General features: G+C 57.3%; 59 protein-coding genes, 4 tRNA genes and 1 rRNA gene (1 of these 64 running past the window's edge). 57 read left to right on the top strand and 7 right to left on the bottom strand.

Annotated elements, in window-relative coordinates; genetic code table 11:
* The 50 genes from rrf to bfr form a co-directional block, all read left to right on the top strand.
* Positions 1-110, top strand: a 5S ribosomal RNA gene (gene rrf, locus JMV15_RS16015); the annotation flags it as partial.
* A gap of 155 nt (positions 111-265) precedes the next feature.
* Complete coding sequence (gene birA / locus JMV15_RS16020) at positions 266-1,225, top strand: bifunctional biotin--[acetyl-CoA-carboxylase] ligase/biotin operon repressor BirA (protein ID WP_019819153.1); 960 nt, start codon at positions 266-268, stop codon at positions 1,223-1,225.
* Entirely contained in the window at positions 1,215-1,964 is a 750-nt protein-coding gene (locus JMV15_RS16025) for a pantothenate kinase (protein ID WP_014720156.1), read from the top strand. The genes birA and JMV15_RS16025 overlap by 11 nt, the downstream gene beginning before the upstream one ends.
* A gap of 7 nt (positions 1,965-1,971) precedes the next feature.
* Positions 1,972-2,418 carry a hypothetical protein gene (locus tag JMV15_RS16030; RefSeq protein WP_014720155.1) on the top strand — a complete coding sequence of 149 codons (447 nt, stop codon included), beginning with the start codon at positions 1,972-1,974 and terminating at the stop codon, positions 2,416-2,418.
* Between the two features lie 142 nt (positions 2,419-2,560).
* Positions 2,561-2,645: transfer RNA gene (locus JMV15_RS16035), tRNA-Tyr, on the top strand.
* Positions 2,646-2,669: 24 nt separating this feature from the next.
* Positions 2,670-2,743, top strand: a tRNA-Gly gene (locus JMV15_RS16040).
* Positions 2,744-2,769: 26 nt separating this feature from the next.
* Positions 2,770-2,845: transfer RNA gene (locus JMV15_RS16045), tRNA-Thr, on the top strand.
* 143 nt (positions 2,846-2,988) lie between these two features.
* Positions 2,989-3,064: transfer RNA gene (locus JMV15_RS16050), tRNA-Trp, on the top strand.
* A gap of 45 nt (positions 3,065-3,109) precedes the next feature.
* The gene (gene secE / locus JMV15_RS16055) at positions 3,110-3,478 is read left to right on the top strand and encodes a preprotein translocase subunit SecE (protein WP_003194658.1); all 369 of its coding nucleotides are present in this window, start codon (positions 3,110-3,112) and stop codon (positions 3,476-3,478) included.
* Positions 3,479-3,487: 9 nt separating this feature from the next.
* A complete protein-coding gene (gene nusG / locus JMV15_RS16060) occupies positions 3,488-4,021 on the top strand; it encodes a transcription termination/antitermination protein NusG (protein ID WP_003176436.1) in 534 nt (177 codons plus the stop codon).
* A gap of 116 nt (positions 4,022-4,137) precedes the next feature.
* Positions 4,138-4,569 (top strand): 50S ribosomal protein L11, encoded by a 432-nt coding sequence (rplK, locus tag JMV15_RS16065; RefSeq protein ID WP_003176435.1) that lies wholly within the window; start codon positions 4,138-4,140, stop codon positions 4,567-4,569.
* Complete coding sequence (gene rplA, locus JMV15_RS16070) at positions 4,569-5,264, top strand: 50S ribosomal protein L1 (RefSeq protein WP_003176434.1); 696 nt, start codon at positions 4,569-4,571, stop codon at positions 5,262-5,264. The genes rplK and rplA overlap by 1 nt, the downstream gene beginning before the upstream one ends.
* Positions 5,265-5,463: 199 nt before the next feature.
* Positions 5,464-5,964, top strand: coding sequence for a 50S ribosomal protein L10 (gene rplJ, locus JMV15_RS16075; protein WP_003176433.1), 501 nt, complete (start codon positions 5,464-5,466; stop codon positions 5,962-5,964).
* 78 nt (positions 5,965-6,042) lie between these two features.
* On the top strand, positions 6,043-6,408 hold the full coding sequence (gene rplL / locus JMV15_RS16080; RefSeq protein WP_003176432.1) for a 50S ribosomal protein L7/L12: 366 nt from the start codon (positions 6,043-6,045) through the stop codon (positions 6,406-6,408).
* Positions 6,409-6,627: 219 nt separating this feature from the next.
* A complete protein-coding gene (gene rpoB, locus JMV15_RS16085) occupies positions 6,628-10,701 on the top strand; it encodes a DNA-directed RNA polymerase subunit beta (RefSeq protein WP_019819139.1) in 4,074 nt (1,357 codons plus the stop codon).
* Positions 10,702-10,765: 64 nt separating this feature from the next.
* The gene (gene rpoC, locus JMV15_RS16090; RefSeq protein ID WP_019819137.1) at positions 10,766-14,965 is read left to right on the top strand and encodes a DNA-directed RNA polymerase subunit beta'; all 4,200 of its coding nucleotides are present in this window, start codon (positions 10,766-10,768) and stop codon (positions 14,963-14,965) included.
* 216 nt (positions 14,966-15,181) lie between these two features.
* On the top strand, positions 15,182-15,553 hold the full coding sequence (gene rpsL / locus JMV15_RS16095; protein ID WP_002555494.1) for a 30S ribosomal protein S12: 372 nt from the start codon (positions 15,182-15,184) through the stop codon (positions 15,551-15,553).
* A gap of 118 nt (positions 15,554-15,671) precedes the next feature.
* Positions 15,672-16,142, top strand: coding sequence for a 30S ribosomal protein S7 (rpsG, locus tag JMV15_RS16100; protein WP_002555493.1), 471 nt, complete (start codon positions 15,672-15,674; stop codon positions 16,140-16,142).
* Positions 16,143-16,172: 30 nt separating this feature from the next.
* Positions 16,173-18,278, top strand: a complete 2,106-nt coding sequence (gene fusA, locus JMV15_RS16105) for an elongation factor G (protein ID WP_003194651.1) — start codon at positions 16,173-16,175, stop codon at positions 18,276-18,278.
* 30 nt (positions 18,279-18,308) lie between these two features.
* Complete coding sequence (gene tuf / locus JMV15_RS16110) at positions 18,309-19,502, top strand: elongation factor Tu (RefSeq protein WP_003176426.1); 1,194 nt, start codon at positions 18,309-18,311, stop codon at positions 19,500-19,502.
* A gap of 157 nt (positions 19,503-19,659) precedes the next feature.
* A complete protein-coding gene (gene rpsJ, locus JMV15_RS16115; RefSeq protein ID WP_003186070.1) occupies positions 19,660-19,971 on the top strand; it encodes a 30S ribosomal protein S10 in 312 nt (103 codons plus the stop codon).
* 81 nt (positions 19,972-20,052) lie between these two features.
* A complete protein-coding gene (gene rplC, locus JMV15_RS16120) occupies positions 20,053-20,688 on the top strand; it encodes a 50S ribosomal protein L3 (RefSeq protein WP_003194649.1) in 636 nt (211 codons plus the stop codon).
* A gap of 12 nt (positions 20,689-20,700) precedes the next feature.
* Positions 20,701-21,303 (top strand): 50S ribosomal protein L4, encoded by a 603-nt coding sequence (gene rplD, locus JMV15_RS16125; RefSeq protein ID WP_003176424.1) that lies wholly within the window; start codon positions 20,701-20,703, stop codon positions 21,301-21,303.
* Positions 21,300-21,599 carry a 50S ribosomal protein L23 gene (rplW, locus tag JMV15_RS16130; protein WP_002555488.1) on the top strand — a complete coding sequence of 100 codons (300 nt, stop codon included), beginning with the start codon at positions 21,300-21,302 and terminating at the stop codon, positions 21,597-21,599. The genes rplD and rplW overlap by 4 nt, the downstream gene beginning before the upstream one ends.
* Before the next feature lie 14 nt (positions 21,600-21,613).
* Complete coding sequence (rplB, locus tag JMV15_RS16135; RefSeq protein ID WP_003186055.1) at positions 21,614-22,438, top strand: 50S ribosomal protein L2; 825 nt, start codon at positions 21,614-21,616, stop codon at positions 22,436-22,438.
* A 16-nt stretch (positions 22,439-22,454) separates the two neighbouring features.
* Entirely contained in the window at positions 22,455-22,730 is a 276-nt protein-coding gene (gene rpsS / locus JMV15_RS16140; protein WP_002555486.1) for a 30S ribosomal protein S19, read from the top strand.
* 11 nt (positions 22,731-22,741) lie between these two features.
* A complete protein-coding gene (gene rplV / locus JMV15_RS16145; RefSeq protein ID WP_003103908.1) occupies positions 22,742-23,074 on the top strand; it encodes a 50S ribosomal protein L22 in 333 nt (110 codons plus the stop codon).
* 13 nt (positions 23,075-23,087) lie between these two features.
* Positions 23,088-23,774 (top strand): 30S ribosomal protein S3, encoded by a 687-nt coding sequence (gene rpsC / locus JMV15_RS16150; RefSeq protein ID WP_003176422.1) that lies wholly within the window; start codon positions 23,088-23,090, stop codon positions 23,772-23,774.
* 12 nt (positions 23,775-23,786) lie between these two features.
* Positions 23,787-24,200: a 50S ribosomal protein L16 gene (gene rplP / locus JMV15_RS16155; RefSeq protein ID WP_003176421.1), complete on the top strand. Its 414-nt coding sequence runs from the start codon at positions 23,787-23,789 to the stop codon at positions 24,198-24,200.
* Entirely contained in the window at positions 24,200-24,391 is a 192-nt protein-coding gene (rpmC, locus tag JMV15_RS16160; RefSeq protein ID WP_002555481.1) for a 50S ribosomal protein L29, read from the top strand. Before rplP ends, rpmC begins: the two co-directional genes overlap by 1 nt.
* Positions 24,392-24,393: 2 nt before the next feature.
* Positions 24,394-24,660 carry a 30S ribosomal protein S17 gene (rpsQ, locus tag JMV15_RS16165; protein WP_003194644.1) on the top strand — a complete coding sequence of 89 codons (267 nt, stop codon included), beginning with the start codon at positions 24,394-24,396 and terminating at the stop codon, positions 24,658-24,660.
* A gap of 23 nt (positions 24,661-24,683) precedes the next feature.
* Positions 24,684-25,052 carry a 50S ribosomal protein L14 gene (rplN, locus tag JMV15_RS16170; protein ID WP_002555479.1) on the top strand — a complete coding sequence of 123 codons (369 nt, stop codon included), beginning with the start codon at positions 24,684-24,686 and terminating at the stop codon, positions 25,050-25,052.
* 11 nt (positions 25,053-25,063) lie between these two features.
* Positions 25,064-25,378 (top strand): 50S ribosomal protein L24, encoded by a 315-nt coding sequence (rplX, locus tag JMV15_RS16175; protein WP_003176416.1) that lies wholly within the window; start codon positions 25,064-25,066, stop codon positions 25,376-25,378.
* Between the two features lie 22 nt (positions 25,379-25,400).
* Positions 25,401-25,940, top strand: coding sequence for a 50S ribosomal protein L5 (gene rplE / locus JMV15_RS16180; RefSeq protein WP_003194642.1), 540 nt, complete (start codon positions 25,401-25,403; stop codon positions 25,938-25,940).
* A gap of 13 nt (positions 25,941-25,953) precedes the next feature.
* Positions 25,954-26,259: a 30S ribosomal protein S14 gene (rpsN, locus tag JMV15_RS16185; RefSeq protein WP_003176414.1), complete on the top strand. Its 306-nt coding sequence runs from the start codon at positions 25,954-25,956 to the stop codon at positions 26,257-26,259.
* 208 nt (positions 26,260-26,467) lie between these two features.
* Positions 26,468-26,860 carry a 30S ribosomal protein S8 gene (rpsH, locus tag JMV15_RS16190; protein WP_003176413.1) on the top strand — a complete coding sequence of 131 codons (393 nt, stop codon included), beginning with the start codon at positions 26,468-26,470 and terminating at the stop codon, positions 26,858-26,860.
* Positions 26,861-26,872: 12 nt separating this feature from the next.
* Positions 26,873-27,406, top strand: a complete 534-nt coding sequence (gene rplF, locus JMV15_RS16195) for a 50S ribosomal protein L6 (RefSeq protein WP_003194640.1) — start codon at positions 26,873-26,875, stop codon at positions 27,404-27,406.
* A 10-nt stretch (positions 27,407-27,416) separates the two neighbouring features.
* A complete protein-coding gene (rplR, locus tag JMV15_RS16200; protein WP_003186037.1) occupies positions 27,417-27,767 on the top strand; it encodes a 50S ribosomal protein L18 in 351 nt (116 codons plus the stop codon).
* Between the two features lie 3 nt (positions 27,768-27,770).
* Positions 27,771-28,271 carry a 30S ribosomal protein S5 gene (gene rpsE / locus JMV15_RS16205; RefSeq protein ID WP_003176409.1) on the top strand — a complete coding sequence of 167 codons (501 nt, stop codon included), beginning with the start codon at positions 27,771-27,773 and terminating at the stop codon, positions 28,269-28,271.
* 2 nt (positions 28,272-28,273) lie between these two features.
* Positions 28,274-28,450 (top strand): 50S ribosomal protein L30, encoded by a 177-nt coding sequence (rpmD, locus tag JMV15_RS16210; protein WP_003176408.1) that lies wholly within the window; start codon positions 28,274-28,276, stop codon positions 28,448-28,450.
* A gap of 3 nt (positions 28,451-28,453) precedes the next feature.
* Positions 28,454-28,891, top strand: coding sequence for a 50S ribosomal protein L15 (gene rplO / locus JMV15_RS16215; RefSeq protein ID WP_003176407.1), 438 nt, complete (start codon positions 28,454-28,456; stop codon positions 28,889-28,891).
* Positions 28,892-30,220, top strand: coding sequence for a preprotein translocase subunit SecY (gene secY / locus JMV15_RS16220; protein WP_003194637.1), 1,329 nt, complete (start codon positions 28,892-28,894; stop codon positions 30,218-30,220).
* Between the two features lie 28 nt (positions 30,221-30,248).
* The gene (rpmJ, locus tag JMV15_RS16225) at positions 30,249-30,365 is read left to right on the top strand and encodes a 50S ribosomal protein L36 (RefSeq protein WP_002555468.1); all 117 of its coding nucleotides are present in this window, start codon (positions 30,249-30,251) and stop codon (positions 30,363-30,365) included.
* A 129-nt stretch (positions 30,366-30,494) separates the two neighbouring features.
* A complete protein-coding gene (gene rpsM, locus JMV15_RS16230; protein ID WP_003194635.1) occupies positions 30,495-30,851 on the top strand; it encodes a 30S ribosomal protein S13 in 357 nt (118 codons plus the stop codon).
* Positions 30,852-30,881: 30 nt separating this feature from the next.
* Positions 30,882-31,271, top strand: coding sequence for a 30S ribosomal protein S11 (rpsK, locus tag JMV15_RS16235; protein WP_002555466.1), 390 nt, complete (start codon positions 30,882-30,884; stop codon positions 31,269-31,271).
* Positions 31,272-31,289: 18 nt separating this feature from the next.
* Positions 31,290-31,910, top strand: a complete 621-nt coding sequence (rpsD, locus tag JMV15_RS16240) for a 30S ribosomal protein S4 (RefSeq protein WP_003176404.1) — start codon at positions 31,290-31,292, stop codon at positions 31,908-31,910.
* Between the two features lie 22 nt (positions 31,911-31,932).
* Entirely contained in the window at positions 31,933-32,934 is a 1,002-nt protein-coding gene (locus tag JMV15_RS16245) for a DNA-directed RNA polymerase subunit alpha (protein ID WP_003176403.1), read from the top strand.
* A gap of 41 nt (positions 32,935-32,975) precedes the next feature.
* Positions 32,976-33,362, top strand: coding sequence for a 50S ribosomal protein L17 (gene rplQ / locus JMV15_RS16250; protein ID WP_003176402.1), 387 nt, complete (start codon positions 32,976-32,978; stop codon positions 33,360-33,362).
* A gap of 237 nt (positions 33,363-33,599) precedes the next feature.
* On the top strand, positions 33,600-35,048 hold the full coding sequence (locus JMV15_RS16255) for a catalase (protein ID WP_201491782.1): 1,449 nt from the start codon (positions 33,600-33,602) through the stop codon (positions 35,046-35,048).
* 155 nt (positions 35,049-35,203) lie between these two features.
* Entirely contained in the window at positions 35,204-35,668 is a 465-nt protein-coding gene (gene bfr, locus JMV15_RS16260; protein ID WP_003176400.1) for a bacterioferritin, read from the top strand.
* Between the two features lie 69 nt (positions 35,669-35,737).
* Here the strand turns inward: bfr and uvrA are convergent, their stop codons facing one another.
* Positions 35,738-38,572 (bottom strand): excinuclease ABC subunit UvrA, encoded by a 2,835-nt coding sequence (uvrA, locus tag JMV15_RS16265; protein WP_014720150.1) that lies wholly within the window; start codon positions 38,570-38,572, stop codon positions 35,738-35,740.
* Positions 38,573-38,750: 178 nt separating this feature from the next.
* Between uvrA and JMV15_RS16270 the strand changes: the two genes are divergently transcribed.
* From JMV15_RS16270 to tam, 3 genes are all read left to right on the top strand, one after another.
* Positions 38,751-40,145, top strand: a complete 1,395-nt coding sequence (locus JMV15_RS16270) for an MFS transporter (RefSeq protein WP_014720149.1) — start codon at positions 38,751-38,753, stop codon at positions 40,143-40,145.
* A 9-nt stretch (positions 40,146-40,154) separates the two neighbouring features.
* Positions 40,155-40,670, top strand: coding sequence for a single-stranded DNA-binding protein (locus JMV15_RS16275; RefSeq protein ID WP_003232445.1), 516 nt, complete (start codon positions 40,155-40,157; stop codon positions 40,668-40,670).
* Positions 40,671-40,856: 186 nt separating this feature from the next.
* A complete protein-coding gene (tam, locus tag JMV15_RS16280) occupies positions 40,857-41,618 on the top strand; it encodes a trans-aconitate 2-methyltransferase (RefSeq protein ID WP_038451699.1) in 762 nt (253 codons plus the stop codon).
* Positions 41,619-41,640: 22 nt separating this feature from the next.
* On the opposite strand, the gene JMV15_RS16285 is transcribed toward tam, so the two are convergent.
* Entirely contained in the window at positions 41,641-42,204 is a 564-nt protein-coding gene (locus tag JMV15_RS16285; RefSeq protein ID WP_019818884.1) for a cysteine hydrolase family protein, read from the bottom strand.
* Between the two features lie 96 nt (positions 42,205-42,300).
* Here JMV15_RS16285 and JMV15_RS16290 point away from each other — a divergent pair, with 96 nt between their 5' ends.
* The 3 genes from JMV15_RS16290 to JMV15_RS16300 all read left to right on the top strand — a co-directional run bounded on the left by JMV15_RS16290 (position 42,301) and on the right by JMV15_RS16300 (position 45,296).
* Positions 42,301-43,272 (top strand): GlxA family transcriptional regulator, encoded by a 972-nt coding sequence (locus JMV15_RS16290; RefSeq protein WP_038451696.1) that lies wholly within the window; start codon positions 42,301-42,303, stop codon positions 43,270-43,272.
* A 169-nt stretch (positions 43,273-43,441) separates the two neighbouring features.
* A complete protein-coding gene (locus tag JMV15_RS16295) occupies positions 43,442-44,551 on the top strand; it encodes a DUF3182 family protein (protein WP_038451693.1) in 1,110 nt (369 codons plus the stop codon).
* Positions 44,541-45,296, top strand: a complete 756-nt coding sequence (locus tag JMV15_RS16300; protein WP_038451690.1) for an alpha/beta hydrolase family protein — start codon at positions 44,541-44,543, stop codon at positions 45,294-45,296. Before JMV15_RS16295 ends, JMV15_RS16300 begins: the two co-directional genes overlap by 11 nt.
* 114 nt (positions 45,297-45,410) lie before the next feature.
* On the opposite strand, the gene JMV15_RS16305 is transcribed toward JMV15_RS16300, so the two are convergent.
* The 4 genes from JMV15_RS16305 to JMV15_RS16320 are packed head-to-tail and all read right to left on the bottom strand — an operon-like array spanning position 45,411 to position 49,324.
* On the bottom strand, positions 45,411-46,376 hold the full coding sequence (locus JMV15_RS16305; protein ID WP_038451687.1) for a lysylphosphatidylglycerol synthase domain-containing protein: 966 nt from the start codon (positions 46,374-46,376) through the stop codon (positions 45,411-45,413).
* Positions 46,366-47,628 carry a cardiolipin synthase ClsB gene (gene clsB / locus JMV15_RS16310; RefSeq protein ID WP_038451684.1) on the bottom strand — a complete coding sequence of 421 codons (1,263 nt, stop codon included), beginning with the start codon at positions 47,626-47,628 and terminating at the stop codon, positions 46,366-46,368. Before clsB ends, JMV15_RS16305 begins: the two co-directional genes overlap by 11 nt.
* The gene (locus JMV15_RS16315) at positions 47,625-48,401 is read right to left on the bottom strand and encodes an endonuclease/exonuclease/phosphatase family protein (RefSeq protein WP_014720141.1); all 777 of its coding nucleotides are present in this window, start codon (positions 48,399-48,401) and stop codon (positions 47,625-47,627) included. The genes clsB and JMV15_RS16315 overlap by 4 nt, the downstream gene beginning before the upstream one ends.
* On the bottom strand, positions 48,398-49,324 hold the full coding sequence (locus JMV15_RS16320; RefSeq protein WP_201491783.1) for a DUF72 domain-containing protein: 927 nt from the start codon (positions 49,322-49,324) through the stop codon (positions 48,398-48,400). The genes JMV15_RS16315 and JMV15_RS16320 overlap by 4 nt, the downstream gene beginning before the upstream one ends.
* Positions 49,325-49,512: 188 nt before the next feature.
* On the opposite strand from JMV15_RS16320, the gene JMV15_RS16325 reads away from it, so the two are divergent.
* Complete coding sequence (locus tag JMV15_RS16325) at positions 49,513-51,603, top strand: mechanosensitive ion channel family protein (protein WP_201491786.1); 2,091 nt, start codon at positions 49,513-49,515, stop codon at positions 51,601-51,603.
* A 14-nt stretch (positions 51,604-51,617) separates the two neighbouring features.
* Here JMV15_RS16325 and JMV15_RS16330 read toward each other — a convergent pair whose 3' ends face one another.
* Positions 51,618-55,475: the 3' portion of a DEAD/DEAH box helicase gene (locus JMV15_RS16330; RefSeq protein ID WP_201491788.1), read on the bottom strand. 390 nt of this gene lie beyond the right edge of the window; only the last 3,858 of its 4,248 coding nucleotides appear in the window; the start codon falls outside the window, past its right edge; its stop codon occupies positions 51,618-51,620.

The following is a 55,475-nucleotide window of genomic DNA, read 5'->3' on the forward strand; positions in this document are numbered from 1 at the left end:
GACCATAGAGCATTGGAACCACCTGATCCCATCCCGAACTCAGCAGTGAAACGATGCATCGCCGATGGTAGTGTGGGGTTTCCCCATGTGAGAGTAGGTCATCGTCAAGATTAAATTCCGAAACCCCAATTGCGAAAGCAGTTGGGGTTTTGTTTTGGGCGCTCGAAAATCTTGTGGGGCGTCGATCAATACTGATATCCACCCTTTCTATGCAATGACCCTGCGCATGGCTATCATGCGTGCCTCATTCTGAGGCGATATGTGCATGCTGACGTTGTTGAAACTTCTGAAAGATGGTCAGTTCCATTCTGGAGAAGCGCTTGGCGCCGCCCTGGGCGTTAGTCGCAGTGCCGTGTGGAAGCAGCTTCAGCATCTTGAGGCAGAATTGAATCTCCCCATTCATAAGGTTCGAGGCCGCGGGTATAGATTGGCTGCGCCATTGGTGTTTTTGAATGCGCAGGAGATTTCTCTGGGGGCGGCTTCCTTGGCTTGGCCCGTTCATATTTTCGACTCCATTGACTCCACTAATGCTGAGGCTTTACGTCTTGTCGATGGAGGCAGTGCGGCGCCTTTTGTTGTGCTAGCGGAGCAGCAGACGGCTGGTAGGGGGCGCAGAGGCCGTAAATGGGTCAGCCCATTTGCGCAAAACGTTTACTACAGCCTTGTATTGCGTATTGAGGGTGGTCTGCGGCAACTGGAAGGGTTGAGTCTGGTGGTAGGACTGGCAGTCCTGCAGGCTCTGCGTGAGTCGGGTGTGCAGGGCGCGGCTTTGAAGTGGCCAAACGACGTCTTGGTTGGGCACAAGAAAATCTCAGGCATCTTGCTTGAGATGGTGGGAGATCCCGCGGATATCTGTCACGTTGTGCTAGGGATAGGTATCAATGTGAATATGCAGAGGGCAGCTGATGTTGATCAGCAGTGGACCTCGATGCAGCTTGAGACGGGCTTTTCAGTTGATCGCAATCACCTGGTGGCGCGACTGGGTTTGCAACTCCAAGCCTACCTAGATCGACACAAGGCTGCGGGTTTTGCAGGGTTGCAAGACGAATGGGAGCAGCATCACGCGTGGCAGGGGAAGTCCGTGTCGCTTATCGCGGGCGTCAATCAGATTGATGGGGTTGTGCTGGGCGTGGATCGTCAGGGCGCCTTGCGTTTGGATGTCGGTGGCGTTGAGAAAATATACAGCGGTGGTGAGTTAAGCCTGAGGTTGCGTGATGATTCTTGAGCTCGACTGTGGAAATAGCTTTATCAAATGGCGTGTTCTTGAGTTGAGTGAGGCAACTGTTCGCGCGGAAGGTATCGCAGGTTCAGATATCGCGCTGATCGATAGTTTGGTGGCTTTGCCTGGTCTATTGCTCACGCGTTGTCGGTTAGTGAGTGTTCGCGCGCTTGAGGAGACCGATAAGCTGATAGCTGCCTTGGTAGCGGCATTTGGCGTTGCTGTTTCCTGTGCAACCTCTGCTCAAGAAATGGGCGGAGTGCGCAACGGCTACGAAGACTTCCAGCGCCTGGGGATGGATCGATGGCTGGCCATGCTAGGCGCGTTCAAGTTGGCGTCAGGTGCATGCCTGGTACTCGACTTTGGTACAGCGGCGACAGCAGATTTTATTGGTCCGGACGGTGGGCACCTGGGTGGGTTTATTTGCCCGGGTATGCCGCTTATGCGTAATCAACTGCGAACCCATACCCGCAAGATACGCTATGACGACGCGGCCGCTGAGCGGGCTGTGGAACGTCTCTCTCCTGGTCGTACGACCGTAGAGGCTGTCGAGCGTGGGTGTACGCTCATGCTTAGAGGGTTTGTGCTGACCCAGCTCGAGTTGGCGCGAGGCTATTGGGGGGAGGATTTCACGGTCTTCCTCACTGGCGGCGATGCTGACCTGGTGAGGGATGCTGCGCCTCAGGCTCGGCTGGTCCCGGATCTGGTGTTTGTTGGTTTGGCAATGGCGTGTCCTTTGTCTTGAGGTGATTATGCGCTGGCTGTTTTTACTTTTACTGGTCCTCAATGTTTTCTATTACGTCTGGCATCAGCAAGAGGCGCCATTGCGGGCCAAGGATGTCACGCCCTTGAGTCTCCATCGGGGGGCACAACAAGATATTCGCCTCCTGAGTGAGTCGGCAGATGCGGTGGCGCGGCGTGATCGAGCGAGGCCGGCAGAGGCGCAGAATACCTGCTTGTACATCGGTGGGTTCACTGATCGACGCCAAGCCTCCTCTCTCGAGCAGAGGCTCACCAGCCTGGATATCAAGGTCAAAGTACAGTTGCTGAATGCGCCGGACGCCTCGGGTTATTGGTTGCGTGTAGCCCCTGAGAGCCGTCGCCTGGCTGACGATCTGCCCTTTGAAAGCCTTGCTAATGAATTCAATGAGTTAAAACATAAAATAATGCTGTGTGAAGGCATTGCAACTCTCGAATAGTTTGCATAGAATGGCGCCCGCTTCGCAGTGAAGACCTTTAAGGGCTACAGTGCAAAGCGACCGTCAATGCAGCTAACCTCATAATTTAAATGAGAAAATGCTTGACAGAAGGTCGGCGTGATGTAAAATGCCGGCTCGCTTAGGAGGGGTTCCCGAGCGGCCAAAGGGATCAGACTGTAAATCTGACGTCTACGACTTCGAAGGTTCGAATCCTTCCCCCTCCACCATTTTTAGCGTGAGCTGCAAGCTCCGCGGGTATAGTTTAGTGGTAGAACCTCAGCCTTCCAAGCTGATGATGCGGGTTCGATTCCCGCTACCCGCTCCAAGTTTGCAGGTTGTGCAAGGTGTTTCGCTCTTGTAGCTCAGTTGGTAGAGCACACCCTTGGTAAGGGTGAGGTCAGCGGTTCAAATCCGCTCAAGAGCTCCATATGACAAGGCAGATATGAAAATATCTGCCTTTGTTTTAACAGCTGCCTCGGCTTGAATGTTGTTCGATGTTTCAGGTCTTGTGGGGTTGGTTGTTGTAAAGTCTTTTTCAGGCCTGCATAATGGTCGGCCTGATTTTGTTTTAGGTCAGTAGCTCAATTGGCAGAGCGACGGTCTCCAAAACCGTAGGTTGGGGGTTCGATTCCCTCCTGACCTGCCAGATTCACGTGGTGTGTCTGGCTTTCTTTTCACAGGATCTTCATAGATGACTCCTAAGGCTGAAGCTCAAAGCTCTCGTTTCGATCTGGTAAAGTGGCTCGCTGTAGTCGCCTTGGTGGTCGTAGGCGTTGTTGGCAATCAGTACTATTCTGCTTCGCCGATCCTGTACCGTGTACTCGCTTTGCTTGCCCTCGCTGCTGTAGCTGCCTTTGTAGGCCTGCAGACTGCCAAAGGCAAGTCGTTCGCGGTACTGGTTAAGGAAGCTCGCACCGAAATCCGTAAAGTCGTTTGGCCGACTCGCCAAGAAACCACTCAGACCACATTGATTGTCGTGGCTGTTGTTCTGGTTATGGCGTTGCTGTTGTGGGGGCTTGATTCCCTGCTCGGCTGGCTTGTTTCCTTGATTGTTGGCTAAGGGTGTCCCGTGGCTAAGCGTTGGTACGTTGTGCATGCTTACTCGGGTTACGAGAAGCATGTTATGCGCTCTTTGCTGGAGCGCGTAAAGCTGGCAGGCATGGAAGATGGCTTCGGCGAAATTCTGGTTCCCACTGAAGAAGTGGTTGAAATGCGGAATGGGCAGAAGCGCAAAAGCGAACGCAAGTTCTTCCCTGGCTACGTGCTGGTACAAATGGACATGAACGAAGGTACTTGGCACTTGGTCAAGGATACCCCTCGCGTCATGGGCTTCATTGGCGGTACTGCCGACAAGCCTGCTCCGATCACCGACAAAGAGGCGGAAGCAATTCTGCGTCGTGTTGCTGATGGTAGCGACAAGCCCAAGCCGAAGACATTGTTCGAGCCGGGTGAGGTTGTTCGCGTTACAGACGGTCCGTTCGCTGATTTTAACGGTACGGTCGAAGAAGTTAACTACGAAAAGAGCCGGATCCAAGTGGCAGTGCTCATTTTCGGTCGCTCTACCCCGGTAGAGTTGGAGTTCAGTCAGGTCGAAAAGGTCTAGCTGGGCAAGCATCCCAACCCCGCAGCCTAGGCTGTGGGGTTTTGTCGTCACTGGGATAAACGCGCAAGTAACCGGGGAGCCTTTCGAGGCGTTTGAACCCGTAATTGGAGTGCCTCATGGCCAAGAAGATTACCGCTTACATCAAGCTGCAAGTGAAGGCCGCTCAGGCCAACCCTAGCCCACCCGTCGGTCCAGCTCTGGGTCAGCACGGCGTGAACATCATGGAATTCTGCAAGGCCTTCAACGCCCGTACTCAGGGTCTTGAGCCAGGTCTGCCGACTCCAGTGATCATCACTGTATACAGCGACCGTAGCTTCACCTTCGAAACCAAGTCGACCCCGGCTTCGGTTTTGCTGAAGAAAGCTGCCGGTCTGACCAGCGGTTCCGCTCGTCCTAACACCGTTAAGGTTGGCACCGTAACCCGTGCTCAGCTGGAAGAAATCGCGAAAACCAAAAACGCGGATCTGACTGCAGCTGATATGGATGCAGCCGTGCGTACCATCGCCGGTTCTGCTCGTAGCATGGGCCTTAACGTGGAGGGTGTGTAATGGCTAAGCTGACCAAGCGCCAAAAGGCTATCGCCGGCAAGATCGAAGCAGGCAAGTCCTACAACTTCGTAGACGCTGCTGCCTTGCTGACCGAGCTGTCGACTGTCAAGTTCAGCGAGTCTGTTGACGTTGCTGTAAACCTGGGTGTTGACCCACGTAAATCCGACCAGGTCGTTCGTAGCGCTACTGTGCTGCCACACGGCACTGGCAAGACTGTACGTGTTGCTGTCTTCACCCAAGGCCCAGCTGCTGAAGCTGCTCTGGCCGCTGGTGCTGATCGCGTTGGCATGGACGACCTGGCTGCCGAAATGAAAGGCGGCGACCTGAACTATGACGTCGTTATTGCTTCCCCGGATGCAATGCGTGTTGTAGGTCAGTTGGGTCAGATCCTCGGTCCACGTGGCCTGATGCCTAACCCTAAAGTCGGCACCGTAACTCCAGACGTAGCTACCGCGGTTAAAAACGCCAAGGCTGGTCAGGTTCGTTATCGCACCGACAAAAACGGCATCATTCACACCTCCGTTGGCAAAGTCGGCTTCGATGCCGTCAAGCTGAAGGAAAACGTTGAAGCCCTGATCGCTGATCTGAAGCGTATCAAGCCTGCTTCCTCGAAAGGTATCTACGTCAAGCGCGTTACCCTGAGCACCACTATGGGCCCAGGTCTGGTCATCGACCAAGGCTCGCTGGACGTATAAGACATAAATTGGCGCAAGTAATTGCGCCAATTGAAAGATTGGGGTCCCTGCCTGGCGGGGGCTATCCAAGACCGTAGGCGACGCAAGTCTTAAACCAACAAGCCTACGCAGATGGTGCTCCCGGTTCCTTACCGAATCAGACACCAAAACGACATCAGGCCTAGGCCAGATGAAACGGTAACAAGCAGGAGTTAAACCCGTGGCAATTAATCTCGAAGACAAGAAGGCCATCGTCGCTGAAGTCAACGAGGCTGCCAAAGCTGCTCTGTCCGCTGTCGTGGCTGATGCCCGTGGTGTGACAGTAGGCGCTATGACCGGACTCCGTAAAGAGGCTCGTGAAGCTGGCGTATACGTACGTGTTGTACGTAACACTCTGCTCAAGCGCGCCGTTGCTGACACTGAATACAGTGTTCTCAACGACGTGTTCACCGGCCCGACTCTGATCGCGTTCTCTAAAGATCATCCAGGCGCTGCTGCCCGTTTGTTCAAAGAATTCGCCAAGAGTCAGGATAAGTTCGAGATCAAGGCAGCTGCGTTCGAGGGCAAGTTCCTCGCAGCTAACCAAATCGACGTACTGGCAACACTGCCGACCCGTAACGAAGCTATTTCGCAGCTGATGAGCGTGATTCAAGGCGCTACCAGCAAGCTGGCTCGTACTCTGGCTGCAGTTCGCGAGCAAAAAGAAGCTGCCGCAGCCTAAGGCTGAGCAAATTCTCTCGCGTATTTTTGTTTATTTCGATGGCCGCGTAGGCCGTCCCCCAATTCAGGAAATACAGCAATGTCTATCTCCCAAGACGATATCCTCAACGCCGTAGCTGAAATGTCGGTTCTGCAGGTTGTTGAGCTGATCAAAGCTTTCGAAGAAAAATTCGGCGTTTCCGCTGCCGCTGCTTCCGCTGGCCCAGCTGTTGCTGCTGTCGCTGCTGAAGAGCAAACCGAATTCAACGTCATGCTGCTGGAAGCTGGCGAGAAGAAAGTAAACGTGATCAAGGCAGTACGTGAACTGACCGGTCTGGGCCTGAAAGAAGCCAAGGCTGTAGTTGACGGCGCTCCTGCCCAGGTTCTAGAAGCAGTGTCGAAAGACGCCGCTGACAAAGCCAAAGCTACTCTGGAAGAAGCAGGCGCTAAAGTCGAGCTGAAGTAAGCATCGACCTTGCGTCTCCAGCCCAAGCGTTAAGCTGAAGGCTGATGGCTGGTGGCTCTTGCCACCGGCCTTTTTCCGTTCTTGGCTGTCGACTCGGTCGCCGCCATTAACGCGCTGTAGCCACCCGAAGCGGTGGTGCAAACCATGGGGTTTGCAAGATTTTCTGGCTGCTCCCGTCGGAGGGGCCAAACAAGCAGGTGACCAAGCTGGGGAACGCTGATGGCTTACTCATATACTGAGAAAAAACGTATCCGCAAGGACTTTAGCAAGTTGCCGGACGTCATGGATGTCCCGTACCTTCTGGCTATCCAGCTGGATTCGTATCGTGAATTCTTGCAGGCGGGAGCGACCAAAGATCAGTTCCGCGACGTGGGCCTGCATGCGGCCTTCAAATCCGTTTTCCCGATCATCAGCTACTCCGGCAATGCTGCGCTGGAGTACGTCGGTTATCGCCTGGGCGAACCGGCATTTGATGTCAAAGAATGCGTGTTGCGTGGCGTTACGTACGCCGTACCTTTGCGGGTAAAAGTCCGTCTGATCATTTTCGACAAAGAATCGTCGAACAAAGCGATCAAGGACATCAAAGAGCAAGAAGTCTACATGGGCGAAATCCCACTGATGACTGAAAACGGTACCTTCGTAATCAACGGTACCGAGCGTGTAATCGTTTCCCAGCTGCACCGTTCCCCGGGCGTGTTCTTCGACCACGACCGCGGCAAGACGCACAGCTCCGGCAAACTCCTGTACTCCGCGCGGATCATTCCGTACCGCGGTTCGTGGTTGGACTTCGAGTTCGACCCGAAAGACTGCGTGTTCGTGCGTATCGACCGTCGTCGCAAGCTGCCGGCCTCGGTATTGCTGCGCGCGCTCGGTTACACCACTGAGCAAGTGCTGGACGCTTTCTACACCACCAACGTATTCAGCCTGAAGGATGAAACCCTCAAGCTGGAGCTGATCGCTTCGCGTCTGCGTGGTGAAATTGCTGTACTGGACATCCAGGACGAAAAAGGCAAGGTCATCGTTGAGGCTGGCCGTCGTATCACTGCGCGCCACATCAACCAGATCGAAAAAGCCGGTATCAAAGAGCTGGAAGTGCCACTGGACTACGTCCTGGGTCGCACTACCGCCAAGGTCATCGTTCACCCGGCTACAGGCGAAATCCTGGCTGAGTGCAACACCGAGCTGAACACCGAGATCCTGGCCAAGATCGCCAAGGCCCAGGTTGTTCGCATCGAGACCCTGTACACCAACGATATCGACTGCGGTCCGTTCATCTCCGACACACTGAAGATCGACTCCACCAGCAACCAATTGGAAGCACTGGTCGAGATCTATCGCATGATGCGTCCTGGTGAGCCACCAACCAAAGACGCTGCCGAAACCCTGTTCAACAACCTGTTCTTCAGCCCTGAGCGCTATGACCTGTCTGCGGTCGGCCGGATGAAGTTCAACCGTCGTATCGGTCGTACCGAGATCGAAGGTTCGGGCGTGCTGTGCAAGGAAGACATCGTTGCGGTACTGAAGACCCTGGTCGACATCCGTAACGGCAAAGGCATCGTCGATGACATCGACCACTTGGGTAACCGTCGTGTTCGCTGCGTAGGCGAAATGGCCGAGAACCAGTTCCGTGTTGGCCTGGTGCGTGTTGAGCGTGCGGTCAAAGAACGTCTGTCGATGGCTGAAAGCGAAGGCCTGATGCCGCAAGACCTGATCAACGCCAAGCCAGTGGCTGCGGCGGTGAAAGAGTTCTTCGGTTCCAGCCAGCTTTCGCAGTTCATGGACCAGAACAACCCGCTCTCCGAGATCACCCACAAGCGCCGTGTTTCTGCACTGGGCCCGGGCGGTCTGACCCGTGAGCGTGCAGGCTTTGAAGTTCGTGACGTACACCCGACGCACTACGGTCGTGTTTGCCCGATCGAAACGCCGGAAGGTCCGAACATCGGTCTGATCAACTCCCTGGCCGCTTATGCGCGCACCAACCAGTACGGCTTCCTCGAAAGCCCGTACCGTGTGGTGAAAGACGCTCTGGTCACCGACGAGATCGTGTTCCTGTCCGCCATCGAAGAAGCTGATCACGTGATCGCTCAGGCTTCGGCCACGATGAACGACAAGAAAGTCCTGATCGACGAGCTGGTAGCTGTTCGTCACTTGAACGAGTTCACCGTCAAGGCGCCGGAAGACGTCACCTTGATGGACGTTTCTCCGAAGCAGGTAGTGTCGGTTGCAGCGTCGCTGATCCCGTTCCTGGAACACGATGACGCCAACCGTGCGTTGATGGGTTCCAACATGCAGCGTCAAGCTGTACCGACCCTGCGTGCTGACAAGCCGCTGGTAGGTACCGGCATGGAGCGCAACGTAGCCCGTGACTCCGGCGTTTGCGTCGTGGCTCGTCGTGGCGGCGTGATCGACTCCGTTGATGCCAGCCGTATCGTGGTTCGTGTTGCCGATGACGAAGTAGAAACTGGCGAAGCCGGTGTCGACATCTACAACCTGACCAAATACACCCGCTCGAACCAGAACACCTGCATCAACCAGCGTCCGCTGGTGAGCAAGGGTGATCGCGTTCAGCGTAGCGACATCATGGCCGACGGCCCGTCCACCGACATGGGTGAGCTGGCTCTGGGTCAGAACATGCGCATCGCGTTCATGGCATGGAACGGCTTCAACTTCGAAGACTCCATCTGCCTGTCCGAGCGTGTGGTTCAAGAAGACCGCTTCACCACGATCCACATCCAGGAACTGACCTGTGTGGCACGTGATACCAAGCTTGGGCCAGAGGAAATCACTGCAGACATCCCGAACGTGGGTGAAGCTGCACTGAACAAGCTGGACGAAGCCGGTATCGTTTACGTAGGTGCTGAAGTTGGCGCTGGCGACATCCTGGTCGGTAAGGTCACTCCGAAAGGCGAGACCCAACTGACGCCGGAAGAGAAGCTGCTGCGTGCCATCTTCGGTGAAAAAGCCAGCGACGTTAAAGACACTTCCCTGCGTGTACCTACCGGTACCAAGGGTACTGTCATCGACGTACAGGTCTTCACCCGTGACGGCGTTGAGCGTGATGCTCGTGCACTGTCCATCGAGAAGACCCAGCTCGACGAGATCCGCAAGGACCTGAACGAAGAGTTCCGTATCGTTGAAGGCGCGACCTTCGAACGTCTGCGTTCCGCTCTGGTAGGCCACAAGGCTGAAGGCGGCGCAGGTCTGAAGAAAGGTCAGGACATCACCGACGAAATTCTCGACGGTCTTGAGCACGGCCAGTGGTTCAAACTGCGCATGGCTGAAGACGCTCTGAACGAGCAGCTCGAGAAGGCCCAGGCCTATATCGTTGATCGCCGCCGTCTGCTGGACGACAAGTTCGAAGACAAGAAGCGCAAACTGCAGCAGGGCGATGACCTGGCTCCAGGCGTGCTGAAAATCGTCAAGGTTTACCTGGCAATCCGTCGCCGCATCCAACCGGGCGACAAGATGGCCGGTCGTCACGGTAACAAGGGTGTGGTCTCTGTGATCATGCCGGTTGAAGACATGCCGCACGATGCCAATGGCACCCCGGTCGACGTCGTCCTCAACCCGTTGGGCGTACCTTCGCGTATGAACGTTGGTCAGATCCTTGAAACCCACCTGGGCCTCGCGGCCAAAGGTCTGGGCGAGAAGATCAACCGTATGATCGAAGAGCAGCGCAAAGTCGCAGACCTGCGTAAGTTCCTGCACGAGATCTACAACGAGATCGGCGGTCGCAACGAAGAGCTGGACACCTTCTCCGACCAGGAAATCCTGGATCTGGCGAAGAACCTGCGCGGCGGCGTTCCAATGGCTACCCCGGTGTTCGACGGTGCCAAGGAAAGCGAAATCAAGGCCATGCTCAAACTGGCAGACCTGCCAGAAAGCGGCCAGATGCAGCTGTTCGACGGCCGTACCGGCAACAAGTTCGAGCGCCCGGTTACTGTTGGCTACATGTACATGCTGAAGCTGAACCACTTGGTAGACGACAAGATGCACGCTCGTTCTACCGGTTCGTACAGCCTGGTTACCCAGCAGCCGCTGGGTGGTAAGGCTCAGTTCGGTGGTCAGCGTTTCGGGGAGATGGAGGTCTGGGCACTGGAAGCATACGGTGCTGCATACACTCTGCAAGAAATGCTCACAGTGAAGTCGGACGATGTGAACGGTCGTACCAAGATGTACAAAAACATCGTGGACGGTGATCACCGTATGGAGCCGGGCATGCCCGAGTCCTTCAACGTGTTGATCAAAGAAATTCGTTCCCTCGGCATCGATATCGATCTGGAAACCGAATAACACGTGACGCGAATCGAGAGCGGGGCTGTTTAGCCCGCTCTCTGCTCCGCCAGGAGGAAAGGCCTTGAAAGACCTACTGAATTTGCTGAAAAACCAGGGTCAAGTCGAAGAGTTCGACGCCATCCGTATTGGGTTGGCATCGCCTGAGATGATCCGTTCGTGGTCGTTCGGTGAAGTTAAAAAGCCGGAAACCATCAACTACCGTACGTTCAAACCTGAGCGTGACGGCCTGTTCTGCGCCAAGATCTTTGGCCCGGTAAAGGATTACGAGTGCCTGTGCGGTAAGTACAAGCGCTTGAAGCACCGTGGTGTGATCTGCGAGAAGTGCGGCGTTGAAGTTGCGCTGGCCAAGGTTCGTCGTGAGCGCATGGCGCACATCGAACTGGCTTCGCCGGTTGCCCACATCTGGTTCCTGAAATCGCTGCCGTCCCGTATCGGCTTGCTGATGGACATGACCCTGCGTGATATCGAACGCGTTCTCTACTTCGAGAGCTATGTCGTTATCGATCCAGGCATGACCACCCTTGAAAAAGGTCAGCTGCTGAACGACGAGCAGTACTTCGAAGCGCTGGAAGAGTTCGGCGACGATTTCGATGCCCGCATGGGTGCCGAAGCTGTCCGCGAACTGCTGCACGCTATCGACCTGGAGCACGAGATTGGTCGTCTGCGTGAAGAGATTCCGCAAACCAACTCCGAAACCAAGATCAAGAAGCTGTCCAAGCGTCTGAAGTTGATGGAAGCCTTCCAGGGTTCCGGCAACCTGCCAGAGTGGATGGTGCTGACCGTTCTGCCGGTTCTGCCGCCAGACCTGCGTCCGCTGGTACCGTTGGACGGTGGTCGTTTCGCGACGTCCGACCTCAACGACCTGTACCGCCGCGTGATCAACCGTAACAACCGCTTGAAGCGCCTGCTTGATCTGTCCGCTCCGGACATCATCGTGCGCAACGAAAAGCGTATGTTGCAAGAAGCGGTCGATGCCCTGCTCGACAACGGTCGTCGTGGCCGCGCTATCACCGGTTCGAACAAGCGTCCTCTGAAATCCCTGGCTGACATGATCAAGGGTAAGCAAGGTCGTTTCCGTCAGAACTTGCTCGGTAAGCGTGTTGACTACTCCGGTCGTTCGGTAATTACCGTAGGCCCGACCCTGCGTCTGCACCAGTGCGGTCTGCCTAAGAAGATGGCACTCGAGCTGTTCAAGCCGTTCATCTTCGGCAAGCTGGAAATGCGCGGTCTCGCGACCACCATCAAAGCGGCCAAGAAAATGGTCGAGCGCGAACTGCCAGAGGTTTGGGACGTTCTCGCTGAAGTGATTCGCGAACACCCGGTTCTCCTCAACCGTGCACCGACCCTTCACCGTCTGGGTATCCAGGCGTTTGAACCGGTGCTGATCGAAGGTAAGGCTATCCAGCTGCACCCTCTGGTCTGTGCCGCGTACAACGCCGACTTCGACGGCGACCAAATGGCCGTGCACGTACCGCTGACACTGGAAGCCCAGTTGGAAGCGCGTGCGTTGATGATGTCGACCAACAACATTCTGTCGCCAGCCAACGGTGAGCCAATCATCGTTCCGTCGCAGGACGTTGTATTGGGTCTGTACTACATGACTCGTGAAGCGATCAACGCCAAAGGCGAAGGTCGTGTGTTCGCTGACCTGCAGGAAGTTGACCGTGTGTTCCGTGCCGGCGAAGCCGCACTGCACGCCAAGGTCAAGGTGCGGATCCACGAAACCGTCAACGACCGTGACGGCGGCAGCGTGAGCAACACCCGTATCGTCGACACCACTGTCGGCCGTGCGCTGTTGTACCAGGTTGTTCCAAAAGGTCTGTCGTACGACGTCGTCAACCTGCCGATGAAGAAAAAGGCGATCTCCAAGCTGATCAACCAGTGCTACCGCGTGGTTGGTTTGAAAGAGACCGTTATCTTCGCTGACCAGTTGATGTACACAGGTTTCGCTTACTCGACTATCTCCGGCGTTTCCATCGGCGTTAACGACTTCGTTATCCCGGATGAAAAAGCCCGCATCATCAGTGCTGCCACTGACGAAGTGAAAGAGATCGAGAGCCAGTACGCCTCCGGCCTGGTAACCCAGGGCGAGAAGTACAACAAAGTGATCGACCTTTGGTCCAAGGCCAACGACGAAGTGTCCAAGGCGATGATGGCCAACCTCTCGAAAGAGAAAGTCATCGACCGTCATGGCGTCGAAGTCGATCAAGAGTCTTTCAACTCGATGTACATGATGGCCGACTCGGGCGCACGGGGTTCTGCTGCGCAGATCCGTCAGCTCGCCGGTATGCGTGGCCTGATGGCCAAGCCGGACGGTTCCATCATCGAAACGCCGATCACTGCGAACTTCCGTGAAGGTTTGAGCGTACTTCAGTACTTCATCTCCACTCACGGTGCTCGTAAGGGTCTTGCGGATACCGCGTTGAAAACCGCTAACTCCGGTTACCTGACTCGTCGTCTGGTAGACGTTGCACAAGATCTGGTTGTAACCGAGATCGATTGCGGCACCGAGCACGGCCTGCTGATGACGCCGCACATTGAAGGCGGTGACGTTGTAGAGCCGCTGGGTGAGCGCGTATTGGGTCGTGTTATTGCCCGTGACGTATTCAAGCCAGGTACCGAGGAAGTTATCGTTCCTGCCGGCACCCTGGTTGACGAGAAGTGGGTCGAGTTCATCGAACTCAACAGCATCGACGAAGTGATCGTTCGCTCGCCGATCAGCTGCGAAACCCGCTACGGCATCTGCGCCAAGTGCTACGGCCGTGACTTGGCTCGTGGTCACCAGGTGAACATCGGTGAAGCGGTCGGCGTTATCGCTGCCCAGTCCATCGGTGAGCCGGGTACCCAGCTGACCATGCGTACGTTCCACATCGGTGGTGCGGCAAGCCGGACCTCCGCAGCCGACAGTGTTCAGGTTAAGAATGGCGGTACCGTCCGTCTGCACAACCTCAAGCACGTTGAGCGAGTGGATGGCCACTTGGTTGCTGTGTCCCGTTCCGGTGAGCTGGCAATCGCTGATGACTACGGTCGTGAGCGTGAGCGTTACAAGCTGCCGTACGGTGCTGTGATTTCGGTTAAAGAAGGTGACAAGGTCGACGCTGGCGCAATCGTGGCCAAGTGGGATCCGCACACTCACCCAATCGTTACCGAAATGAAAGGTACCGTGACCTACGTGGGCATGGAAGAAGGCATCACGATCAAGCGTCAGACTGACGAATTGACCGGTATGACCAACATTGAAGTACTCGACGCCAAAGATCGTCCAGCTGCCGGCAAAGACATCCGTCCTGCCGTGAAGATGGTCGACGACAACGGCAAGGACCTGTTGCTGCCAGGCACTGACGTAATCGCTCAGTACTTCCTGCCAGCCAACGCCCTGGTCGGTGTAGCGGATGGTGCGAAGATCGCGATCGGTGATGTTATCGCGCGTATCCCGCAAGAAACTTCGAAGACCCGTGACATCACCGGTGGTCTGCCGCGTGTTGCCGACTTGTTCGAAGCTCGTCGTCCGAAAGAAGCGTCGATTCTGGCTGAAGTCAGCGGCACCATCGCGTTCGGTAAAGAGACCAAGGGCAAGCGCCGTCTGGTCATTACCCCGAACGACGGTAGCGATCCGTATGAAGAGCTGATTCCGAAGTGGCGTCACCTGAACGTGTTCGAAGGCGAACAGGTAAACCGCGGCGAAGTTATCTCCGACGGCCCGAGCGATCCACACGACATCCTGCGTCTGCTGGGTGTGAGTGCGCTGGCCAAGTACATCGTTAACGAGATCCAGGACGTTTACCGTCTGCAAGGCGTGAAGATCAACGACAAGCACATCGAGACCATCCTGCGTCAGATGCTGCGTAAAGTTGAAATCGCTGAATCCGGCGATTCCAGTTTCATCAAGGGCGACCAGATGGAACTGACTCACGTACTGGTAGAAAACGAGCGCCTGGCGAACGAAGAGAAATTTGTCTCCAAGTTCACTCGCGTGTTGCTGGGTATCACTAAGGCGTCGTTGTCCACTGAGTCGTTCATCTCGGCGGCCTCCTTCCAGGAGACCACTCGCGTACTGACCGAAGCAGCGGTAACCGGCAAGCGCGATTACCTGCGCGGCCTGAAAGAAAACGTAGTCGTGGGTCGTCTGATCCCGGCAGGTACCGGTTTGGCTTACCACAGCGAGCGTAAGCGTCGCCGTGATGCTGACAAGCCGCTGCGCGTAAGCGCCAGTGAAGTGGAAGCTGCACTGACCGAAGCGCTGAACTCAAGCGGTAACTGAGTTCTGCGATAGATGAGTCTGGGCCCTGACACTCCCGTTCGTCGGATCGAGGCATTTTTGCCCCGGTTCGACGCGAGGGGAGGTCGGGGCCTTGCCTTGACTGGGGACAAGATCCTCTTTAGACTCTTGTACCCCTAAATTTGGCGGGAATTCGTTCCTGCCATTTTGCTTTTCTTGCAAGACAATAGCGTCGCAAGACAACAGTGGAGCTAGTAGATGGCAACTATCAACCAGCTGGTACGTCAGCCGCGTAAGCGTATCGTCGAGAAATCCGACGTACCTGCGCTGCAGAACTGCCCGCAACGTCGTGGCGTATGCACCCGTGTGTATACCACCACGCCGAAAAAACCTAACTCGGCACTGCGTAAAGTATGCCGTGTGCGTCTGACCAACGGTTTCGAGGTTTCCTCGTACATCGGCGGTGAAGGCCACAACCTGCAAGAGCACAGCGTGGTACTGATCCGCGGCGGTCGTGTAAAAGACTTGCCAGGTGTTCGTTATCACACCGTACGCGGTTCCTTGGATACTTCCGGCGTTAAAGGTCGTAACCAGGGTCGTTCGAAGTACGGTACCAAGAAGCCTAAGTAGTAGCGGCTTTTTGTAAACCTGAATCATCTTATTTTCTGAGTCGATAAGAGTAAGGTCGGAGGCGTCCCGAAAGGGCACCGATTCCGAGCGAACCTGAAGACCGTTTGAGGGCTTATCCATGCCAAGAAGACGCGTAGCAGCCAAGCGCGAAGTGCTTGACGATCCAAAATACGGAAGCCAAATCCTGGCCAAGTTCATGAACCACGTGATGGAAAGCGGCAAGAAAGCCGTTGCCGAGCGTATCGTTTATGGCGCGCTGGAAAAGGTTAAAGAACGCAAGAACAGCGACCCCCTGGAAATCTTCGAGAAAGCTCTCGACGCCATCGCTCCGCTGGTCGAAGTGAAGTCGCGCCGTGTAGGCGGTGCTACTTACCAGGTTCCGGTTGAAGTTCGCCCGTCCCGTCGTAACGCTCTGGCAATGCGCTGGTTGGTAGACTTCGCCCGTAAGCGCGGCGAGAAGTCTATGGCTCTGCGTTTGGCCGGCGAACTGTTGGACGCTGCTGAAGGTAAAGGTGCTGCTGTTAAGAAGCGTGAAGACGTGCACCGTATGGCTGAAGCCAACAAAGCTTTCTCGCACTACCGCTTCTAATTTTAGCTTCACTAATTTTGCGAGGGCTTTATGGCTCGTACTACTCCGATTAGCCGCTACCGTAACATCGGTATCGTCGCTCACGTGGATGCTGGTAAAACCACCACCACCGAGCGCGTACTGTTTTACACCGGCAAAAGTCACAAAATGGGCGAGGTGCATGACGGCGCCGCGACCACAGACTGGATGGTTCAGGAGCAGGAGCGTGGTATTACCATTACTTCTGCTGCTATTACCGCCTTCTGGAAAGGTTCCGAGAAGCAGTACAAAGACGAGCATCGCTTCAACGTAATCGATACCCCGGGCCACGTAGACTTCACCATTGAAGTTGAACGTTCCCTGCGCGTACTCGACGGCGCTGTCGTTGTGTTCTGCGGCACCTCGGGTGTTGAGCCTCAGTCGGAAACCGTATGGCGTCAAGCCAACAAGTACGGCGTTCCACGTCTTGTTTATGTAAACAAGATGGACCGTGCTGGTGCCAACTTCCTGCGCGTGATCGGTCAGATCAAGCAGCGTCTGGGTCACACTCCGGTGCCTATCCAGTTGGCTATCGGTTCCGAAGACAACTTCCAGGGTCAGATCGATCTGATCAACATGGAAGCTGTTTACTGGAATGATTCCGACAAAGGTATGGTTCCTGTTCGTAAGCCTATCCCTGAAGAGCTTCAGGAACTGGCTGACGAGTGGCGCAACAACATGGTTGAGGCTGCTGCCGAAGCCAGCGAAGAGCTGATGAACAAGTACCTCGAAGGTGAAGAACTCACCAACGTGGAAATCAAGGCCGCTCTGCGTCAGCGTACTATCGCTGGTGAGATCGTCTTGGCTGTTTGCGGTTCCTCGTTCAAGAACAAGGGTGTTCCCCTGGTTCTCGACGCCGTTATCGACTACCTGCCTGCTCCAACCGACATTCCTGCTATCAAGGGTTCCAACCCTGATAACGAGGAAGAAGAAATGGAGCGTCACGCCGATGACAACGAGCCGTTCTCGGCTCTGGCGTTCAAGATCGCTACCGACCCATTCGTGGGTACTTTGACCTTCGTCCGCGTTTACTCGGGCGTGTTGGCCTCCGGCGACGGCGTGATCAACTCGGTTAAAGGCAAGAAAGAGCGCGTGGGTCGTATGGTGCAAATGCACGCAAACGCCCGTGAAGAGATCAAGGAAGTACGCGCTGGTGACATCGCGGCCCTGATCGGCATGAAGGACGTCACCACTGGTGAGACTTTGTGCGACGCTGCCAAACCAATCATCCTGGTTCGCATGGACTTCCCGGAGCCGGTTATTTCGGTTGCCGTAGAGCCTAAGACCAAGGATGACCAGGAAAAAATGGGTATCGCTCTGGGCAAGCTTGCTCAGGAAGATCCATCTTTCCGCGTCAAGACTGATGAAGAGACTGGTCAAACGATCATCTCCGGCATGGGCGAGCTGCACCTGGACATCCTGGTTGACCGGATGCGCCGTGAGTTCAACGTCGAAGCCAACATCGGTAAGCCTCAGGTTTCCTATCGTGAGCGCATCACGAAGAACTGTGAAATCGAAGGCAAGTTCGTTCGTCAGTCCGGCGGTCGTGGTCAGTTCGGTCACTGCTGGATCCGTTTTGCTCCTGCTGACGAAGGTCAGGAAGGTCTGCAATTCGTGAACGAAGTAGTAGGTGGTGTTGTTCCTAAGGAATACATCCCTGCTATCCAGAAGGGTATCGAAGAGCAGATGAAGAACGGTGTTGTTGCCGGCTATCCGCTGATCGGCCTGAAAGCAACCGTTTTTGACGGTTCTTACCACGACGTCGACTCCAACGAGATGGCGTTTAAGGTGGCTGCTTCCATGGCAACCAAGCAACTGGCCCAGAAGGGCGGTGGTGAGTTGCTTGAGCCAATCATGGCGGTAGAAGTTGTTACACCTGAAGACTATATGGGTGATGTCATGGGCGACCTTAACCGTCGTCGCGGCATGATCTTGGGTATGGAAGACACGGTTTCCGGCAAAGTGATTCGCGCCGAGGTTCCGTTGGGCGAGATGTTCGGTTATGCGACCGACGTTCGTTCCATGTCCCAGGGTCGCGCAAGCTACTCTATGGAATTCAAAAAATACAACACAGCTCCGGCGCACATCGCTGAAACTGTATCCAAAAAACAAGGCTGATTCAGTCCTTTAGGCAAGGAGTTAATTGTCGTGGCTAAAGAAAAATTTGATCGTTCCCTACCGCACGTCAACGTTGGCACCATCGGTCACGTTGACCACGGTAAAACCACTCTGACTGCTGCTCTGACTCGCGTTTGCTCCGAAGTATTCGGTTCCGCAATCGTTGATTTCGATAAAATCGACAGCGCGCCAGAAGAGAAAGCTCGTGGTATCACCATCAACACCGCGCACGTTGAATACAACTCGCTGATCCGTCACTACGCTCACGTTGACTGCCCAGGTCACGCTGACTATGTGAAGAACATGATCACCGGTGCTGCCCAGATGGACGGCGCAATCCTGGTTTGCTCGGCCGCTGATGGTCCGATGCCACAAACCCGTGAGCACATCCTGCTGTCCCGTCAGGTTGGCGTTCCGTACATCGTGGTTTACCTGAACAAGGCTGACCTGGTAGACGACGCTGAGCTGCTGGAACTGGTTGAGATGGAAGTGCGCGATCTGCTGAGCACTTACGACTTCCCAGGTGACGACACTCCGATCATCATCGGTTCTGCTCGTATGGCTCTGGAAGGCAAAGACGATAACGAAATGGGCACCACGTCCGTTCGTAAACTGGTTGAGACTCTGGACAGCTACATCCCAGATCCAGTCCGTGTTATCGACAAGCCGTTCCTGATGCCAATCGAAGACGTATTCTCGATCTCCGGTCGCGGTACTGTTGTAACTGGTCGTATCGAGCGCGGTATCGTCAAGGTTCAAGATCCACTGGAAATCGTTGGTCTGCGTGACACTACCGTCACCACCTGCACCGGTGTTGAAATGTTCCGTAAGCTGCTCGACGAAGGTCGTGCTGGCGAGAACTGCGGCGTTCTGCTGCGTGGTACCAAGCGTGACGACGTTGAGCGTGGCCAGGTTCTGGTCAAGCCAGGTTCGGTTAAGCCGCACACCAAGTTCGAAGCTGAAGTATACGTACTGAGCAAAGAAGAAGGCGGTCGTCACACTCCGTTCTTCAAAGGCTACCGTCCACAGTTCTACTTCCGTACTACTGACGTGACTGGTAACTGCGAACTGCCGGAAGGCGTAGAAATGGTAATGCCAGGCGACAACATCAAAATGGTTGTCACCCTGATCAAAACCATCGCTATGGAAGACGGTCTGCGTTTCGCAATCCGTGAAGGCGGCCGTACCGTTGGTGCTGGCGTTGTAGCTAAAATCATCGAGTAATCTCTCTTTTGAGTGAGCTTTGATGTTTTGAGAAAGCCCCCGCTTAGCGGGGGCTTTTTTATTGGGTTGACACCTATCTAGGGCGTCTATAGAATTGCGCCTCCTTTTAACGGGCGTATTGCGCCCGGTGGGAATAGCAGCCGGAGTCTGAAATCCAATGCAAAATCAGCAAATCCGTATCAGGTTGAAGGCTTTTGACCATCGCCTGATCGACCAATCCACCCAGGAAATCGTGGAAACCGCGAAACGTACTGGTGCTCAAGTGCGTGGTCCAATTCCACTGCCTACCCGTAAAGAGCGGTTCACCGTTCTGGTCTCCCCGCACGTCAACAAAGACGCGCGTGACCAGTACGAGATCCGTACTCATAAGCGCGTACTGGACATCGTCCAGCCAACGGATAAAACCGTTGATGCACTTATGAAGCTCGATCTGGCGGCCGGTGTGGAAGTACAGATCAGCCTCGGCTAAGACTTGGGTCTTAGTCGTGTAACGCTCTGAAATGGGCGGCCATAGCGGGTGAAAGCCCCGTACACTCATGAGGTTTACAACATGACTATTGGTGTAGTCGGTCGTAAATGCGGTATGACCCGTATTTTCACCGAAGAAGGTGTCTCCATTCCGGTCACGGTCATTGAGATCGAACCGAATCGCGTCACCCAGTTCAAAACTGAAGAAACCGATGGCTATCGTGCAGTGCAAGTCACTGTCGGCGAGCGTCGTGCTTCGCGCGTGACTGCTGCTCAAGCAGGTCACTTCGCTAAAGCAAACGTTGCAGCTGGTCGTACTGTCATGGAGTTCCGTCTTGAAGACGGCGACTACCAGGCTGGCGATCTGATCAACGCTGAAATCTTCGCCGCTGGTCAACTGGTTGATGTAACCGGTCAGTCCAAAGGTAAAGGCTTCCAGGGTACGATCAAGCGTTGGAATTTCCGTGGTCAAGACAACACTCACGGTAACTCCGTTTCCCACCGCGTCCCGGGCTCTATTGGCCAGTGCCAGACTCCTGGTCGTGTATTCAAGGGCAAAAAAATGTCCGGTCATATGGGCGCTGAGCGCGTGACCGTGCAGTCCCTCGAAGTAGTGCGCGTCGACGCTGAACGCAATCTGTTGTTGGTCAAGGGTGCTGTTCCTGGCGCTACTGGCGGCAACCTGGTTGTACGTCCAGCGGCCAAGGCTCGCGGTTAAGGGGAAGCTGACATGCAATTAAATGTAAATGACGCTCAAGCGATCGAAGTTTCCGAACTGACATTTGGCGGCGAATTCAACGAGACGCTCGTTCACCAAGCAGTCGTGGCCTACATGGCCGGCGGCCGTCAAGGTAGCAAGCAGCAAAAGACCCGTTCCGACGTACGTGGTGGCGGTAAGCGCCCTTGGCGTCAGAAAGGCACTGGCCGTGCTCGTGCCGGTACTATCCGTAGCCCAATCTGGCGTGGCGGCGGTACCACTTTCGCAGCTCGTCCACAGGATCACTCTCAGAAGCTCAACAAGAAGATGTACCGCGCAGCACTGCGCTCCATCCTTGCTGAACTCGTGCGTACTGATCGTCTGGTCGTGGTTCAGGACTTCGCTGTTGAAAGTCCAAAAACCAAAGATCTGCTGGGCAAACTGAACAACATGAGCCTGACCGACGTTTTGATCGTGTCTGAAGCTGTTGATCAGAACCTGTACCTGGCTGCTCGCAACCTGCCACACGTTGATGTACGTGACGTGCAAGGTTCCGATCCAGTTAGTCTGATCGCATACGACAAGGTGTTGATCACCGTGTCGGCCGTGAAGAAATTCGAGGAGCTGCTGGGATGAACCAGGAACGCGTATTTAAAGTTCTGCTTGGCCCGCACGTTTCCGAAAAGGCTACGGTTCTGGCTGACAAGAAAGGCCAGTTCGTTTTCAAGGTTGCAACTGACGCAACCAAGCTGGAAATCAAGAAGGCCGTCGAAAGCCTGTTCAGCGTGAAAGTAGAGCGTGTTACTACCCTGAATGTTCTGGGTAAGAGCAAGCGCACTGCTCGCGGTCTGGGCAAGCGTAATGACTGGAAGAAGGCAGTTATCTCCCTTCAGCCAGGCCAAGATCTCGATTTCAGCAGCAGTGCTGAGTAAGGAAGGGGTGCATCATGGCAATCGTTAAATGCAAACCGACTTCCCCTGGCCGCCGTTTTGTGGTCAAGGTGGTCAACCAGGAGCTGCATAAAGGCGCTCCTCACGCACCGCTGCTCGAGAAAAAATCGAAGTCTGGTGGTCGTAACAACAATGGTCGCATTACCACTCGTCACATCGGTGGTGGCCATAAGCAGCATTATCGTCTGGTCGATTTCCGTCGCAACGACAAAGATGGCATCGCTGCCACTGTCGAGCGTATCGAATACGATCCAAACCGTACTGCTCACATCGCTCTGCTGCTGTACGCAGATGGCGAGCGTCGCTACATCATCGCCCCTAAAGGCGTGAGTGCTGGCGACCAGCTGATCGCAGGTGCTCTGGCACCGATCAAGCCGGGCAACGCTCTGCAACTGCGTAACATTCCAGTTGGTAGCACCGTACACGGCATCGAATTGAAGCCAGGTAAAGGCGCACAGATCGCTCGTTCCGCTGGCGCTTCGGCTCAGCTGATCGCTCGTGAAGGTGTCTACGTGACCCTGCGTCTGCGTTCTGGTGAGATGCGTAAAGTACTGGCTGAATGCCGTGCGACCCTGGGCGAAGTCTCGAACTCCGAGCACAGCCTGCGTTCGTTGGGTAAAGCTGGTGCCAAACGCTGGCGTGGCGTTCGCCCAACCGTTCGTGGTGTTGCCATGAACCCGGTTGACCACCCACACGGTGGTGGTGAAGGTCGTACCTCTGGTGGTCGTCATCCGGTATCGCCATGGGGCTTCCCGACTAAGGGCGCGAAGACTCGTGGTAATAAGCGTACCGACAAAATGATCGTCCGTCGTCGCAAGTAAATAGAGGGATACGACAGTGCCACGTTCTCTGAAAAAAGGTCCTTTTATTGATCTTCACCTACTGAAGAAGATCGAAGTGGCGGCGGAAAAGAACGATCGCAAACCAGTTAAGACCTGGTCGCGTCGTTCGATGATCCTGCCACAAATGGTCGGTCTGACCATCGCAGTACACAACGGTCGTCAACACGTCCCAGTTCTCGTTAACGAAGACATGGTCGGCCACAAACTGGGCGAGTTTGCCGGTACCCGCACTTATCGTGGGCACGTGGCAGACAAGAAAGCCAAGCGTTAAGGGGTTAGGAAATGGAAGTAGCCGCTAAGTTGTCGGGCGCTCGAATCTCCGCCCAGAAAGCCCGCTTGGTCGCCGACCAGATCCGCGGGAAGAAGGTGGGCGAAGCGCTCAACCTGTTGGCTTTCAGCAGTAAGAAAGCCGCCGAGATCATGAAGAAAGTGCTGGAGTCGGCCGTAGCCAACGCCGAGCATAACGAAGGCGCAGACGTTGATGACCTGAAGGTCAGCACCGTTTTCGTCAACGAAGGGCGTTCGCTGAAGCGCATCATGCCACGTGCCAAAGGCCGTGCTGATCGCATCGTCAAGCGGTCTTGCCATATCACTGTCAAGGTTGCTGACAAGTAACGGAGTCGAAGAGATGGGTCAGAAAGTACATCCCATTGGCATTCGCCTGGGAATCGTCAAGGAGCACACCTCCGTCTGGTACGCAGACGGTCGGACTTATGCGGACTACTTGTTCGCTGATCTGAAGGTGCGTGAGTATCTCCAAGACAAACTAAAAAGCGCGTCCGTAAGCCGTATCGATATCCATCGTCCGGCCCAAACTGCACGTATCACCATCCACACCGCTCGTCCAGGTATCGTTATCGGGAAGAAAGGTGAAGATGTTGAGAAACTGCGTCAGGACCTGACCAAGCAAATGGGTGTGCCTGTGCACATCAATATCGAAGAGATCCGCAAGCCGGAGCTCGACGGTATGCTGGTTGCGCAGAGCGTAGCTCAGCAGCTGGAGCGTCGCGTAATGTTCCGTCGCGCTATGAAGCGCGCCGTACAGAACGCCATGCGCATTGGTGCCAAAGGCATCAAAATCCAAGTGAGCGGTCGTCTCGGCGGTGCTGAAATCGCACGTACTGAATGGTATCGCGAAGGTCGTGTGCCACTGCACACCCTGCGTGCCGACATCGACTATGCCAACTACGAAGCTCACACCACTTACGGTGTGATCGGTGTAAAGGTTTGGATCTTCAAAGGCGAAGTAATTGGTGGTCGCCAAGAAGAACTGAAACCACAAGCACCAGCGCCTCGTAAAAAAGCTGCTAAGTAAGGGGTACGCCAAATGTTGCAACCTAAGCGTACGAAGTTCCGCAAGCAGATGACAGGCCACAACCGTGGTCTGGCTCAGCGCGGTAGCAAAGTCAGCTTCGGCGAGTTCGCGCTGAAGTCTGTAGCTCGTGGTCGTCTCACCGCTCGTCAGATCGAGTCAGCGCGTCGTGCTCTGACCCGTCACGTAAAACGTGGCGGCAAGATCTGGATCCGTGTATTCCCGGACAAGCCGATCTCCAAAAAGCCTCTCGAGGTTCGGATGGGTAAAGGTAAGGGTAACGTGGAATACTGGGTAGCCCAGATTCAGCCAGGCAAAGTCCTGTATGAAATCGAGGGTGTTTCTGAAGAGCTGGCGCGTGAGGCTTTCGCCCTGGCTGCTGCAAAGCTGCCGCTCGCCACCTCCTTTGTTAAACGGACGGTGATGTGATGAAAGCGAATGAACTTCGTGAAAAATCCGCACAGCAGCTGAACGAGCAACTGCTCGGCCTGCTGCGCGACCAGTTCAATCTGCGTATGCAGAAAGCAACTGGCCAGTTGGGGCAGTCTCATCTGCTCTCGCAAGTTAAGCGTGACATCGCTCGCGTGAAGACTGTGCTCAACCAGCAGGCAGGTAAGTGATCATGGCTGAAGCCGAAAAGACTGTCCGTACGCTGACTGGCCGTGTTGTCAGCGACAAGATGGACAAAACCATCACCGTTTTGATCGAGCGTCGCGTTAAGCACCCGATCTACGGTAAATATGTTAAGCGTTCGACTAAGCTGCACGCGCACGACGAAACCAATCAGTGCCACATCGGCGACAAGGTCACTATTCGTGAAACTCGTCCGATGGCCAAGACCAAGTCTTGGGCACTGGTTGATGTTCTCGAACGCGCTGTGGAAGTCTAAGGACTAGGGGTCGGAGAAATTATATGATTCAGACTCAATCCATGCTCGATGTGGCCGATAACAGCGGCGCTCGCCGTGTTATGTGCATCAAGGTGCTGGGTGGCTCCCATCGTCGTTACGCTGGTATCGGTGACATCATCAAAGTTACCGTGAAGGAAGCAATTCCTCGCGGTAAGGTGAAAAAAGGCCAAGTGATGACTGCTGTTGTAGTCCGCACTCGTCACGGCGTACGTCGTGCTGATGGCTCCATTATCCGCTTTGATGGCAACGCTGCTGTTCTTCTGAACAACAAGCAAGAGCCGATCGGCACCCGTATCTTTGGGCCAGTGACCCGTGAACTTCGTACTGAGAAGTTCATGAAGATCGTCTCGCTCGCCCCAGAAGTGCTGTAAGGAGATCCGACATGCAAAAGATTCGTCGTGACGACGAGATCATCGTGATCGCCGGCAAAGACAAAGGTAAGCGCGGTAAGGTGCTTAAGGTTCTCGCCAATAACCGTCTGGTTATCGGTGGTCTGAACCTGGTCAAGCGTCATACCAAGCCTAACCCGATGTCGGGCGTGCAGGGCGGTATCGTCGAGAAAGAAGCTCCGCTGGACGCTTCTAACGTCGCCATCTTCAACGGCGAAACCAACAAGGCTGACCGCGTTGGTTTCAAAGTAGAAGACGGTAAGAAAATTCGTGTCTTCAAGTCGACCCAAAAAGCGGTTGATGCTTGAACACTGCTAGGTAGATTAGACCATGGCACGACTACAAGAGATTTACCGGAAGGAAATCGCCCCTAAGCTTAAGGAAGAACTTAAGCTCGGGAACGTGATGGAAGTTCCGCGCGTCACCAAAATCACCCTGAACATGGGTCTGGGCGAAGCGATCGGCGACAAAAAAGTCATCGAGCACGCTGTTGCTGACCTGGAAAAGATCACCGGTCAAAAAGTCGTTGTGACTTACGCTCGGAAATCCATCGCTGGCTTTAAAGTCCGTGAAGGTTGGCCGATCGGCGTCAAAGTGACTCTGCGCCGTGAGCGTATGTACGAATTCCTGGATCGTCTGCTGTCGATCTCCCTGCCTCGGGTCCGCGACTTCCGCGGCCTGAATGCCAAGTCCTTCGATGGTCGTGGTAACTACAGCATGGGCGTGAAAGAGCAGATCATCTTCCCGGAAATCGACTACGACAAGATCGATGCTCTCCGCGGTCTGGACATCACCCTGACCACCACTGCCAAGAACGATGATGAAGGCCGCGCTCTGCTGCGTGCGTTCAAATTCCCGTTCCGCAACTGATTGGAGTAGGACCATGGCCAAGATGAGCATGAAAAACCGCGAGCTGAAGCGTCAGCTCACGGTTGCCAAGTACGCCAAGAAGCGTGCAGCACTGAAAGCAATCATCGTTGATCTGAACGCAAGTCCAGAAGCGCGTTGGGAAGCTACAGTTGCTCTGCAGAAGCAGCCACGTGACGCAAGCGCTTCGCGCATGCGTAACCGCTGCCGCCTGACCGGTCGTCCACACGGCGTTTACCGCAAGTTCGGCCTCGGCCGTAACAAACTGCGTGAAGCGGCAATGCGTGGTGACGTACCAGGTCTGGTTAAAGCCAGCTGGTAAGTACTTTCAACGTCTAGGTGGTCGGAATCGCAAGATACTGACCGCCGGTGACCTTGAATCTGGATCAAGCCCCTTTTGGGGCTTGTTTCATTTCTGGAGTATGTCTAAAATACGCGGCTCGCCTGAGCCCGTGTTTTTTGTGCTCGGAGATTCTCGGCGACATATGTAGCCGCAAGGCTAATTTTTTTGTATTAGGAGCGTCTAGCCCATGAGTATGCAGGACCCGTTAGCGGACATGCTAACTCGTATCCGTAATGCCCAGATGGCTGAAAAGTCCGTCGTAAGCATGCCATCTTCCAAGTTGAAGGTAGCTGTTGCCAAAGTCCTGAAAGACGAAGGCTACATTGCGGGTTATCAGATCAGCAGCGAAATCAAACCACTGCTGTCCATCGAGCTGAAGTACTTCGAAGGCCGTTCGGTCATCGAGGAAGTGAAGCGTGTTAGCCGTCCAGGCCTGCGTCAGTACAAGTCCGCTGAAGATCTGCCGAAAGTTCGTGGCGGTCTGGGCGTGTCTATCGTCTCCACCAACAAAGGTGTGATGACGGATCGTGCTGCGCGCGCTGCCGGTGTCGGCGGCGAAGTACTTTGCACTGTGTTCTAAGGGGGGATAAGCATGTCTCGCGTCGCTAAGAACCCCGTTAAGCTGCCAGCCGGTGTCGAAGTCAAATTCGCAGGCCAACAGCTTTCGGTGAAGGGTGCCAAGGGTACTCTTGAACTGAACATCCATTCGTCCGTTGAGATCGTTGAAGAAGCTGGTGAGCTGCGTTTCGCTGCTCGCAATGGCGATCAACAAACTCGCGCAATGGCCGGTACCACGCGTGCGTTGGTAAACAACATGGTCCAAGGCGTAAGCCAAGGCTTCGAGCGTAAGCTCCAGCTGGTCGGTGTTGGTTACAAAGCGCAAGCAAAAGGCACGGTTTTGAACCTTGCCCTTGGCTTCTCGCACCCAGTGGATTACGAACTGCCAGCGGGCATCACTGCTGAGACTCCTAGCCAGACCGATATCCTGATCAAGGGCATCGACAAGCAGCTGGTAGGTCAAGTGGCCGCTGAGATCCGCGACTTCCGTCCACCAGAGCCGTACAAAGGCAAAGGTGTGCGCTACGCGGACGAAGTCGTCCGTCGTAAAGAAGCCAAGAAGAAGTAGGGCATAGCAAATGACCGACAAAAAAGTTACTCGACTGCGTCGCGCTCGCAAAGCACGCCTGAAAATGCACGAACTCGAAGTCGTGCGTCTCTGCGTGTTCCGCTCGTCGCAGCACATCTACGCCCAGGTCATCTCGGCCGACGGCAACAAAGTCCTGGCAAGCGCCTCGACTTTGGATAAAGAACTGCGTGATGGTGCCACTGGCAACATCGACGCGGCCACAAAGGTTGGCCAGCTGGTCGCTACGCGTGCTAAGGCCGCTGGCGTCTCGCAAGTGGCTTTCGACCGCTCTGGCTTCAAGTACCACGGCCGCGTGAAAGCGCTGGCTGATGCTGCTCGTGAAGCTGGGCTGGAGTTCTAAGTTATGTCAAATAACGACCAAAAGCGCGACGAAGGCTACATTGAGAAGCTGGTTCAAGTTAACCGCGTAGCCAAAACCGTTAAAGGCGGCCGTATCTTCACTTTCACCGCGTTGACCGTGGTGGGTGATGGTAAAGGGCGTGTTGGCTTCGGCCGTGGCAAGTCACGTGAAGTGCCTGCCGCGATCCAGAAGGCAATGGAAGCTGCTCGTCGCAACATGATCCAAGTTGATCTGAACGGCACCACTCTGCAGTACGCAATGAAGTCCGCTCACGGCGCTTCGAAGGTGTACATGCAGCCTGCTTCTGAAGGTACCGGTATCATCGCTGGCGGCGCTATGCGTGCTGTCCTCGAAGTTGCTGGCGTTCAGAACGTTCTGGCCAAGTGCTATGGCTCGACTAACCCGGTAAACGTGGTTCACGCCACTTTCAAGGGTCTGAAGGCTATGCAATCTCCTGAGTCCATCGCTGCCAAGCGTGGTCTGACTGTCAAGGAGATCTTCTGATCATGGCTACCGTTAAAGTAACGCTGATCAAAAGCATGACCGGCCGCATCCCTAACCACAAATTGTGCGTTAAAGGTTTGGGTCTGCGTCGCATCGGTCACACTGTAGAAGTCCAGGATACTCCCGAGAATCGCGGGATGATCAACAAGGCTTACTACATGCTGCGTGTAGAGGGTTAATCGATGAAACTCAATGATCTGAGTCCAGCGCCGGGTTCCCGTCGCGAAAAGCATCGTCCGGGCCGTGGTATCGGTAGTGGTTTGGGTAAGACCGGTGGCCGTGGCCACAAGGGTCAAACCTCCCGCTCCGGTGGCACCATTGCTCCAGGCTTTGAAGGCGGTCAACAGCCGCTGCATCGTCGCCTGCCTAAGTTCGGTTTCGTATCCCTGAAAGCCATGGATCGCGCAGAAGTGCGTCTGTCCGAGCTGGCTAAAGTGGAAGGCGACATCGTTACTGTGCAGACCCTGAAAGATGCCAACGTGATCAACGTCAACGTACAGCGTGTGAAAATCATGCTGTCCGGTGAAGTGACTCGCGCTGTCACTATCGGCAAGGGAATCGGCGCCACCAAAGGTGCGCGTTCGGCTATCGAAGCAGCTGGCGGCAAGTTCGAGGAATAAATGGCTAAGCAAGGTGCTCTCTCAGCGCTCGGCAAAGGCGGTATGTCTGAACTTTGGGCTCGTCTGCGTTTTCTGTTCCTGGCGATTATCGTCTACCGAATAGGCGCACACATCCCGGTTCCAGGTATCAACCCGGACCGACTCGCAGACCTGTTTCGACAGAATGAGGGGACCATTCTTAGCTTGTTCAACATGTTTTCCGGCGGCGCGCTGGAGCGGATGAGCATCTTTGCACTGGGGATCATGCCGTACATTTCGGCATCGATCATCATGCAACTGATGACAGCCGTCAGCCCGCAGCTGGAGCAGTTGAAGAAGGAAGGTGAAGCTGGCCGTCGCAAGATTAGCCAGTACACCCGCTACGGCACTGTCGTCCTCGCCCTGGTTCAAGCTATCGGCATGTCCGTTGGCCTGGCGGGGCAGGGCGTTGCGTTCACTGGTGACTTTGGCTTCCATTTCGTCGCGGTATCCACGTTTGTGGCTGGTGCGATGTTCATGATGTGGCTGGGTGAGCAGATTACTGAGCGTGGTGTTGGCAACGGTATCTCGATGTTGATTTTCGCAGGTATCGTCGCCGGTCTTCCGAGAGCAATCGGGCAGTCTTTCGAGTCTGCGCGTCAGGGTGATATCAATATCTTCGCCTTGGTTGCCATCGGTTTGCTGGCAGTAGCGATTATCGGTTTTGTGGTGTTCATTGAGCGTGGCCAGCGTCGTATTGCTGTTCACTACGCCAAGCGTCAGCAGGGCCGTAAGGTCTTCGCTGCGCAGACCAGCCACTTGCCGCTGAAAGTGAATATGGCCGGTGTTATTCCGGCAATTTTCGCGAGCAGCATCTTGCTGTTTCCGGCTTCGTTGGGTACCTGGTTTGGTCAGTCTGAAAATATGGGCTGGCTGCAGGACCTCTCTCAGTCGATCGCTCCTGGTCAGCCGTTGAATATTCTGCTGTTTAGTGCAGGGATTATTTTCTTCTGCTTCTTCTATACGGCGTTGATGTTCAATCCGAAAGACGTAGCGGAAAACCTGAAGAAGTCCGGTGCCTTTATTCCGGGCATCCGTCCAGGTGAGCAGTCGGCACGCTACATTGATGGCGTTCTGACTCGTTTGACCCTGTTCGGTGCTCTATATATGACGGCCGTGTGCTTGTTGCCCCAGTTCCTGGTGGTTGCAGCAAACGTTCCGTTCTACCTTGGCGGGACCTCGTTGCTGATCGTGGTCGTGGTTGTGATGGACTTCATGTCCCAAGTACAATCGCACCTCGTTTCGCACCAGTACGAATCCCTGATGAAGAAAGCCAACCTGAAGGGCTACGGCAGCGGCATGTTGCGCTGAGTACCCCATAAGGTTCGAGGAGTTGGTGATGAAAGTTCGTGCATCGGTGAAAAAGCTGTGCCGTAACTGCAAGATTATTCGCCGCGAAGGTGTTGTTCGAGTAATTTGCAGCGCGGAACCGCGTCACAAACAGCGCCAAGGCTGAGTGTGATCCGCTTGAAGCCCGGCAGCTAGTGCGCTGCCGGGTTGATTATTTGTTATTACAGCGATATTATCTCGCGCCCTATTTCTTGGCTTCCGGGGCGTAGGTAGCTGTCAATTGGAGTCCCACTGAATGGCCCGTATTGCAGGCGTTAACATTCCAGATAACAAGCACACTGTTATCTCGCTGACCTACATCTATGGTGTTGGTCGCACTACTGCGCAGAAAATTTGCGCAGTTGCTGGGGTAAACCCAGCCGCTAAGATCAAGGATCTGAGCGACGAGCAGATTGAACAGCTGCGTGGCGAAGTGGCGAAGTTCACCACTGAAGGTGACCTGCGTCGCGAAATCAACATGAAAATCAAGCGTTTGATGGACCTCGGTTGCTATCGCGGTCTGCGTCATCGTCGTGGTCTTCCAGTACGCGGTCAGCGTACCAAGACTAACGCGCGTACCCGTAAAGGTCCGCGTAAGCCGATCCGCAAGTAATCGCCCCAGCGAATCGACAGGAAAATTATCATGGCAAAACCTGCTGCTCGTCCTCGTAAAAAAGTTAAAAAGACAGTGGTTGATGGCATCGCCCACATCCATGCATCTTTTAACAACACAATCGTGACCATCACCGACCGTCAAGGTAACGCGCTTTCTTGGGCTACCTCCGGTGGTTCGGGTTTCCGCGGTTCCCGCAAGTCCACCCCGTTTGCTGCTCAAGTAGCTGCTGAACGTGCTGGTCAAGCTGCGCTGGAATACGGCCTGAAAAACCTCGACGTTAACGTCAAGGGTCCAGGTCCAGGTCGTGAGTCTGCTGTCCGTGCTTTGAACGGCTGTGGCTATAAGATCGCCAGCATCACCGACGTGACGCCAATCCCGCACAACGGGTGCCGTCCGCCGAAGAAGCGCCGCGTGTAATCCAGGAGATTGTAAAGAATGGCTCGTTACATTGGTCCAAAATGCAAACTCGCTCGTCGCGAAGGCACCGATCTCTTCCTGAAGAGCGGCGTGCGCGCGATCGAATCGAAGTGCAACATTGAAGCAGCACCTGGTATCCACGGCCAACGCCGCGGTCGCCAGTCCGACTACGGCACCCAACTGCGTGAAAAGCAGAAGGTCCGTCGTATCTACGGCGTTCTCGAGCGTCAGTTCAGCGGCTACTACAAAGAAGCTGCTGGCAAGAAAGGTGCAACCGGTGAAAACCTGCTGCAACTGCTCGAATGCCGTCTGGACAACGTTGTATACCGTATGGGCTTCGGTTCGACTCGTGCCGAATCCCGTCAGCTGGTATCGCACAAGTCGATCAGCGTTAACGGTCAGACCGTAAACGTTCCGTCCTACCAGGTTCGTGCTGGTGACGTGGTCGCAGTTCGCGAGAAAGCAAAAAACCAACTTCGCATTGTCCAAGCTCTCGATCTGTGTGCCCAACGTGGCCGCGTAGAATGGGTAGAAGTAGACACTGAGAAGAAGTCGGGCGTTTTCAAGAACGTTCCTGCTCGCAGTGATCTGTCCGCCGACATCAACGAAAGCCTGATTGTCGAGCTCTACTCCAAGTAAGGGCTAGAAAATAGGTGCATCCATGCAGATTTCGGTAAATGAGTTCCTGACACCCCGCCACATTGATGTGCAGGTTGTCAGTCCAACCCGCGCCAAAATTACTCTCGAGCCTCTCGAGCGTGGTTTTGGCCACACCCTGGGCAACGCGCTGCGCCGCATCCTGTTGTCCTCAATGCCCGGCTGTGCAGTAGTCGAGGCCGAGATTGACGGTGTGCTCCACGAGTACAGCGCCATCGAAGGTGTACAGGAAGACGTAATTGAAATCCTGTTGAACCTTAAAGGTCTGGCTATCAAGCTGCACGGCCGTGACGAAGTTACGCTGACCTTGTCGAAGAAGGGTTCGGGGGTGGTTACCGCTGCCGATATTCAGCTGGATCATGATGTCGAGATCGTTAACCCCGATCACGTAATCGCTAACCTGGCGTCTAACGGCGCCCTGAACATGAAGCTCACTGTAGCTCGTGGTCGTGGTTATGAACCGGCCGACTCGCGTCAGAGCGATGAAGACGAAAGCCGCAGCATTGGTCGCTTGCAGCTTGACTCTTCGTTCAGCCCGGTTCGCCGTATCGCATACGTGGTGGAAAACGCCCGTGTCGAGCAGCGTACTAACCTGGACAAGCTGGTTATTGATCTGGAAACCAACGGTACCCTGGATCCTGAAGAGGCTATCCGCCGCGCTGCAACCATTCTGCAACAGCAGTTGGCTGCGTTCGTCGACCTCAAAGGTGACAGCGAACCAGTGGTAATCGAGCAGGAAGACGAGATCGATCCGATCCTGCTTCGCCCGGTTGACGATCTGGAACTGACTGTACGTTCGGCTAACTGCCTTAAGGCGGAAAACATTTACTACATCGGTGACCTGATCCAGCGCACCGAAGTAGAACTGTTGAAGACTCCGAACCTGGGCAAGAAATCCTTGACTGAAATCAAGGACGTTCTGGCCTCCCGCGGTCTGTCCCTCGGCATGCGCCTCGACAACTGGCCGCCTGCAAGTCTTAAGAAGGACGACAAGGCGACTGCCTGATCGTCGTAATCACCGAACGTGAGTTTGGTAAGGAATGAACCATGCGTCATCGTAAAAGTGGTCGTCACCTGAGCCGTACCAGCTCGCACCGCAAGGCCATGTTCCAAAACATGGCGGTGTCGCTGTTCGAGCACGAGCTGATCAAAACTACACTGCCGAAAGCTAAAGAACTGCGTCGCGTTGCTGAGCCGCTGATTACTTTGGCCAAGACAGACAGCCTGGCTAACCGCCGTCTGGCTTTCGACCGTACTCGTTCGAAAGCTATCGTTGGTAAGCTCTTCAACGACCTGGGCAAGCGTTACGCTACCCGTGAGGGTGGCTACCTGCGCATCCTCAAGTGCGGTTTCCGCGCTGGCGACAACGCGCCTATGGCGTACGTCGAGTTGGTTGATCGTGCTACTGCCGGCGAAGCTGTAAGCGCCGAGTAAGACGACAAGCTGCAACGAAAAACCGGGCCTAGTGCCCGGTTTTTTGTGCGCGTAACAAAAGCGCAACTTATACAAGCTTCCATAGGCCGGGCGCTGCACTATAGCGAACGGAGTGTTGTTAGTTATTCTCTATCGATGCCTGCAATTTAATGAATTTGTAGGCGTGGTGTTGATGATCAATACTCCCTCCAAGCCGATTAGCCGGCAGTTCCAAGTCCGACCTGAGGAAGATTGAGCATGAGCCAGAATAAAGTCCTTACCACCGCCAGCGGTGCTCCCGTTGCGGATAACCAGAACTCCCGTTCCGCGGGCCCTCGTGGTCCGTTGTTACTCGACGATTTCCACCTGATCGAGAAGCTCGCTCACTTCAACCGTGAAAACATCCCTGAGCGTCGCGTGCACGCCAAAGGATCGGGCGCCTACGGTACGTTCACAGTCACCCGTGACATCACCCAGTACACCAGCGCCAAGCTGTTCGAATCTGTTGGCAAGCAAACGCCGACATTCCTGCGATTCTCCACTGTAGGCGGTGAGCGCGGTTCTGCTGACACTGAACGTGATCCACGTGGCTTTGCCCTGAAGTTCTATACCGAAGAGGGTAACTGGGACATCGTGGGTAACAACACTCCCGTGTTCTTTATTCGTGATCCGCTGAAATTCCCGGATTTTATCCACACCCAGAAACGCCTGCCGCAGAGCAACCTGAAAAGCGCGCAGATGATGTGGGACTTCTGGTCGCACTCACCAGAGGCGCTGCATCAGGTCACCATTCTGTTTTCGGACCGTGGCATCCCGGACGGCTATCGCCACATGCATGGTTTCGGCAGCCACACTTACAGTCTGATCAATGCCCAGGGTGAGCGTCATTGGGTGAAGTGGCACTACAAGACTAAGCAAGGCATCAAGAACCTAGCGCCGGCCGAGGCCGCCCGCTTGGCGGGAACCGATCCTGATTACGCCCAGCGTGATCTGTTTGGTGCAATCGAGCGCGGTGACTTCCCCAAGTGGCGCGTGTGCATCCAGATCATGACCGAGGCACAGGCGAACGCCCATTACGAGAACCCGTTTGACGTGACCAAGACCTGGTCGCAAAAAGAATTCCCGTTGATTGAAGTGGGTGAGTTGGAGCTCAATCGTAATCCGCAGAACTACTTCGCCGAAGTCGAGCAGGCCGCATTTGGCCCAAGCAACATGGTCCCAGGCGTTGGCCTGTCGCCGGACCGTATGCTGCAAGGTCGGGTTTTTGCCTACGCCGATGCGCACCGCTACCGTGTGGGCACCAACCACCAGCAACTGCCGGTGAACGCACCACGTAGCCCGGTTAACAGCTACCAGCGTGACGGCTCCATGGCTTTCGGTAGTAACGGCGGTGCGGCTCCGAACTACGAGCCAAACAGCTATGTAGACGCACCGAAACAAGCCCCGCAGTATGCAGAGCCAGCATTGACCCTGAGCGGCGCGGCTGATCGCTACGATCATCGCGAAGATACGGACTACTACAGCCACGCCGGTGCGCTGTTCCGTCTGATGAATGATGAGCAGAAAGCCCTGCTCACCAATAACATCGCCGGTGCTATGGGTGGCGTTTCCAGCGATGTGGTCCAGCGTCAACTGCAGCACTTCTATAAGGCCGACCCGGCTTATGGAGAAGCAATCGCAAAGGCACTGGGTGTATCGCTTAACTGACTCTAAACGATAAGCAGAACCGCCCTCATTTGGGCGGTTTTTGCGTTATTTCAGCTACTTTTCTCCGGAAATCTTCACTTTTCTGCCGTTTGTCCCGTGACCTTCAAGTCAGCATGGTTCAAACTACAGTCTTTCAAGCAGGGAGATGTAGGGCGATGCAAGGTCACCCCGACGTAATCGATTACCTCAACACGTTGCTGACGGGCGAACTGGCAGCTCGTGACCAATATTTCATCCATTCGCGTATGTACGAAGACTGGGGCTTTACCGAGCTCTACGAGCGTATCAACCACGAAATGGAAGAAGAGGCACAGCACGCTGATGCCCTGATGCGCCGCATTCTGATGCTCGAAGGCACGCCGCGTATGCGTCCTGATGATCTGGACGTGGGTACCACAGTGCCTGACATGCTCGCTGCCGATCTTCGCCTTGAGTACAAGGTCCGTGCTGCACTCTGCAAGGGCATCGAGCTTTGTGAGCAGCACAACGACTATGTCACCCGGGAAATACTGCGAGTGCAGTTGAATGACACCGAAGAAGATCACACCTACTGGCTGGAAAAGCAGTTGGGCCTGATCAAGCTGATCGGCCTGGAGAATTACCTGCAATCGCAGTTCTGATTCCCGGCTATAAAAAAAAGCCCCTGTCACCGCAAAGTGGCAGGGGCTTTTTATTGGACGATGAAAAGATCAGGCCCGATCGCGTTCCAGCAATGGTTTCAGGTAGTAACCGGTGTGCGACTGCGGCATTTCGGAAACCTGCTCTGGCGTGCCCACTGCGATGATCTGGCCACCCTTCGAACCACCTTCCGGCCCCAGGTCTACCAACCAGTCGGCCGTCTTGATCACATCAAGGTTGTGCTCAATCACCACCACGGTATTGCCGTGGTCCCGCAAGCGGTGAAGTACGTCCAGCAACTGCTGAATATCCGCGAAGTGCAGGCCAGTGGTCGGCTCATCGAGGATGTACAAGGTTTTGCCGGTATCACGCTTGGACAGCTCGCGAGACAGCTTGACCCGCTGCGCTTCACCGCCCGACAGCGTGGTCGCTGATTGCCCCAGCTTGATGTACGACAGGCCTACATCCATCAGCGTCTGCAGCTTGCGCGCCAACGCCGGCACGGCGTCGAAGAACTCGCGAGCTTCCTCGATTGTCATCTCCAGGGTTTCATGGATGCTCTTGCCCTTGTACTTGATCTCCAGGGTCTCGCGGTTGTAGCGCTTGCTCTTGCACACATCGCACGGCACGTAGATGTCGGGCAGGAAGTGCATCTCCACCTTGATCAGGCCGTCGCCCTGGCAGGCTTCGCAGCGCCCACCCTTGACGTTGAACGAGAACCGGCCCGGCCCATAACCCCGTGAGCGCGACTCGGGTACGCCAGCGAACAGCTCGCGGATAGGCGTAAACAGCCCGGTGTAGGTGGCTGGGTTGGAACGCGGTGTGCGTCCAATCGGGCTCTGGTCGATGTCGACGACCTTGTCCAGATGCTCCAGGCCTTTGATGCTGTCGTGGGCCGCAGCTTCCAGAGTGGTCGCGCCGTTCAGGGCGGTGGCACTCAGTGGGAACAAGGTGTTGTTGATCAGCGTCGACTTGCCCGAACCGGAAACACCGGTCACGCAGGTCAGCAGGCCCAGCGGAATCTCCAGGTCGACATTGCGCAGGTTGTTCCCGCGCGCGCCCTTGAGGTGCAGAGCCATCTTTTTGTTGCGCGGCGTACGCTTGGCGGGCACTTCGATCTTCACCCGGCCAGACAGGTACTTGCCGGTCAACGAGTCCGGATGTGCCATCACTTCGGCAGGCGTGCCCTCGGCAACGATATGGCCACCATGCACACCCGCGCCCGGGCCGATATCGACCACGTAGTCCGCCAGGCGGATAGCGTCTTCATCATGCTCGACCACGATCACGGTATTGCCGATATCGCGCAGGTGTTTCAGCGTGCCCAGCAGGCGGTCGTTATCCCGTTGGTGCAAGCCAATCGACGGCTCATCGAGGATATACAGCACGCCCACAAGGCCCGCGCCAATCTGGCTGGCCAGGCGGATTCGCTGTGCTTCACCGCCCGACAAGGTATCGGCGCTACGGTCCAGCGACAGGTAATCCAGGCCAACGTTGACCAGGAACTGCAGACGCTCGCGAATTTCCTTGAGGATCTTGTCGGCAATTTCCCCGCGTCGCCCGGTGAGCTTGAGTACGCCAAAGTATTCACACGCATCGCCGATTGGCAGGTTGGTCACTGCTGGCAGGGTCTTTTCGCCTACCCACACGTGACGTGCCTCACGACGCAGGCGGGTGCCACGGCAATCCGGGCAAGGCTGAGTACTGAGGAATTTTGCCAGTTCTTCACGCACGCTTGCCGATTCGGTCTCGCGGTAGCGACGCTCCAGGTTCGGCACGATGCCTTCGAACGGGTGCGAGCGCTTGACGATGTCGCCACGGTCGTTCAGGTACTTGAAGTCGACATTCTGCGAACCGCTGCCATGCAGAATGACCTTCTGCTGGTCTGCCGGCAGCTGGTTGAACGGCACTTCCAGGCTGAACTTGTAGTGCGAGGCCAATGATCCGAGCATCTGGAAATAGTAGACGTTACGCCTGTCCCATCCGCGTATCGCCCCCTCGGCCAGGGTCAGGTCACCATTGACCAGGCGCTTGATATCGAAAAACTGCTTCACACCCAGGCCGTCGCAAGTCGGGCAGGCGCCGGCCGGGTTGTTGAAGGAAAACAGCTTGGGTTCCAGCTCACTGATGGCATGGCCACAGATCGGGCAGGCGAAGCGCGCGGAGAAGATGATCTCTTCGCCCGGCTCGTCATCCATCGGCGCTACGAGGGCAATGCCATCGGCCAGCTTCAGCGCGGTTTCGAACGATTCCGCCAAACGCTGCTGCAAGTCGGCGCGCACCTTGAATCGGTCGACCACCACGTCAATGGAGTGCTTTTTCTGCTTGTCCAGCTTCGGCGCTTCGTCCAGCTCATAGAGCTTGCCGTTGATGCGCGCCCGCACGAAGCCCTGGGCACGCAGTTCTTCGAAGACCGACAGGTGTTCACCCTTGCGCTCGCGAATGACGGGCGCCAGCAGCATCAGCTTGGCGCCCTCTGGCTGGGCCAGTACCAGGTCGACCATCTGGCTGACGGTCTGGGCTTCCAGGGGAATATCGTGGTCCGGGCAGCGCGGAATGCCCACGCGCGCATACAGCAGGCGCAGATAGTCGTAGATTTCGGTAATGGTACCCACGGTGGAGCGCGGGTTGTGGGACGTGGATTTCTGCTCGATGGAAATAGCCGGCGACAGGCCTTCAATGGTGTCGACATCGGGCTTTTCCATCATCGACAGGAACTGCCGGGCGTAGGCCGACAGGGATTCCACATAGCGACGCTGACCTTCGGCATACAGCGTGTCGAACGCCAGGGACGATTTGCCGGAGCCGGACAAGCCGGTGATGACGATCAGTTTGTCCCGGGGCAGGGTCAGGTCGATGTTCTTCAGGTTGTGGGTTCTAGCCCCACGAATCAGGATCTTGTCCAAGATGGCCTCGCACGGCGGGCGTAAATGATACCGGAGTATACGGCTAAAGACTGGATGAATATACACTGTCAAAATGCCGCTTGCAGCCTTACATGAAAGCTGCGCGGCAAAGCGCCGCATATACCCTCTCAATCGATGGGACTGGTAGAATCGCCGCCGGTTCACACGAGGTTTTTCCATGCACGATCCCCACAGCGAACGCATGAGTAGCGGCGAGACCCGAGCGGCAAGCGGTCTGGCCCTGGTGTTCGCCTTCCGTATGCTGGGCATGTTTATGGTGTTGCCGGTGCTGGCCACCTATGGGATGGATCTCGCAGGGGCGACCCCCGCCTTGATCGGCCTGGCGATTGGCGCCTATGGCCTGACCCAGGCAATTTTCCAGATTCCGTTCGGGATTATTTCCGACCGCATTGGCCGTCGCCCGGTGATCTATCTCGGGCTGATCGTATTCGCCCTTGGCAGTGTGCTAGCGGCCCAGTCCGATTCGATCTGGGGCGTGATCGCCGGGCGCATCCTGCAGGGCGCCGGTGCGATTTCCGCCGCCGTGATGGCGCTGCTGTCGGACCTGACCCGCGAACAACACCGCACCAAGGCCATGGCGATGATCGGCATGACCATCGGCCTGTCGTTTGCCGTGGCCATGGTGGTCGGCCCCTTGCTCACGCGCGCGTTCGGCTTGCATGGGCTATTCCTGGCCACGGGCGGCATGGCGTTGTTCGGCATCCTGATCGTGGCTTTTATGGTGCCGCGCTCCACCGGCACCCTGCAGCATCGTGAATCGGGCGTCGCACGCAAGGCGTTGCTGCCGACGCTCAAGCACCCGGACCTGCTGCGCCTGGATTTAGGTATCTTCGTATTACACGCCATGCTGATGTGCAGCTTCGTCGCCTTGCCCCTGGCCCTGGTGGAAAAAGCCGGCCTGCCCAAGGAACAGCACTGGTGGGTCTACCTCACTGCGCTGTTGATTTCGTTCTTCGCCATGATCCCGTTCATCATCTATGGCGAGAAGAAACGCAAAATGAAACGAGTTTTACTCGGCGCCGTCGCGACATTGATGCTCACTGAACTATTCTTCTGGCAGTTCGGCGACAGCCTGCGAGCATTAGTGATTGGTACGGTGGTGTTTTTCACCGCCTTCAACCTGCTCGAAGCGTCGTTGCCGTCACTGATCAGTAAAGTTTCACCGGCAGGCGGTAAGGGCACGGCCATGGGGGTGTATTCCACCAGCCAGTTCCTGGGTTCCGCGTTGGGCGGCATCATGGGCGGCTGGATGTTCCAGCATGGCGGTTTGTCGGTTGTGTTCCTCGGATGCGCCGGGCTGGCTGCACTTTGGCTGGTCTTTGCTGTTACCATGCGCGAACCTCCCTACGTCACCAGTCTGCGTTTGCCGCTATCGCCCGAGGCGATCCGCGAAGCCGGCCTGGTAGAGCGCCTGAAGGCTGTCGTAGGGGTAACGGATGCAGTCGTGGTCGCTGAAGAGGCGGCCATTTACATCAAATTGGACACCGAATTATTGGATCGCGCGACGCTCGAGCAACTGGTCAACCCAGTGCCGACAGCGCGCCCAGCCTAGGAGAACGTTATGGCCCGTGGGGTTAACAAAGTCATATTGGTCGGTACTTGCGGCCAGGATCCCGAAGTTCGCTACTTGCCTAACGGTAACGCCGTGACCAACCTGAGCCTGGCGACCAGCGAACAGTGGACCGACAAGCAGACCGGCCAGAAGGTCGAGAAGACCGAATGGCACCGCGTGTCGATGTTCGGCAAGGTCGCAGAGATCGCCGGTGAATACCTGCGCAAAGGTTCGCAGGTCTACATCGAAGGCAAACTGCAAACCCGTGAGTGGGAAAAAGACGGCATCAAGCGTTACACCACCGAAATCGTGGTCGACATGCAAGGCACCATGCAACTGCTGGGTGGCCGTCCACAGGGCGACCAACAGGGCCAGGGCGGCATGTCCAACTCGGCACCGCGCCCACAGCAGTCGCGTCCACAGCCAAGCCAGCAGCCACAGCGTGAGTCGCGCCCAGCACCACAGCAGGCTGCTCCGCAACCGGCTCCGGATTTCGACAGCTTTGATGACGATATCCCGTTCTAAGGTCCAAGACCGACCCTGAACAAACAAAACCCCCGATAGCGAAAGCATCGGGGTTTTTTTATGGGCGATGAACAGGCGTCGGTGCACGCGCTGCCTTTTTGCAGGCAGCACACCAACCCCAGCATTTGTTCTCATGGTTCACAAGATTTAGGCTGTCGCCACCTCTAAGAAAGAAGGAAGGCTGTGATGACCTGGTCCGCCAAGCAGTACACGATGTTCGAACAGCAGCGCACTCGCCCTGTCCGTGACCTGATTGCGGCAATTCCCAACACCGACGTGGGCACCGCAGTCGACCTGGGGTGCGGGCCGGGGAACTCCACCGAGGTACTGGCCGAGCGTTTCCCCCAAGCACAGATCACGGGCATGGACAGCTCCGATGACATGTTGGTAGAGGCCCGCAAGCGCCTGCCCAGGTTGAACTTCGAGCTGGCAGATATCGGCGCCTGGCACCCTGCGCAACGCTTGGATGTGATTCTGGCCAATGCCTCGCTGCAATGGCTGCCGGACCACGCCACGCTCTACCCGCACTTGGTCCACCAACTGAACCCAGGCGGTACGCTGGCGGTGCAAACCCCGGACAACCTTGACGAGCCCGCCCATCGCCTGGCCCGTGAAGTTGCGGCCGATGGCCCGTGGTCGGCGAAGATAGGGGCGGTCAAACACAATGAGCGGCACACCGCCAGTTACTACTACGAGCTGCTGAGCAAGCATTGCAGCACCGTGGATGTGTGGCGCACCACCTATCACCACCCGTTGGCGGACCACTCGGCGGTGGTGGAGTGGTTCAAGGCCTCGGCATTGCGGCCTTTTCTCGCACCGTTGACCGACGATGAAAAAGCCGCCTTCCTGCAGCAATACCAGGCGCGAATTACCCAGGCTTATCCAGCCCTGGCCGATGGCACGGTGTTGTTGCCCTTTCCGCGCCTGTTCATCATCGCCACACGCTAAAGCGATCAGCCCCGGGTGGCGGTCACGCAGCCGCTGCTTGGGCCTGCAGATATTCCTCTGCCGACACTACACCCGCATAGCCAAATGCCAGGGAGGCCATGTACGCCCCGTGCACCTGCGCCGCCGGAATCACCTGCCCGTTGAATTCCTGGTCGCGGGTCGCGCAGGCATCATGGATCACCGTAACCTTGTAGCCCAGGTCCGCCGCCGCCCGTACCACGGCGTCAATGCACATATGGCTCATGCTGCCTACCACCACCACGTCGGTGATGCTGCGCTGTTCCAGCAGTTCGCGCAGGTTGGTTTGGCGAAACGCATTCACGAAGTGTTTGAGCACCACCGGTTCCTCGCCCTCGTTGAGCACCTTGGCATGCAAGTGCGCGCCTTCGGAGCCCGGTGTGAAGAACGGTGCGTCGTCGCCAGCGAACTCATGCCGTACATGAATCACCGCATCGCCTGCTTGTCGAAACGCCTGTAGCACCTGCGCTGCCTTGTCCGCTGCGGCTTCCACGCCGTCGAGCGGCCACTTGCCCTGGGGGAAGTAGTCGTTCTGGATATCGATTAGGATGAGCGCCTGCTTGGCCATGTGTGTTGCCTCGTGATGGGTTGATGGGCCTAGTATCTTAGCTGGCGATCACACCGAGAATTGGCTGCACCGACAATAACAGGGGGAAAACTGACAATGGCCGCGCAACGCAGCACTGTCGAGCTGGGTGTGTTGATCTACCAGGGCGCGCAACTCGCCGCAGTCCACGGGCTGACCGACCTGTTCGGGGTCGCTAACCGCATCGCCGCCGAGCATGACTCTGCGCAACTGCCGCTGCTGCGGGTCAGCCACTGGCAGGTAGATGCCCACGGCACGCCCGCGCGCACGTTCGACAGCCACCCAGGCCCCGAGCAACCGATGATGGCCGTGTTGGTGCCACCCTCGATTGCAGAGTTCACCGAAGACCAGGCGCCGCCTGCGCTGCTGGATTGGCTGCGCCTGCAACATGCGGGCGGCACCGTGCTGGGCGGCGTGTGCATCGGCTCGATCATGCTGGCGCGCAGCGGCCTGTTGGATGGCCGCAGCGCCACCACCCACTGGTCCTCCGCGAAGTCTTTTGCGGCCTGTTACCCGGCGGTGCGACTGGAAGCGGATAAACCTATTGTCGATGACGGCGACCTGATCACCTCCGCTGGGCTTATGGCCTGGTCGGAATTGGGCCTGCGCCTGGTCGATCGGCTTATGGGGCCGAGCATTGCAGCTGACACTGCGCGCTTTCTGGTGATCGAGCACAGCGCCAGTGCCAGCCAGTGCGGTAGCAACTTTGCGCCGATTCTCAGGCATGGTGATGGTGCGGTCCTCAAGGTCCAGCATTGGCTGCAGGCCAGTGGCGCGGTGGATGTGTCCGTGGCGGCGATGGCGCAGGAGGCGAACCTGGAGGAGCGCACGTTCTTGCGCCGCTTTCGCAACGCCACCGGGCTGAAACCCACCGAGTACTGTCAGCATCTGCGAGTCGGCAAGGCGCGGCAGATGCTGGAGTTCACCAACGGCACGATCGATCACATTGCTTGGACCGTGGGCTATCAGGACCCCAGCGCCTTTCGCGTCATCTTCAAGAAAATCACCGGCCTGTCCCCCAGCGATTACCGCAACCGCTTCGGGGTTTGAATCGTGCAGAACGCCGCAGGCTTCTCCGCGGGTCGTGCAGAATAAAACAGGCTAACGGCCATCATTTTTTGCGCAACTGATTGATTTAACAGCTCTTCCCTCAATCCCAGCGTTGGCCTGATCCATGCAACCTCATTGCTACACAAAGGTTGATAGAAAAGGGGACCGCATGACCCCCATAAGTCGCAAGAAGTTGGTGGTCGCCCACTCCATGCGAGAGGGGGCGCCCCTGCATGAAATCGAAACCAACCGCGCCCTCGCACGCTGGCTGGCGCAGATCCTGGGGCTCAAGTTCGGTGGCAGTTACGACCCGGCCCTGCATGTGGGTCGGGAATTGTATCTGCTGCCCACGCAAACCCTGGTCGGGCCAGCCCAAGCGCGCCAGCTCAATATCAAGGGGCCTGGCGATCTGTGGGGCGGCTATGTCGATCACGCTTTTATCTGCACCAAGGCCATCACGCATGGCCTGCTGAGTCCCGAGGCCAAGGCGCCCGAAGGCTGGTCGCCGACATTCTGCGAGCGCGTGCGTGACGTAGTGTTGGACGGCGTGAGTGTGTTCGCCCTTGAGGACGCGCGGCCTGCCGCGACCCGCTTGCTCTACAGTGGCCCGATTCGTCTGAAACCCGTGAACGCCTGTGCAGGGCGCGGGCAGGAAGTTATCCACAGCCTGGATGAGTTCGACGCGATAGTGGCGCGCCCGGAAGCGGCCCGAATGTTCAATGAAGGCGTGGTGCTGGAACAAGACCTGCACGCGGTGGTCACCCACAGCGTGGGCCAGAGTTTTATTGGCGATCACCTCATTAGCTACTGCGGCGAGCAGCACCTGACCCAAGACGGGCAGGGGGAAGAGGTCTACGGCGGTTCCGATCTGCTGGTCGTCCCCGGTGATTATGCTGCCCTGCTCAAACTGGATCTGCGTGAAGACGTGCGTGAGGCCATTGAACAGGCGCTGGTTTTCGACCGTGCTGCGGACGAAGCCTACCCAAGCTTCTTCGCCTCGCGCCGCAACTACGACATCGCCCAAGGCCTGGACAGCACAGGCCAGCGCCGTAGTGGTGTGCTCGAACAATCGTGGCGCATGGGCGGGGCCAGCAGCGCGGAAGTCGCGGCGTTGCAGAGTTTTATCAACCATCCGGGCCTTAAGGCCATCCGTGTGTCCTCGGTAGAAACCTATGTAGACCAGGCGCTGCCGGCGGATGCCATCGAGGTATACCGAGGCCCGGCCGAAAACAGCGACTTTCTACTCAAGTATGTGACGGTCAAGACTTATGACGGCTAGAAGCGAGAGCATCACCATCGATATAGACGACGAACAGATGAGCGGGACATTCCTCAGTCCCAAGTCCAAAGTGCCCGGCGTGTTGTTCGTGCACGGCTGGGGCGGCAGCCAGGAGCGCGACCTGGAGCGGGCCAAAGGTATCGCAGGCCTTGGATGTGTATGCCTGACCTTCGACCTGCGTGGCCATGCTGGCACCGGCATCCCTTTGTCGCGCGTCACCCGCGAAGACAACCTGCGCGACCTGTTGGCCGCTTACGATCGCCTGCTGTCCCACCCGGCTATCGACACCTCGGCTGTGGCAGTGGTGGGCACCAGTTATGGCGGGTACCTCGCGGCGATCCTCACCTCATTGCGCCCGGTACGTTGGCTGGCGCTGCGAGTGCCGGCGCTGTACCGCGATCAGGAATGGCTCAAACCCAAGCGCGACTTGGATAAAGCCGACCTGATGGATTACCGCGGCACCCTCGTGCAAGCCGAAACCAACCGTGCCCTGCATGCCTGCGCGCAATTTACCGGCGATGTGCTGATTGTCGAATCGGAAACCGACGACCATGTGCCCCACGCCACCATCATGAGTTACCGCGCGGCGTGCCAGCAGACCCATTCGCTGACCCACCGCATCATCGACGGCGCCGACCATTCCCTGAGCGACCCGGTGTCGCAACAGGCCTACACCTCGATCCTGGTGGACTGGATTACCGAGATGGTGGTGGGGGAGCGGTTGAGCATCATTCAGGCTCGATAGTCGTTGCCCTTGTGATCGCTTTCGCGGGCAAGCCCGGCTCCCCACCTGGGAATGCATTCCCCTGTGGGAGCCGGGCTTGCCCGCGATAGCGATTCCACCGTCACCACCGTCTCATCAGGCAGTTTTCTTAACCCGCAACGCCTTGGCCTTGGCCTCCACCCCCAAATACATCACCAGTGCAATCAACAACGGGCAGATAAAATAAATCGCCCGGTACGCGATCAGCCCGGCCAGCAAACTCCCCCGCGACGCCTCATGCTGCAACAGCGCAATGAACACCGCCTCCAAAACCCCCAAGCCGGCGGGAATATGGGTGACCACCCCGGCAATTGCGCTGATCAACAGCACCCCCAGCACTACGGGGTAATCCAGTTTGGCGGGCAACAAGGCAAATATCACCGCCGCCATCAACGACCAGTTCAACGCACCCAGGGCCAGTTGCAAACAGGCCATACGCAGCGACGGCAAGTTGATCTCGATACCGCGGATCGACCACGCGCGCTTTTTCGAAAACCGGCACGCCGCCAGGTAGCCCAGGCTCGCGAGCACCAACAACCCCCCGACCCCTTGCAAGGCGCCGCTGCTGAGCTTCCAGCCCGGCGGCAGGGTCACCAACCCGCTGCTGAATACCACTCCGGCCAACGCCATATAGCCAAACCAATTGGTGGCCAGGCTCAGGCCGAGGATCTTGGCGATATTGCTGGTGCTCACGCCCAGGCGCGAATACAGCCGATACCGCATGGCGATGCCACCGACCCAGGCGCTGAGGTTGAGGTTGAATGCGTAGCTGATGAAACCCACCGGCAATATCTGCTTCCAACGCAACGGCTGGCGAATGTAGGTGCGGCCGATCAAGTCGAAGCAGGCATAGACGATAAAACTGCACAGCGTCAGCGCGCCGGCGATGAACAATGTGCGCAGCTTGAACTCGCTCAGGGTCTGGAACACTTCGCTCCAGTCGATGCGCCGGGCCAGCAGGGTAAACAACACGATCAGCAGCACGAAGAACGCGATCGTCAGCGGTTTCTTCCAGCGCTTGAACCCAGAGGCTTGCGCTTGGGGGCGGGCTTCAGACGTCATGGGGCGTGGCCTCAAAAGGTTTCAAACGCGGTTTGTGGGCCGGTAACCAACTGGCCAGTACCGGGAAATGGCGCATCACATGAAACACCAGGAAACCCACGGTCAAGCGCCAGAGCCACAGACGTGGCTTGCGCTTTTCCGGAATGGTCTGGCAATGATTGTGGGCGAGGGCTTCCAGGCGTTCGTAGAGCTGCTGATTGAAAGCCCGGTCGCGAATCAGCACATTGGCTTCCAGGTTTAATGCCAGGCTCAGTGGGTCCAGGTTGCTCGAACCGACGGTGCTCCATTCGTCATCCACCAGCGCCACCTTGCCGTGCAGCGGGCGTTGGCAGTATTCGTGAATCACCACGCCATCCTTGAGCAAGTAGTCATAGAGCATGCGCGCGGCCAGTTTCGCCAACAGCACGTCGGGCTGGCCCTGCATGATCAACTGCACCTGCACGCCACGGCGCGCCGCGTTGCGGATCTCGCGAAGCAGGCGATAGCCGGGGAAGAAATACGCGTTGGCGATCACCACGCGCCGCCGAGCCTGGCTCAAGGCGTGGATATACGCCTCCTCGATATCGTCACGATGCTGAATGTTATCGCGATAAATCAGGCGCACCAGGCCGTCGCCTGGCTCGTTCGTCCAGGGCGAAGGCCGTTGCTGGCGCCGTCGCCAACCGCGACGGCTGCGCACCTGGCGGCCACTTTGGGCGAGGGCGAAATGGTGCAGGTCGGCCACGGCCGGGCCGATCACCTGTACTGAGTAATCCTGCTTGGCTTCGGGGCCGAAATCCGCCAAGTGGTCAGCAGAAAAATTGATCCCGCCGATAAACGCCACGCGGGCATCCACCACGACAATCTTGCGGTGCAGGCGGCGAAACCAGTTAGTGCGTATGCCGAAGGTCTTGGGCGCCGGGTCGAACATCTGCACCATCACCCCGGCTTCGGCCAACTCCCGCAGGAAGCCCGGGCTCAGCTCGCCGCAACCAAAACCGTCGAGGCTGACCACCACCTTTACCCCACGCTTGGCCGCCTCGATGAGGATGCTGTGCAGCTCAAAGCCGACCTTGTCTTCAAAGAGGATGAAGGTCTCCAGCAGGATCTCGCGCTCTGCCGCCCGCAAAGCCTCGAACACAGCGGGAAAGTACGCCTCGCCGTTCTCCAGCAACGCCACCTGGTTGCCGCTCTGCCAGCCGTAATCCAGATCCCGCGCTTTGCTGTCATCTGGCGGTTGGTCTGTGGCGATATGGTCTACCGCGACGTTCATAGCTCCACCTCCACCGACAGCGGCACATGGTCTGAGAGATGGGACCAAGGCCGAGTGGTGAGCACGCGCGGGTTGTGCACCGTCAAGTTACGCACATAAATGCGGTCCAGCGGCAGCAACGGCAGGCGTGCCGGGAAGGTGCGTGCCGGTTTGCCAAGGGTGTGCATGAACACTTCCTGCAAACCGCTTTCGCTCAGGTCGGCTTTTTGCCGCCAGTCGTTGAAATCGCCAGCGACCACCAACGGCGCATCGGCGGGAATCTCGCTGATACGTTGTTCCAGCAAGCGCAATTGTTGTTGGCGATGCACCTCGCGTAAGCCCAGGTGGATGCAGATCGCGTGCACCTGCTGGCCGCTGCCCGGCAGGCGCAACACGCAATGCAGCAGGCCGCGGTTTTCATGGCCGCTTTGCGAAATGTCGAGGTTGTCGTAGCGGATGATCTGGAATTTCGACAGCAGTGCATTGCCATGGTCGCCATGGGGGTACACCGCATTGCGCCCATAGGCAAACTGCGGCCAGATGCTGTCGGCCAGGAACTCATACTGCGGCATTTTTGGCCAGTCGCTGTAGCGCTGGGGATGGCGTTCGTGAGTGCCATGGATCTCCTGCAAGAACACCATGTCGGCGCCCACGCTGCGCACCGCTTCACGCAGTTCGGGCAAGATGAAGCGGCGATTCAGTGCGGTGAAACCCTTGTGGATATTGACCGTCAGCACCGTGAAACGGGTGATGGCGGTGGTCGGCGGGGTGGGGATCAGCTCTGGATGCGTCATGGCAATACTCCTGGTTCCGGCAGTCGGCCAGGCTCGGTGAGCAGGTGTTCGTCCAGTCCGAAGCGTTGCAGCAATTGGCGTGCATCGAAGGGGGCGCGAACTTTGATGTCGTTGTCGAAAAAACAGAACACATCGCGCTGTTTACGCCTGCGGGGTGTGTGGTGCGGGTCGACCAGGTGTGCATCGGCAGGCTGCTTGCCCTGGGCCCAGCGTTCGATGCGGTCACCCCAGCGCTGGAGCGCTTCGGCGCTATAACCACTGGCGTATAACTGCTTGTCGCCGTGCAAGCGCAGGTACATGAAGTTGGCGGTCACGTCTTCCATGTACGGCCACTTGCCTGCGGTGTCCGCGACCACCAGGGCCACTCCGTGTTTATCCAGCATCTGGATGAACTCCGGTACGGCAAAACTCATGTTGCGAATCTCCACGGCATGGCGCAAAGGTTTCTTGGCATAGGTCTTCATGCTCGCCTTGCCGTTCAGGCGTGGCTCATGCTGGCGGGCGAGGGCCGCCGCCTGTTGGGTATCGGTGGGTAATTGGGCCAGGAAGATTTCGAACAGCGTGGCGTCAAATTTGAAGCTGGGCGGAAACTGCCAGAGGATGGGGCCGAGTTTTTCTTTGAGTTCCAGCACCCCGGAAGCGAAGAAGTTCGCCATCGGCTTGTGCACGTCCCGCAGGCGCAGGATATGCGTGATGAAACGGGGCGCCTTGACACTGAACAGGAAACCTTCGGGCGTATCGGCATACCACTCGGCATAGCGCTTGGGGGTTTGCAGCGCGTAGAACGAACCGTTGATTTCGATGCTGTTGACGGCGCGTGACGCAAACTGCAACTCGCGTTTCTGGGTCAGCCCTTCGGGGTAAAAGTCCCCGCGCCAGGGCGTGTAGCGCCAGCCGGAAATGCCGATGTGAATCGCCGCCATGTTTACTCCCGTGGATGGTGGGTGAGGTGACCTCCGTTATGGGATGACTGCGCTATTTGGCTGAAAGTTTCCACATTCCTACAGGCGGTACAGGGGGTGAAATGTGGGAGGGGCATTGCAAACGCAGGGAACGATAAGGGCCCAAGCTCGTCAGTTCCTTACAGACCCTGCTGAAGGAGCTTGCTGTTTTGCTGAATCCAAAGACTGCATTACTGCTCGTCGCGCTGCTGCTCTGCGGCAATGGCGCCCTGCAAGCCGCGGCAACGGCGCCCGCTGCCGAAACGCCGGCCAAGCCGGAACTGCTGGTAGAAGGCGGGCTGCTCGGGGCCATCAGTTCCAGCATCGACGACGTGCAGAACAAGCTCGACCTCGACCAGAACCTCATCGACGCCTGGCGCCTGCGTGCTGATCGCGCCGCGGACGAAGTAGGGCGCCTGGTAGACCAGACAGCCGCACGCTCGCCGTGGAGCGTGGCGGGCGATTTCCTGCTGTTGTCTGGGGTGTGGGTCGGTGCCTTTGCGGTCTTGACGATACTTGGGCGCCTGGTTGTGCAACGCTCGAGCCGCCGCCCATTCCTCGCGCGGCGCCAACGGCTGCAAGGCTTGCTGGGCTATGTAGTTCCCTACACGATTCCAGCGCTGATCTGCCTGCCGCTGACCCTTTATGTCAGTCACTTTTTACCCACGTCTGTCGGCCGAGCCCTGGCACTGTGTTTTGCCTACGCCACCAGTAGTGGCATCTTTTCCACCTCGCTGTTGCTGTGCGTCATTGTCATGTTCAACGTCGGCCACAAGCGACCTGCCGTGCAGATCATTCGTGACTATTGCCCCAAGCCGCTGTTCCTGATCGGCTTTCTCGCGGCCCTCAGCGATGCGCTGACCAGCCCGCAAATCGCTCGTCAGTTGGGCGGCAATATCACCAGCAGCATCGCCGTGTTTACCGGCCTGTTTGCCGCGGTCATCTTTGGCGTGCTGGTGGTACGCCTGCGGCGGCCGGTGGCCCATTTGATCCGCAATCGGCCACTGGCCCAGCGCCTCAAACATCCAGCATTGCAACAGTCGCTGCGGGTGTTTTCCGGGCTCTGGTACTGGCCGATTCTGTTGATGGTGCTGGTGTCGGCGGTCAACCTGATTGGCGCCGGTGACGACAACCAAGAGGCCCTGCGCTGCGCGTTGCTCACCACCTTGTTACTGATCGGCACGGTGTTTCTCAGCACCGTGCTGCAACACCTGTTCAAGTCCCGCAGCCAGGTATCGATCCAGCGCAGCAGTGCCTACAAGGAACGCTTCCTGAGTTTGCTGCACGCAATTTTGCGTATCGTCATGGCCATCGCGTTTATCGAGATACTCGGGCGTATCTGGGGCGTTTCGCTGTTCGAATTCGCCCAGCGCAACTCGGTGGGCCGGGCCATCAGTGATTCCCTCAGCAGTATCGGCCTGATCCTGTTGGTGACCTGGCTGTTCTGGGTGGTGCTCGACACTGCGATTCAGGAAGCCCTCAAACCACCGGTGAATAAACGCTCCAGTCGCCAGCCCAGCACCCGGGTCAAAACCATCCTGCCGCTGCTGCGCAATGCAGTGAAGATCATCCTGGTGGTGATCTGCGCGATTACCACCATGGCCAACCTGGGCATCAATGTCGCGCCTTTGCTGGCGGGCGCCGGGGTGGTGGGACTGGCGATCGGTTTCGGTTCCCAGCAATTGGTGCAGGACGTGATTACTGGCCTGTTCATCATTATCGAAGACACCCTGTCCATCGGCGATTGGGTGGTGCTCGACTCTGGTCACGCCGGCACCGTGGAGGGCCTGACCATCCGCACCCTGCGCCTGCGTGACGGCAAGGGGTTTGTACATTCGGTGCCGTTCGGGCAGATCAAGGCGGTCACCAACCAGTCGCGTCAATTCGCCTACGCGTTCTTCTCGGTGCAGTTCACCTACGACACCGACGTAGACAAGGCCGTGGAGCTGATCCGCGAGGCCGGCCAGTCGATCCGCGACGATGTGTTCCTCAAGTACAACCTGCAAGGGCCGTTGGAGGTGTTCGGGGTGGACAAGATGGACCTCAATGGCGTGGTGCTCACCGCACAGTTCCGTACGGTGTCGGGTGGGCAATATGCGGTCAGCCGGGCGTTTAATCAACGGTTGAAAAAGCTTGTGGATAACTGTGATGAGGTGCATTTTGCGCAGACTTATCCACAGCAGGTGTTGTTGCCTAAGCGTGTGGCGCAGGAGCATGAGCAGGACGCGGTGGTGGTGACGGAGCAGCCCAGGTCTCAATGATGAGGCCCTCAAGGTCAGCGCCTGATCAACTTCTCCTGCACCGCCTGCTGATCCACCTCCAACAAAACCTGCTGCTTGCCCCCTACCATCACCGCCGCCGGCACCCCATCACGGTACACAACCCGGTTACCGCTTACCGCTGGCACCTTGGCTCCCGGCAACAGCGTGCCGACAAGATTCAACGGATCCGCCCCACACACCGCAATTAAACTCCCGTCATGGGGCCGTCGCCGCACCTCGCGCAGCAACGGTATCGCCTCCGGCAATGCAAACTGCTCTCCCGCCAACCCACTGACAAACCGCCCGCCACGGATCTCGCCTCGCGCCTCCAACCGATGGAAAGTGCGCAGCAACTCGCGCCAATTCGGTAACCAATCCGCCTCGCGCTCCAGCAGCCGCCAGAACACCACGCCATAGCGGCGCAGCAGGGTCATCGCCACATGCTCCAAGGTCTCGGCCGTATGCGCGCCGGCGGCGGTCGCCGAGCGGCGAACCAAGGCCCAACGCCCGGCGTCGTCCATACCGCCGACAAACGCCCCGCGCCCACGTCGACTGCTGCGCGCCTGGCGTTTGCTGGCGGGGGTGGTCAAGGCGCGCAGGCCGGCGAAGCTGTCAGCATTCACCAAGCCGGCGCCTACCAATTCCTGCAAGGCTGTCTCCAGCTCGCTGCGCAGCAAATGGGCCTCGTGTACCAGTTCATCGAAAAACAGCGCGCCATGTTCGCGCAGGGCCAGGTGGACCTTCTGCGTCTTGGGCGACAAGGTGGTGCTGTCGGCAGGCTCGGTCAGCCCGCTCCACAACGCTACCTGGCTACGGGGGAGCAAAACCACCGGGGTGCTGCGCAACGCCATGGCGCCGGCCTTGTTGCTCAGGCGCGTCCAGACCAGCTTGCCGCTGCGGCACAGGTCATCGAGCCAGGTCGATGAGTAATCCTTGATGCGGGCGCTGAGCAGGTCTGGGTCCCAGGCTGACGTGGCGGCGGCATAGCCTTCGAACTGGCCGACGATTTGCGGCAACACGGCGCTGCCCTGGCCGCGGGTGCTGTCGGACAGGTGTTGCCAATCGAACAGAAAGCGCATGAAATCCTGCAATGCCACCGGCTCGATTTCCCGGCGCAGGCGCTTGACCGTGTAGCGATGAATGCGCGCCAGCAAATGACGTTCGCACCATTGTTCTTCACCCACGCCGGGGCTGAAGTGACCGCGCAGCACGTAGCCTTCTTGTTCCAGGCGTGCCAGGGCCTGGGTAAGCGCCACCACCGGTAATGCCAGGGGCGCTGCGATCTCGACCAGGGTCAGTGGGCCGAAACCACTGAGGCGCGCACGTAGCACTTCCACCAGCGCTTCCTCAAAGGACCAGGGCTCATCGAACCCCGGCAGCAACGGCAGATCGTTGGGATACAGCGCCTGCAAACAATTCAAGCGCTCTACGGCGACCCACATTCCGTTGGGCAACTGATAGGCCCGCCCGGCCTTGCGCAGTGCCTGCAACCATTGGGCCCATTGCGGCGTAACTTCGCCCGCTGCGATGCACGCCAGGCTCATCAACGCTTCATGCATTTCATCCAGGCCATTGGGCGCCGGCCAGGCTTCTTCGCGTACACCGGCGATGGCGTCGGCATCCAGGGCGCCCAAGTCGTCAGTGCTCTGCGGGTCGCTCCAGCGGCGGTTGAGCACGGCCTGGGTGCGGCGCTCTTCCAGGGGGGCGTCGTCGAGGAAGGTATAGGGTTTAGCGCTGAGGATTTCTGCGGCCATGGGCGAGGGCGCGGGCAGGTCGCGGCTGATCAACCGCACGTCGCCGCGTTCCATGCGCCGCAGCAGCGCCAGCCAGGCGTCGCTGTCCATGGCCTCGTGCAGGCAGTCGTCGAGGGTTTGCTCCACCAGCGGGTGGTGGGGGATTTCGCGTTCGCCGGCGAGGTTTTCCAGGCAGGCGAGTTGGTCGGGAAATACGCTGGCGATCAGGTCTTCGCTCTTCATACGCTGGATCTGCGGCGCCACCTTGCGCCCGCCGGTATAACGCGGCAGCGCCAGGGCCACGCCGGCATTCCAGCGCCAGCGCACACCGAACAGTGGCGCATCCAGCACGGCCTGGATCAAAATGTGCTCGGCACTGTTGCTGTTGAGGTAACGCCACACCTCATCCAGCGCGAAGCTGTGGCTGGTGGACAACGACAGCACGATGGCATTTTCACTGGCCGCCGCTTGCAGCTCGAAATTGAAGGTACGGCAAAAGCGCTTGCGCAAGGCCAGGCCCCAGGCGCGGTTGATGCGGCTGCCAAACGGCGTGTGGATGATCAGTTGGGTGCCGCCGGACGCATCGAAAAACCGTTCCATGATCAATGTGTCCTGGGACGGCAAGGCGCTCAGGGCCTGGCGCGACCGGGCGAGGTAATCCAACAATTGGTCGGCGCTGGCGACATTGAGACCCAGGGTGCCGGTAAGCCAGTGGAGGGCCGGTTGCAGGTCGCCGGGCGTGGCGCCGAGCAAGCTGTCCAATTGCCCTTGCAAGCGGGCCACGGCCACCGATAACTCGTTGCTGCGCCCGGGGGCTTCACCCAACCAGAACGGAATGGTCGGGGGTTGGCCCTGGGCATCTTCGACCCGCACCTTGCCGGCTTCGACCCGTAGGATGCGATAGGAGGTATTGCCGAGCTGGAAGATATCCCCGGCGATGCTTTCCACCGCAAAGTCTTCGTTGACGCTGCCGATATTCAGGCTTTGCGGCTCCAGCAACACGCTGTAGTCGGCATTGTCGGGGATCGTGCCGCCGCTGGTTACCGCCGTGAGCCTGGCGCCACGGCGGCCGCGCAGGGTGTGGGCCACGGCGTCGCGGTGCAGGTAGGCGCTGCGCATGCCCTGGCGGCCGTTGTAGCCCTCGCTGAGCATCTGCAAAAGGGCCTGGTAGTGGCGTTCATCCAGTTCGGCGTAAGGCGCGGCGCGGTGGATAAGCGCCAGCAGCGCCTGTTCCGGCCATTCCTGGGCGCTGACCTCGGCGATGATCTGCTGGGCGAGTACATCGAGCGGTGCCACCGGAATATGCAAGGTATCCAGCTCGCCACGGCGCACGCAGTCGAGCAGCGCGGCGCACTCGATCAGGTCGTCGCGGGTGATGGCAAACAGGCGCCCCTTGGGCGTGCCGCCGACCTGGTGCCCGGAACGGCCGACCCGTTGCAGGAAGCCGTTGATGGAACCGGGTGAGCCGATCTGGCACACCAGGTCCACTTCGCCGATATCAATCCCCAGCTCCAGGGACGCCGTGGCGATCAACACTTGCAGTTCGCCGGCCTTGAGGCGCTGTTCGGCGTCCAGGCGCATCTCCTTGGCCAGACTGCCGTGGTGAGCGGCCACGGCGGTCTTGCCCAGGCGCTCGCTCAAGTGCCGGGCCAGGCGTTCGGCCAGGCGCCGGGTGTTGACGAATACCAGGGTGGTGCGGTGTTCACGGGCCAATTGCGCGAGGCGATCGTAGACCAACTCCCACACGTCGTTGGCCATCACCGCCGAGAGCGGCACCGGCGGCACTTCGATCGCCAGGTCACGGGGGCGGGCGTGGCCGATATCCACAATGGCGCAATCACGTTCGGTGCCGACTAAAAAGCGCGCGACGGCTTCGATGGGTTTTTGCGTGGCCGACAAGCCGATACGGGTCAATGGCTCGGCACACAGCCCTTGCAGGCGCTCCAGGCTCAAGGCCAAGTGGCTGCCGCGCTTGCCAGCGGCGATGGCGTGGATCTCATCGACGATCACCGTACGTGTGCTGGCGAGCATGTGCCGGCCGGAATCCGAGCCGAGCAGCACGTAGAGCGATTCAGGAGTGGTTACCAGGATATGCGGTGCGCGTTTGCGCATCTGGGCGCGGTCTTTTTGCGGGGTGTC

Origin of the sequence: Pseudomonas paracarnis (assembly GCF_904063055.1) — a bacterium.
In the GTDB taxonomy this organism is placed as follows: Bacteria; Pseudomonadota; Gammaproteobacteria; order Pseudomonadales; family Pseudomonadaceae; genus Aquipseudomonas; species Aquipseudomonas paracarnis.

Excerpts from the sequence above, each read along its gene's own strand:
- tam (WP_038451699.1), top strand. The coding sequence starts at position 40,857 with ATGACCTGGTCCGCCAAGCAGTACACGATGTTCGAACAGCAGCGCACT.
- rplF (WP_003194640.1), top strand. The coding sequence starts at position 26,873 with ATGTCTCGCGTCGCTAAGAACCCCGTTAAGCTGCCAGCCGGTGTCGAA.
- JMV15_RS16285 (WP_019818884.1), bottom strand. The coding sequence starts at position 42,204 with ATGGCCAAGCAGGCGCTCATCCTAATCGATATCCAGAACGACTACTTC.
- rplE (WP_003194642.1), top strand. The coding sequence starts at position 25,401 with ATGGCACGACTACAAGAGATTTACCGGAAGGAAATCGCCCCTAAGCTT.
- JMV15_RS16245 (WP_003176403.1), top strand. The coding sequence starts at position 31,933 with ATGCAGATTTCGGTAAATGAGTTCCTGACACCCCGCCACATTGATGTG.
- rplB (WP_003186055.1), top strand. The coding sequence starts at position 21,614 with ATGGCAATCGTTAAATGCAAACCGACTTCCCCTGGCCGCCGTTTTGTG.
- rpsC (WP_003176422.1), top strand. The coding sequence starts at position 23,088 with ATGGGTCAGAAAGTACATCCCATTGGCATTCGCCTGGGAATCGTCAAG.
- fusA (WP_003194651.1), top strand. The coding sequence starts at position 16,173 with ATGGCTCGTACTACTCCGATTAGCCGCTACCGTAACATCGGTATCGTC.
- rpsH (WP_003176413.1), top strand. The coding sequence starts at position 26,468 with ATGAGTATGCAGGACCCGTTAGCGGACATGCTAACTCGTATCCGTAAT.
- rpmJ (WP_002555468.1), top strand. The coding sequence starts at position 30,249 with ATGAAAGTTCGTGCATCGGTGAAAAAGCTGTGCCGTAACTGCAAGATT.
- JMV15_RS16025 (WP_014720156.1), top strand. The coding sequence starts at position 1,215 with ATGATTCTTGAGCTCGACTGTGGAAATAGCTTTATCAAATGGCGTGTT.
- birA (WP_019819153.1), top strand. The coding sequence starts at position 266 with ATGCTGACGTTGTTGAAACTTCTGAAAGATGGTCAGTTCCATTCTGGA.
- rplL (WP_003176432.1), top strand. The coding sequence starts at position 6,043 with ATGTCTATCTCCCAAGACGATATCCTCAACGCCGTAGCTGAAATGTCG.
- rpsJ (WP_003186070.1), top strand. The coding sequence starts at position 19,660 with ATGCAAAATCAGCAAATCCGTATCAGGTTGAAGGCTTTTGACCATCGC.
- rpsM (WP_003194635.1), top strand. The coding sequence starts at position 30,495 with ATGGCCCGTATTGCAGGCGTTAACATTCCAGATAACAAGCACACTGTT.
- rplN (WP_002555479.1), top strand. The coding sequence starts at position 24,684 with ATGATTCAGACTCAATCCATGCTCGATGTGGCCGATAACAGCGGCGCT.
- rpsL (WP_002555494.1), top strand. The coding sequence starts at position 15,182 with ATGGCAACTATCAACCAGCTGGTACGTCAGCCGCGTAAGCGTATCGTC.
- JMV15_RS16305 (WP_038451687.1), bottom strand. The coding sequence starts at position 46,376 with ATGACGTCTGAAGCCCGCCCCCAAGCGCAAGCCTCTGGGTTCAAGCGC.
- JMV15_RS16255 (WP_201491782.1), top strand. The coding sequence starts at position 33,600 with ATGAGCCAGAATAAAGTCCTTACCACCGCCAGCGGTGCTCCCGTTGCG.
- rpsE (WP_003176409.1), top strand. The coding sequence starts at position 27,771 with ATGTCAAATAACGACCAAAAGCGCGACGAAGGCTACATTGAGAAGCTG.
- rpsN (WP_003176414.1), top strand. The coding sequence starts at position 25,954 with ATGGCCAAGATGAGCATGAAAAACCGCGAGCTGAAGCGTCAGCTCACG.
- clsB (WP_038451684.1), bottom strand. The coding sequence starts at position 47,628 with ATGAACGTCGCGGTAGACCATATCGCCACAGACCAACCGCCAGATGAC.
- JMV15_RS16300 (WP_038451690.1), top strand. The coding sequence starts at position 44,541 with ATGACGGCTAGAAGCGAGAGCATCACCATCGATATAGACGACGAACAG.
- rpmC (WP_002555481.1), top strand. The coding sequence starts at position 24,200 with ATGAAAGCGAATGAACTTCGTGAAAAATCCGCACAGCAGCTGAACGAG.
- rpsK (WP_002555466.1), top strand. The coding sequence starts at position 30,882 with ATGGCAAAACCTGCTGCTCGTCCTCGTAAAAAAGTTAAAAAGACAGTG.
- rplD (WP_003176424.1), top strand. The coding sequence starts at position 20,701 with ATGCAATTAAATGTAAATGACGCTCAAGCGATCGAAGTTTCCGAACTG.
- rplK (WP_003176435.1), top strand. The coding sequence starts at position 4,138 with ATGGCCAAGAAGATTACCGCTTACATCAAGCTGCAAGTGAAGGCCGCT.
- rplR (WP_003186037.1), top strand. The coding sequence starts at position 27,417 with ATGACCGACAAAAAAGTTACTCGACTGCGTCGCGCTCGCAAAGCACGC.
- rpsG (WP_002555493.1), top strand. The coding sequence starts at position 15,672 with ATGCCAAGAAGACGCGTAGCAGCCAAGCGCGAAGTGCTTGACGATCCA.
- rpsQ (WP_003194644.1), top strand. The coding sequence starts at position 24,394 with ATGGCTGAAGCCGAAAAGACTGTCCGTACGCTGACTGGCCGTGTTGTC.
- JMV15_RS16295 (WP_038451693.1), top strand. The coding sequence starts at position 43,442 with ATGACCCCCATAAGTCGCAAGAAGTTGGTGGTCGCCCACTCCATGCGA.
- secY (WP_003194637.1), top strand. The coding sequence starts at position 28,892 with ATGGCTAAGCAAGGTGCTCTCTCAGCGCTCGGCAAAGGCGGTATGTCT.
- secE (WP_003194658.1), top strand. The coding sequence starts at position 3,110 with ATGACTCCTAAGGCTGAAGCTCAAAGCTCTCGTTTCGATCTGGTAAAG.
- rpmD (WP_003176408.1), top strand. The coding sequence starts at position 28,274 with ATGGCTACCGTTAAAGTAACGCTGATCAAAAGCATGACCGGCCGCATC.
- JMV15_RS16270 (WP_014720149.1), top strand. The coding sequence starts at position 38,751 with ATGCACGATCCCCACAGCGAACGCATGAGTAGCGGCGAGACCCGAGCG.
- rplP (WP_003176421.1), top strand. The coding sequence starts at position 23,787 with ATGTTGCAACCTAAGCGTACGAAGTTCCGCAAGCAGATGACAGGCCAC.
- bfr (WP_003176400.1), top strand. The coding sequence starts at position 35,204 with ATGCAAGGTCACCCCGACGTAATCGATTACCTCAACACGTTGCTGACG.
- JMV15_RS16290 (WP_038451696.1), top strand. The coding sequence starts at position 42,301 with ATGGCCGCGCAACGCAGCACTGTCGAGCTGGGTGTGTTGATCTACCAG.
- JMV15_RS16320 (WP_201491783.1), bottom strand. The coding sequence starts at position 49,324 with ATGGCGGCGATTCACATCGGCATTTCCGGCTGGCGCTACACGCCCTGG.
- rplV (WP_003103908.1), top strand. The coding sequence starts at position 22,742 with ATGGAAGTAGCCGCTAAGTTGTCGGGCGCTCGAATCTCCGCCCAGAAA.
- JMV15_RS16275 (WP_003232445.1), top strand. The coding sequence starts at position 40,155 with ATGGCCCGTGGGGTTAACAAAGTCATATTGGTCGGTACTTGCGGCCAG.
- rplC (WP_003194649.1), top strand. The coding sequence starts at position 20,053 with ATGACTATTGGTGTAGTCGGTCGTAAATGCGGTATGACCCGTATTTTC.
- rplQ (WP_003176402.1), top strand. The coding sequence starts at position 32,976 with ATGCGTCATCGTAAAAGTGGTCGTCACCTGAGCCGTACCAGCTCGCAC.
- rpoB (WP_019819139.1), top strand. The coding sequence starts at position 6,628 with ATGGCTTACTCATATACTGAGAAAAAACGTATCCGCAAGGACTTTAGC.
- rplW (WP_002555488.1), top strand. The coding sequence starts at position 21,300 with ATGAACCAGGAACGCGTATTTAAAGTTCTGCTTGGCCCGCACGTTTCC.
- rplA (WP_003176434.1), top strand. The coding sequence starts at position 4,569 with ATGGCTAAGCTGACCAAGCGCCAAAAGGCTATCGCCGGCAAGATCGAA.
- JMV15_RS16315 (WP_014720141.1), bottom strand. The coding sequence starts at position 48,401 with ATGACGCATCCAGAGCTGATCCCCACCCCGCCGACCACCGCCATCACC.
- rplO (WP_003176407.1), top strand. The coding sequence starts at position 28,454 with ATGAAACTCAATGATCTGAGTCCAGCGCCGGGTTCCCGTCGCGAAAAG.
- rplX (WP_003176416.1), top strand. The coding sequence starts at position 25,064 with ATGCAAAAGATTCGTCGTGACGACGAGATCATCGTGATCGCCGGCAAA.
- JMV15_RS16030 (WP_014720155.1), top strand. The coding sequence starts at position 1,972 with ATGCGCTGGCTGTTTTTACTTTTACTGGTCCTCAATGTTTTCTATTAC.
- rpsD (WP_003176404.1), top strand. The coding sequence starts at position 31,290 with ATGGCTCGTTACATTGGTCCAAAATGCAAACTCGCTCGTCGCGAAGGC.